56 protein-coding genes and 5 tRNA genes (2 of these 61 running past the window's edge) are annotated in these 55,662 nt (G+C 71.8%); 42 read left to right on the forward strand and 19 right to left on the reverse strand.

The genetic code is table 11. From position 1 onward, the window contains the following. The 6 genes from ACQZOG_RS21390 to ACQZOG_RS21415 form a co-directional block, all read left to right on the forward strand. Positions 1-746 carry the 3' portion of an urease subunit alpha gene (locus ACQZOG_RS21390; protein ID WP_359671587.1) on the forward strand. The gene continues 967 nt to the left of window position 1, outside the view, so 746 of the gene's 1,713 nt are visible here — the last part of the coding sequence; its start codon lies beyond the left edge, outside the window; it ends in the stop codon at positions 744-746. A gap of 8 nt (positions 747-754) precedes the next feature. Beyond that, positions 755-1,804 (forward strand): agmatine deiminase family protein, encoded by a 1,050-nt coding sequence (locus tag ACQZOG_RS21395; RefSeq protein ID WP_033275981.1) that lies wholly within the window; start codon positions 755-757, stop codon positions 1,802-1,804. Positions 1,805-1,813: 9 nt separating this feature from the next. Then, on the forward strand, positions 1,814-2,305 hold the full coding sequence (locus tag ACQZOG_RS21400; RefSeq protein WP_430741727.1) for a hypothetical protein: 492 nt from the start codon (positions 1,814-1,816) through the stop codon (positions 2,303-2,305). A gap of 56 nt (positions 2,306-2,361) precedes the next feature. Beyond that, the gene (locus tag ACQZOG_RS21405) at positions 2,362-2,907 is read left to right on the forward strand and encodes a TetR/AcrR family transcriptional regulator (RefSeq protein ID WP_230229919.1); all 546 of its coding nucleotides are present in this window, start codon (positions 2,362-2,364) and stop codon (positions 2,905-2,907) included. A gap of 341 nt (positions 2,908-3,248) precedes the next feature. Continuing rightward, positions 3,249-4,850 carry a citramalate synthase gene (cimA, locus tag ACQZOG_RS21410; RefSeq protein ID WP_037641762.1) on the forward strand — a complete coding sequence of 534 codons (1,602 nt, stop codon included), beginning with the start codon at positions 3,249-3,251 and terminating at the stop codon, positions 4,848-4,850. A gap of 88 nt (positions 4,851-4,938) precedes the next feature. Next, positions 4,939-6,291 carry a hypothetical protein gene (locus ACQZOG_RS21415; protein WP_033275977.1) on the forward strand — a complete coding sequence of 451 codons (1,353 nt, stop codon included), beginning with the start codon at positions 4,939-4,941 and terminating at the stop codon, positions 6,289-6,291. Between the two features lie 100 nt (positions 6,292-6,391). On the opposite strand, the gene ACQZOG_RS21420 is transcribed toward ACQZOG_RS21415, so the two are convergent. Further along, on the reverse strand, positions 6,392-6,994 hold the full coding sequence (locus ACQZOG_RS21420) for a YceI family protein (RefSeq protein ID WP_033275976.1): 603 nt from the start codon (positions 6,992-6,994) through the stop codon (positions 6,392-6,394). 193 nt (positions 6,995-7,187) lie between these two features. Beyond that, a complete protein-coding gene (hpnR, locus tag ACQZOG_RS21425; protein WP_033275975.1) occupies positions 7,188-8,687 on the reverse strand; it encodes a hopanoid C-3 methylase HpnR in 1,500 nt (499 codons plus the stop codon). Between the two features lie 290 nt (positions 8,688-8,977). On the opposite strand from hpnR, the gene ACQZOG_RS21430 reads away from it, so the two are divergent. From ACQZOG_RS21430 to ACQZOG_RS21440, 3 genes are all read left to right on the forward strand, one after another. Beyond that, a complete protein-coding gene (locus ACQZOG_RS21430; protein WP_058917007.1) occupies positions 8,978-9,817 on the forward strand; it encodes an SDR family NAD(P)-dependent oxidoreductase in 840 nt (279 codons plus the stop codon). Between the two features lie 350 nt (positions 9,818-10,167). Next, positions 10,168-11,751: an acyl-CoA carboxylase subunit beta gene (locus tag ACQZOG_RS21435; RefSeq protein ID WP_193456512.1), complete on the forward strand. Its 1,584-nt coding sequence runs from the start codon at positions 10,168-10,170 to the stop codon at positions 11,749-11,751. A gap of 15 nt (positions 11,752-11,766) precedes the next feature. Then, on the forward strand, positions 11,767-11,958 hold the full coding sequence (locus ACQZOG_RS21440) for an acyl-CoA carboxylase subunit epsilon (protein WP_033275972.1): 192 nt from the start codon (positions 11,767-11,769) through the stop codon (positions 11,956-11,958). Positions 11,959-12,295: 337 nt separating this feature from the next. Here ACQZOG_RS21440 and ACQZOG_RS21445 read toward each other — a convergent pair whose 3' ends face one another. The 8 genes from ACQZOG_RS21445 to ACQZOG_RS21480 form a co-directional block, all read right to left on the reverse strand. After that, positions 12,296-12,877, reverse strand: a complete 582-nt coding sequence (locus tag ACQZOG_RS21445; RefSeq protein WP_026084856.1) for a GTP-binding protein — start codon at positions 12,875-12,877, stop codon at positions 12,296-12,298. Further along, a complete protein-coding gene (locus ACQZOG_RS21450) occupies positions 12,858-13,430 on the reverse strand; it encodes a DUF742 domain-containing protein (RefSeq protein ID WP_033278186.1) in 573 nt (190 codons plus the stop codon). Before ACQZOG_RS21450 ends, ACQZOG_RS21445 begins: the two co-directional genes overlap by 20 nt. Positions 13,431-13,524: 94 nt before the next feature. Then, the gene (locus tag ACQZOG_RS21455; RefSeq protein WP_004983065.1) at positions 13,525-13,938 is read right to left on the reverse strand and encodes a roadblock/LC7 domain-containing protein; all 414 of its coding nucleotides are present in this window, start codon (positions 13,936-13,938) and stop codon (positions 13,525-13,527) included. A gap of 10 nt (positions 13,939-13,948) precedes the next feature. Next, complete coding sequence (locus tag ACQZOG_RS21460) at positions 13,949-17,248, reverse strand: sensor histidine kinase (RefSeq protein ID WP_430741728.1); 3,300 nt, start codon at positions 17,246-17,248, stop codon at positions 13,949-13,951. 376 nt (positions 17,249-17,624) lie between these two features. After that, positions 17,625-18,215: a GTP-binding protein gene (locus ACQZOG_RS21465; RefSeq protein WP_037641771.1), complete on the reverse strand. Its 591-nt coding sequence runs from the start codon at positions 18,213-18,215 to the stop codon at positions 17,625-17,627. Beyond that, the gene (locus ACQZOG_RS21470; RefSeq protein ID WP_006130593.1) at positions 18,196-18,591 is read right to left on the reverse strand and encodes a DUF742 domain-containing protein; all 396 of its coding nucleotides are present in this window, start codon (positions 18,589-18,591) and stop codon (positions 18,196-18,198) included. The genes ACQZOG_RS21465 and ACQZOG_RS21470 overlap by 20 nt, the downstream gene beginning before the upstream one ends. Positions 18,592-18,702: 111 nt before the next feature. Continuing rightward, entirely contained in the window at positions 18,703-19,116 is a 414-nt protein-coding gene (locus ACQZOG_RS21475) for a roadblock/LC7 domain-containing protein (RefSeq protein WP_004983056.1), read from the reverse strand. A gap of 9 nt (positions 19,117-19,125) precedes the next feature. Continuing rightward, on the reverse strand, positions 19,126-22,788 hold the full coding sequence (locus ACQZOG_RS21480) for a nitrate- and nitrite sensing domain-containing protein (RefSeq protein WP_193456583.1): 3,663 nt from the start codon (positions 22,786-22,788) through the stop codon (positions 19,126-19,128). Between the two features lie 605 nt (positions 22,789-23,393). Between ACQZOG_RS21480 and ACQZOG_RS21485 the strand changes: the two genes are divergently transcribed. From ACQZOG_RS21485 to ACQZOG_RS21525, 9 genes are all read left to right on the forward strand, one after another. Next, entirely contained in the window at positions 23,394-23,582 is a 189-nt protein-coding gene (locus ACQZOG_RS21485) for a hypothetical protein (RefSeq protein ID WP_033275872.1), read from the forward strand. Between the two features lie 173 nt (positions 23,583-23,755). Beyond that, the gene (locus tag ACQZOG_RS21490; protein ID WP_033275873.1) at positions 23,756-24,532 is read left to right on the forward strand and encodes a fumarylacetoacetate hydrolase family protein; all 777 of its coding nucleotides are present in this window, start codon (positions 23,756-23,758) and stop codon (positions 24,530-24,532) included. After that, complete coding sequence (gltX, locus tag ACQZOG_RS21495) at positions 24,525-26,009, forward strand: glutamate--tRNA ligase (protein ID WP_193456582.1); 1,485 nt, start codon at positions 24,525-24,527, stop codon at positions 26,007-26,009. The genes ACQZOG_RS21490 and gltX overlap by 8 nt, the downstream gene beginning before the upstream one ends. A 100-nt stretch (positions 26,010-26,109) precedes the next feature. After that, a complete protein-coding gene (locus ACQZOG_RS21500) occupies positions 26,110-26,841 on the forward strand; it encodes an HAD family hydrolase (protein WP_037641781.1) in 732 nt (243 codons plus the stop codon). Between the two features lie 91 nt (positions 26,842-26,932). After that, positions 26,933-27,004: transfer RNA gene (locus tag ACQZOG_RS21505), tRNA-Gln, on the forward strand. Between the two features lie 39 nt (positions 27,005-27,043). Then, a tRNA-Glu gene (locus ACQZOG_RS21510) sits at positions 27,044-27,116 on the forward strand. A gap of 87 nt (positions 27,117-27,203) precedes the next feature. Further along, positions 27,204-27,276: transfer RNA gene (locus tag ACQZOG_RS21515), tRNA-Glu, on the forward strand. Between the two features lie 21 nt (positions 27,277-27,297). Next, positions 27,298-27,369 (forward strand) — tRNA-Gln (locus tag ACQZOG_RS21520). Positions 27,370-27,396: 27 nt separating this feature from the next. Beyond that, positions 27,397-27,469, forward strand: a tRNA-Glu gene (locus tag ACQZOG_RS21525). Positions 27,470-27,516: 47 nt separating this feature from the next. On the opposite strand, the gene ACQZOG_RS21530 is transcribed toward ACQZOG_RS21525, so the two are convergent. After that, a complete protein-coding gene (locus tag ACQZOG_RS21530) occupies positions 27,517-28,161 on the reverse strand; it encodes a MerR family transcriptional regulator (RefSeq protein WP_033275876.1) in 645 nt (214 codons plus the stop codon). Between the two features lie 87 nt (positions 28,162-28,248). Between ACQZOG_RS21530 and ACQZOG_RS21535 the strand changes: the two genes are divergently transcribed. Continuing rightward, entirely contained in the window at positions 28,249-28,809 is a 561-nt protein-coding gene (locus ACQZOG_RS21535) for a DUF4188 domain-containing protein (RefSeq protein WP_033275877.1), read from the forward strand. A gap of 83 nt (positions 28,810-28,892) precedes the next feature. On the opposite strand, the gene ndgR is transcribed toward ACQZOG_RS21535, so the two are convergent. Continuing rightward, complete coding sequence (gene ndgR, locus ACQZOG_RS21540; protein ID WP_004924944.1) at positions 28,893-29,606, reverse strand: IclR family transcriptional regulator NdgR; 714 nt, start codon at positions 29,604-29,606, stop codon at positions 28,893-28,895. A 193-nt stretch (positions 29,607-29,799) separates the two neighbouring features. Here ndgR and leuC point away from each other — a divergent pair, with 193 nt between their 5' ends. From leuC to ACQZOG_RS21560, 4 genes are all read left to right on the forward strand, one after another. Further along, a complete protein-coding gene (leuC, locus tag ACQZOG_RS21545) occupies positions 29,800-31,230 on the forward strand; it encodes a 3-isopropylmalate dehydratase large subunit (protein ID WP_354793060.1) in 1,431 nt (476 codons plus the stop codon). A 6-nt stretch (positions 31,231-31,236) separates the two neighbouring features. After that, on the forward strand, positions 31,237-31,830 hold the full coding sequence (gene leuD, locus ACQZOG_RS21550) for a 3-isopropylmalate dehydratase small subunit (protein WP_354793058.1): 594 nt from the start codon (positions 31,237-31,239) through the stop codon (positions 31,828-31,830). A gap of 277 nt (positions 31,831-32,107) precedes the next feature. Then, entirely contained in the window at positions 32,108-32,338 is a 231-nt protein-coding gene (locus ACQZOG_RS21555) for a hypothetical protein (RefSeq protein ID WP_033275880.1), read from the forward strand. Positions 32,339-32,474: 136 nt separating this feature from the next. Then, the gene (locus ACQZOG_RS21560; RefSeq protein ID WP_033275881.1) at positions 32,475-33,113 is read left to right on the forward strand and encodes an HU family DNA-binding protein; all 639 of its coding nucleotides are present in this window, start codon (positions 32,475-32,477) and stop codon (positions 33,111-33,113) included. A 99-nt stretch (positions 33,114-33,212) separates the two neighbouring features. Here ACQZOG_RS21560 and ACQZOG_RS21565 read toward each other — a convergent pair whose 3' ends face one another. Then, on the reverse strand, positions 33,213-33,416 hold the full coding sequence (locus ACQZOG_RS21565; RefSeq protein WP_033275882.1) for a hypothetical protein: 204 nt from the start codon (positions 33,414-33,416) through the stop codon (positions 33,213-33,215). Positions 33,417-33,426: 10 nt separating this feature from the next. Next, on the reverse strand, positions 33,427-34,065 hold the full coding sequence (gene cofC, locus ACQZOG_RS21570) for a 2-phospho-L-lactate guanylyltransferase (protein ID WP_354793055.1): 639 nt from the start codon (positions 34,063-34,065) through the stop codon (positions 33,427-33,429). Between the two features lie 175 nt (positions 34,066-34,240). On the opposite strand from cofC, the gene ACQZOG_RS21575 reads away from it, so the two are divergent. The 3 genes from ACQZOG_RS21575 (at position 34,241) to ACQZOG_RS21585 (ending at position 37,311) form a co-directional block, all read left to right on the forward strand. Next, the gene (locus tag ACQZOG_RS21575; protein WP_033275884.1) at positions 34,241-35,053 is read left to right on the forward strand and encodes a lysophospholipid acyltransferase family protein; all 813 of its coding nucleotides are present in this window, start codon (positions 34,241-34,243) and stop codon (positions 35,051-35,053) included. Further along, positions 35,050-36,060 (forward strand): NAD(P)H-dependent glycerol-3-phosphate dehydrogenase, encoded by a 1,011-nt coding sequence (locus ACQZOG_RS21580; protein ID WP_037641789.1) that lies wholly within the window; start codon positions 35,050-35,052, stop codon positions 36,058-36,060. Before ACQZOG_RS21575 ends, ACQZOG_RS21580 begins: the two co-directional genes overlap by 4 nt. A gap of 93 nt (positions 36,061-36,153) precedes the next feature. Continuing rightward, a complete protein-coding gene (locus ACQZOG_RS21585) occupies positions 36,154-37,311 on the forward strand; it encodes a D-alanine--D-alanine ligase family protein (protein ID WP_033275886.1) in 1,158 nt (385 codons plus the stop codon). Positions 37,312-37,330: 19 nt separating this feature from the next. Here ACQZOG_RS21585 and ACQZOG_RS21590 read toward each other — a convergent pair whose 3' ends face one another. Together ACQZOG_RS21590 and ACQZOG_RS21595 are read right to left on the reverse strand one after the other, a co-directional pair. Further along, positions 37,331-37,831, reverse strand: a complete 501-nt coding sequence (locus ACQZOG_RS21590) for a DUF3515 domain-containing protein (protein ID WP_033275887.1) — start codon at positions 37,829-37,831, stop codon at positions 37,331-37,333. Positions 37,832-37,851: 20 nt separating this feature from the next. Further along, a complete protein-coding gene (locus ACQZOG_RS21595; RefSeq protein WP_004983019.1) occupies positions 37,852-38,085 on the reverse strand; it encodes an Lrp/AsnC family transcriptional regulator in 234 nt (77 codons plus the stop codon). 206 nt (positions 38,086-38,291) lie between these two features. On the opposite strand from ACQZOG_RS21595, the gene ACQZOG_RS21600 reads away from it, so the two are divergent. Together ACQZOG_RS21600 and thiD are read left to right on the forward strand one after the other, a co-directional pair. Continuing rightward, the gene (locus ACQZOG_RS21600) at positions 38,292-39,257 is read left to right on the forward strand and encodes a thiamine-phosphate kinase (protein ID WP_033275888.1); all 966 of its coding nucleotides are present in this window, start codon (positions 38,292-38,294) and stop codon (positions 39,255-39,257) included. Then, complete coding sequence (gene thiD / locus ACQZOG_RS21605) at positions 39,254-40,066, forward strand: bifunctional hydroxymethylpyrimidine kinase/phosphomethylpyrimidine kinase (RefSeq protein WP_163090982.1); 813 nt, start codon at positions 39,254-39,256, stop codon at positions 40,064-40,066. Before ACQZOG_RS21600 ends, thiD begins: the two co-directional genes overlap by 4 nt. A 1,314-nt stretch (positions 40,067-41,380) precedes the next feature. Here the strand turns inward: thiD and rpmB are convergent. Continuing rightward, complete coding sequence (gene rpmB / locus ACQZOG_RS21610; protein ID WP_004924906.1) at positions 41,381-41,566, reverse strand: 50S ribosomal protein L28; 186 nt, start codon at positions 41,564-41,566, stop codon at positions 41,381-41,383. A 266-nt stretch (positions 41,567-41,832) separates the two neighbouring features. On the opposite strand from rpmB, the gene ACQZOG_RS21615 reads away from it, so the two are divergent. The 9 genes from ACQZOG_RS21615 (at position 41,833) to mutM (ending at position 50,961) form a co-directional block, all read left to right on the forward strand. Further along, positions 41,833-43,524, forward strand: coding sequence for a DAK2 domain-containing protein (locus tag ACQZOG_RS21615; RefSeq protein WP_430741729.1), 1,692 nt, complete (start codon positions 41,833-41,835; stop codon positions 43,522-43,524). 73 nt (positions 43,525-43,597) lie between these two features. Then, complete coding sequence (gene recG, locus ACQZOG_RS21620) at positions 43,598-45,799, forward strand: ATP-dependent DNA helicase RecG (RefSeq protein ID WP_058917018.1); 2,202 nt, start codon at positions 43,598-43,600, stop codon at positions 45,797-45,799. A 104-nt stretch (positions 45,800-45,903) separates the two neighbouring features. Further along, positions 45,904-46,491: a 16S rRNA (guanine(966)-N(2))-methyltransferase RsmD gene (gene rsmD / locus ACQZOG_RS21625; protein WP_354793047.1), complete on the forward strand. Its 588-nt coding sequence runs from the start codon at positions 45,904-45,906 to the stop codon at positions 46,489-46,491. A 26-nt stretch (positions 46,492-46,517) separates the two neighbouring features. Continuing rightward, positions 46,518-46,997 (forward strand): pantetheine-phosphate adenylyltransferase, encoded by a 480-nt coding sequence (gene coaD / locus ACQZOG_RS21630; RefSeq protein WP_033275893.1) that lies wholly within the window; start codon positions 46,518-46,520, stop codon positions 46,995-46,997. 113 nt (positions 46,998-47,110) lie between these two features. After that, positions 47,111-48,205 (forward strand): ATP synthase F0 subunit B, encoded by a 1,095-nt coding sequence (locus ACQZOG_RS21635; protein WP_193456575.1) that lies wholly within the window; start codon positions 47,111-47,113, stop codon positions 48,203-48,205. Between the two features lie 131 nt (positions 48,206-48,336). Continuing rightward, positions 48,337-48,981: a YceD family protein gene (locus ACQZOG_RS21640; protein ID WP_033275895.1), complete on the forward strand. Its 645-nt coding sequence runs from the start codon at positions 48,337-48,339 to the stop codon at positions 48,979-48,981. Between the two features lie 2 nt (positions 48,982-48,983). Next, the gene (gene rpmF, locus ACQZOG_RS21645; RefSeq protein ID WP_003951102.1) at positions 48,984-49,157 is read left to right on the forward strand and encodes a 50S ribosomal protein L32; all 174 of its coding nucleotides are present in this window, start codon (positions 48,984-48,986) and stop codon (positions 49,155-49,157) included. A gap of 19 nt (positions 49,158-49,176) precedes the next feature. Beyond that, complete coding sequence (rnc, locus tag ACQZOG_RS21650; protein WP_006130466.1) at positions 49,177-49,995, forward strand: ribonuclease III; 819 nt, start codon at positions 49,177-49,179, stop codon at positions 49,993-49,995. Positions 49,996-50,076: 81 nt separating this feature from the next. Beyond that, a complete protein-coding gene (mutM, locus tag ACQZOG_RS21655; protein WP_033275896.1) occupies positions 50,077-50,961 on the forward strand; it encodes a bifunctional DNA-formamidopyrimidine glycosylase/DNA-(apurinic or apyrimidinic site) lyase in 885 nt (294 codons plus the stop codon). Here mutM and ACQZOG_RS21660 read toward each other — a convergent pair. Continuing rightward, entirely contained in the window at positions 50,934-51,335 is a 402-nt protein-coding gene (locus ACQZOG_RS21660; protein WP_033275897.1) for a winged helix-turn-helix transcriptional regulator, read from the reverse strand. The genes mutM and ACQZOG_RS21660 overlap by 28 nt on opposite strands. A 70-nt stretch (positions 51,336-51,405) precedes the next feature. Here ACQZOG_RS21660 and ACQZOG_RS21665 point away from each other — a divergent pair, with 70 nt between their 5' ends. Both ACQZOG_RS21665 and ACQZOG_RS21670 read left to right on the forward strand, forming a co-directional pair. Beyond that, positions 51,406-51,855 carry a GNAT family N-acetyltransferase gene (locus ACQZOG_RS21665; protein ID WP_286159772.1) on the forward strand — a complete coding sequence of 150 codons (450 nt, stop codon included), beginning with the start codon at positions 51,406-51,408 and terminating at the stop codon, positions 51,853-51,855. A gap of 47 nt (positions 51,856-51,902) precedes the next feature. Continuing rightward, positions 51,903-52,121: a hypothetical protein gene (locus tag ACQZOG_RS21670; protein ID WP_430741730.1), complete on the forward strand. Its 219-nt coding sequence runs from the start codon at positions 51,903-51,905 to the stop codon at positions 52,119-52,121. Between the two features lie 84 nt (positions 52,122-52,205). Here ACQZOG_RS21670 and ACQZOG_RS21675 read toward each other — a convergent pair whose 3' ends face one another. Continuing rightward, positions 52,206-53,576, reverse strand: coding sequence for a CAP domain-containing protein (locus ACQZOG_RS21675; protein ID WP_033275900.1), 1,371 nt, complete (start codon positions 53,574-53,576; stop codon positions 52,206-52,208). Positions 53,577-53,751: 175 nt separating this feature from the next. Here ACQZOG_RS21675 and ACQZOG_RS21680 point away from each other — a divergent pair, with 175 nt between their 5' ends. The 3 genes from ACQZOG_RS21680 to smc all read left to right on the forward strand — a co-directional run. Further along, positions 53,752-54,033 carry an acylphosphatase gene (locus ACQZOG_RS21680; protein ID WP_191883379.1) on the forward strand — a complete coding sequence of 94 codons (282 nt, stop codon included), beginning with the start codon at positions 53,752-53,754 and terminating at the stop codon, positions 54,031-54,033. A 378-nt stretch (positions 54,034-54,411) separates the two neighbouring features. Further along, positions 54,412-54,615: a hypothetical protein gene (locus ACQZOG_RS21685; protein ID WP_006130460.1), complete on the forward strand. Its 204-nt coding sequence runs from the start codon at positions 54,412-54,414 to the stop codon at positions 54,613-54,615. Positions 54,616-54,897: 282 nt separating this feature from the next. Beyond that, a protein-coding gene (gene smc, locus ACQZOG_RS21690; protein ID WP_430741731.1) for a chromosome segregation protein SMC crosses the window boundary here: on the forward strand, positions 54,898-55,662 show its 5' end (the start). Its footprint extends 2,847 nt past the window's final position; the window shows 765 of its 3,612 coding nt (coding positions 1-765); the start codon lies at positions 54,898-54,900; the stop codon falls past the right edge of the window.

Genomic DNA, 55,662 nt, shown 5'->3' on the forward strand with positions numbered 1-55,662 from the left:
GCATGATCGTCTCCGTCCACGGCCTCAAGCCGGACCTGCCGGGTGACGCCGCGATGGCCCGTGACCGCATCCGGGCCGGAACCATGGGCGCCGAGGACGTCCTGCACGACCTGGGCGCCATCGGCATCACCTCCTCCGACGCGCAGGGCATGGGCCGCGCCGGGGAGACCGTCCGCCGTACCTTCGCCATGGCCGGGAAGATGAAGGCCGAGCTGGGCGCGGACGGAGACGACGACAACGAGCGGGTGCTGCGCTACATCGCCAAACTCACCGTCAACCCGGCGATCGCGCACGGCCTCGCCCACGAGGTCGGCTCCCTCGAACCGGGCAAGCTCGCCGACATCGTGCTGTGGCGTCCGGAATACTTCGGCGCCAAGCCGCAGCTCGTTCTCAAGGCGGGCTTCCCCGCGTACGGCGTCACCGGCGACCCCAACGCGGCCACCGACACCTGCGAACCCCTGGTGCTCGGACCGCAGTTCGGCGCGTACGGCGCCACGCCCGCCGAGCTGTCGGTGGCGTTCACCGCCCGCGCCGCCGTCGAGCAGGGCCACGACACGATGCCCACCCGGCGCCGCCGCGTCGCCGTGCGCGGCACCCGCGGCATCGGCCCCGCCGACCTGCTGCGCAACTCCCGCACCGGCGCCGTCGACGTCGACCCCCGCACCGGTCTGGTCACCCTCGACGGGGAGCCGCTGCGCTCCGAGCCCGCCGGCTCGGTCTCTCTCAACCGCCTCTACTTCCTCTGAGGAACCGGATGAACACGCCCGCCGCCGACGGCTTCCGCATGCCCGCCGAGTGGACCCCGCACGAGCGCACCTGGATGGCCTGGCCAGGACCCAACCCCACCTTCGCCGACCCCGGCGCCCTCACCGCCGCCCGCACCGCCTGGGCCCAGGTCGCCCGTGCCGTGCGCCGCTTCGAACCGGTCACGGTGGTGTGCGGACCCGGACAGTCGGCGCAGGCGCGCGAGCTGCTCGGGCCCGGCGTCGACACCGTCGAGCGGGACCTCGACGACGCCTGGATGCGGGACGCCGGGCCCACCTTCCTCACCGACGGCGCCGGCCGGCTGGCGGCCGTGGACTGGACGTTCAACGGCTGGGGCGCCCAGGAGTGGGCGCGCTGGGACCACGACGCGAAGATCGCCGCGTACGTCGCCGACCTCGCCGGGGCGCGGACGTACGCCACGGACCTCGTCAACGAGGGCGGCGGGATCCACGTCGACGGGGAGGGCACCGTCCTGCTCACCGAGACCGTCCAGCTCGGCCCCGAACGCAACCCCGGCCGGACGCGGGAGGAGGTCGAGGCGGAGATCCACGCCCACCTCGGCACCCGCAAGGCGATCTGGCTGCCGCGCGGCCTCACCGCCGACTATCCGCCGTACGGCTTCGGCACCCTGGGGCACGTCGACATCGTCGCGGCCTTCGCCCGGCCCGGCGTGGTCGTCGCCCACCACCAGCCGGACCCGGCCCACCCCGACCACGAGGTGACCGAGGAGGTGATCGGCATCCTCCGCTCCGCGACCGACGCCCTCGGCCGCCCCCTGGAGGTCGTGCCGGTACCCGCCCCCACCGTGCTGGAGGCCGACGGCCACTGGGCCGACTACTCCTACATCAACCACTACCTGTGCAACGACGGCGTGGTCCTGTGCGCCTTCGACGACCCCCGCGACGACGAGGCGGCCGCCCTCTTCCGCCGCCTCTTCCCCGCCCGCACGGTCACCCAGGTCGACGCCCGCCCGGTCTTCGCGGCCGGCGGCGGCATCCACTGCATCACCCAGCAACAGCCGCGCACGCCGGTCCGGTAGAACGTACGGGTGAACGTACTGCTCTGCGCCACCTGCGGGACCCGGCTGACCGAACCGGTCGGCCGACTCGACGAGATGCCCGCGTACCCGGGCCGGGACGGGCTCCCGGGCCCGGACGGCCGCCGGCACGGCCCGCCGAGCGTCCCGCGCGGGACGTACGTCGTCGATCCGCTGCCCTTCGGGGCTCCGTTCGTCCCGGCCGACCCCGACGCGGAGTACGACGGTGTCGTGCCCGGCGGCATGTGGATGTCCGACGAGCGGGGCTCCCTGGTCTCCGCGGGGCCGCGCGGCACCTATGTGCTGCACCCGGACGACGTCGTGAACATCCGCCCGCATCCCGACTCGGACCGCCTCAGCGGGTGCTGCGGTCCCGACGGCCACAAGGGGGTCGATCACGTCTGTGCGTGCGGGGCGGAGGCGGCGATCGTGTGCGCGGACTGCTGCAGCGGCTACGAGACCGGACTGCTCCCGGACGCCGTCCGGGTGGAGGCCGCCCCGTGACCGCCCCCCGGCGCCGGACCCCCGCGCCGCCCCGGGAGGACGTGCTCGCCGCCGCCATGGCGATGATCGCCGAGCGAGGGCTGGAGAAGCTCACCATGGCCGCGCTCGGGCGGGAGGTCGGGATGAGCAGCGGGCACCTGCTCTACTACTTCCGGTCCAAGGACGAGCTGCTGCTGCGCACCCTGGAGTGGAGCGAGGGGCGGCTCGGGGCGGAGCGGGCGCGGCTGCTCGCGCGGCCGGGCACCGCCCGCGAGCGCCTCGACGGCTACGTCGAGCTGTACGTGCCCGACGGGCACCGCGACCCGCACTGGACGCTGTGGCTGGAGGTGTGGAACCGCTCGCAGAACGCGCAGGCCGAGGCGCGCGACCGGCAGGCCGCCATCGAGGGAGCCTGGCACCGGGACCTGGTGGCGCTGCTCGCCGAGGGCGTCTCGCGGGGCGAGTTCCGCCCGGTGGACGCCGACCGTTACGCCGTCCGGCTGCGCGCCCTGCTCGACGGTCTCGCCATCCACGTGGCGATCGGACTGCGTGGCACGGGCCGGCCCCAGGTCCTCGGCCACGTACGGGAGTTCCTCGACGAGACGCTGGCCGCGGGCGCCTGAGCCCCGGCCGGAAAGCGCCGCCCGCGTCTCACCGCGGCGGGCCGGGCGCCCGCATCCTGAGACGGGCGGTGAGCGGGCGGGCGGGTTGTGCCAAAATCCCCCCGTGCTCTCGTTCGCCACGATTATTGGCAGCAGGCGCGCCGGTCCGCAGTGACCGCACGTACGACACCGTACGGGCGGACACCGTCGTCCTCGACCCGCGCGCAGACCTCTCGCACCCGCGAGAGGTTTTTCTGTTTCTCGGCCCACCTGCAGCCGGGAACCGGGCGCGAGGGACCATGGGGGAACGGTGGAACCGGTCATTCCGGTAGACCGAGATCCAATACAGGAGCCTTCAGACCATGACCGCAACCAGCGAGCCCGACGACTCGTTCCACGTCTTCGACACCACCCTGCGCGACGGCGCCCAGCGCGAGGGCATCAACCTCACGGTCGCCGACAAGCTGGCCATCGCACGGCACCTGGACGAGTTCGGCGTGGGCTTCATCGAGGGCGGCTGGCCCGGCGCGAACCCCCGCGACACCGAGTTCTTCGCCCGCGCCCGGCAGGAGATCGAGTTCCGCCACGCCCAGCTGGTCGCCTTCGGCGCCACCCGCCGCGCCGGCACCACCGCCGACCGGGACCCGCAGGTCAAGGCGCTCCTCGACTCCGGCGCGCCGGTGATCACGCTGGTCGCCAAGTCCCACGACCGGCACGTCGAGCTCGCCCTGCGCACCACCCTCGACGAAAACCTGGAGATGGTCCGCGACACCGTCTCCCACCTCCGCTCCCAGGGCCGCCGCGTCTTCGTCGACTGCGAGCACTTCTTCGACGGCTACCGCGCCAACCCTGCGTACGCCAAGGCCGTCGTGCGCACCGCCCACGAGGCCGGCGCCGACGTGGTGATCCTCTGCGACACCAACGGCGGCATGCTCCCCGCGCAGATCCAGGCCGTGGTCGCCACCGTCCTCGCCGACACCGGCGCCCGGCTCGGCATCCACGCCCAGGACGACACCGGCTGCGCGGTCGCCAACACCCTCGCCGCCGTCGACGCGGGCGCCACGCACGTCCAGTGCACCGCCAACGGCTACGGCGAGCGGGTCGGCAACGCCAACCTGTTCCCGGTCGTCGCGGCCCTGGAGCTGAAGTACGGCAAGAAGGTCCTCCCCGAGGGCCGGCTGCGCGAGATGACCCGCATCTCCCACGCCATCGCCGAGGTCGTCAACCTCACCCCCTCCACCCACCAGCCCTACGTCGGCGTCTCCGCCTTCGCCCACAAGGCCGGGCTCCACGCCTCCGCGATCAAGGTCGACCCCGACCTGTACCAGCACATCGACCCCGAGCAGGTCGGCAACACCATGCGGATGCTGGTCTCCGACATGGCCGGCCGCGCCTCCATCGAGCTCAAGGGCAAGGAGCTCGGCATCGACCTCGGCGGCGACCGCGAACTGGTCGGCCGGGTCGTGGAGCGGGTCAAGGAGCGCGAGCTCGAGGGCTATACCTACGAGGCCGCCGACGCCTCCTTCGAACTGCTGCTGCGCTCCGAGGTCGAGGGCGGGCCGCTGAAGTACTTCGAGGTCGAGTCCTGGCGCGCGATCGTCGAGGACCGCCCCGACGGCACCCACGCCAACGAGGCCACGGTGAAGCTGTGGGCCAAGAGCGAGCGCATCGTCGCCACCGCGGAGGGCAACGGCCCGGTCAACGCCCTCGACCGGGCCCTGCGCGTCGCCCTGGAGCGGATCTACCCGCAGCTCGCCAAGCTGGAGCTCGTCGACTACAAGGTCCGCATCCTGGAGGGCAAGCACGGCACCCAGTCCACGACCCGGGTGCTGATCTCCACCTCCGACGGTGCGGGGGAGTGGTCGACCGTCGGCGTCGCGGAGAACGTCATCGCCGCCTCCTGGCAGGCGCTCGAGGACGCCTACGCCTACGGGCTGCTGCGCGCCGGGGTGGAGCCCGCCTGAGGTCCTGAGGCATCCGGGCCGGAGGGGGAGAAGGACTTCCTCCGGTCCGGATGTCCGTTTCGCGGCGTATTCCGGTAGCGTCGAAGACATGAAGGCCGCACCGATGCGCACCCTCGTACGTCTGCTGCTCGTGCCGGTGGCCGCCCTGCTGGCGGTCCTGATGGTCGGCACGCCGGGGGCGCAGGCGGCCACGGACGTCTCCGTCGTCGCCGAGAAGCTGCGCGAAAGCCCCGTGTACGTCGATCCCGAGGCCCGGGACATCCTGTCGGAGTCCGACGCCGAGGCCCTGGCCGACAAGATCGAGGACGCCGACAAACCCATCTTCGTCGCCGTCCTCCCGGCCGACTTCCCCACCCAGAACCTCTTCCGCGACCTGCGCACCGACACGGGCGTCACGGGCCTGTACGGCGTCCGCCTCGGCGACCGGTTCGACGCCCGCGCCGACAGCAGCGTGCTCAGCCGGCAGGGCGTGTCCAACCTGGTCGGGTCCGTGCAGGGCGCCGGGGACGCCAAGGCCCAGCTCAACGACTTCGTCGACAACGCGATCCGCAGCATCGGAGGCGGGGCGCCCAACTCCTGGAGCGACGGCTCCGGCGACGTGCCCGTCGGCGGGCTGATCACGGTCGGCGCGCTGGTGGCGGCCGGCGGGGCGGGCGCGTACGCGGTGACCCGCCGCCGCAGGCGCCGTCACGAGGAGGAGCAGGCGGCCGCCCTGGAGAAGCTGCGCGTCGTGGTGGACGAGGACATCACCGCGTTCGGCGAGGAACTGGACCGCCTCGACTTCCACCCGGGCGAGCCCGGCGCGGACGACGCCATGCGCGCGGACTACACGCGCGCGCTGGACGCCTACGAACAGGCCAAGTCGTACATGGCGGCGGCGACCAAACCGGAGGACGTCCGGGCGGTGACCCAGGCCGTGGAGGACGGCCGGTTCGCGCTCGTGTCCCTGGCCGCCCGTCGTGAGGGCAGGCCGGTGCCGGAGCGCCGTCCGCCGTGCTTCTTCGACCCGCGCCACGGCCCTTCCGTCGCCGACGTCCGGTGGACCCCGCCCGGCGGGGCGGAGCGCGAGGTGCCGGTCTGCGCGGCCGACCAGGCCCGGCTGGCCGAGGGCCGCGACCCCGCGGTCCGCGAGGTCGACACCGAGTACGGACGTCGCCCTTACTGGGAGGCGGGACCCGCGTACGGCCCCTGGGCCGGCGGCTACTTCGGCGGCGGGCTGCTGCCCGGACTGCTGGTGGGCACCCTGCTCGGCGGCATGATGTCCGGCCCCGGCTACGCGTCGGACTACGGCGCCGGGTACGGCGACTTCAGCGGCTACGGGGGCGGTGACGTCTCCGGCGCGGACTTCGACCCGGGTGACTTCGGCGGCGGGTTCGGCGGCGGCGACTTCGGCGGGGGCGGCGGCTTCGGAGGCGGCGGCGACTTCGGCGGAGGCTTCTGACCCGGGGGCGCGCCCCGGACCTGCCGTCCCCACCCCGGACACGCCGAGCGCCCGCCCTCCCGTACGGGGAGGAGCGGGCGCTCTCGGGTGCGGCGGGACGTCAGCCCTTGCGGATCGCCGAGATGTCGAAGACCAGCTTGATCTTGTCGGAGACCAGCATGCCGCCCGTCTCCAGGGCCGCGTTCCAGGTCAGACCCCACTCGGCGCGCGAGATCTCGGCCTTGCCCTCGAAGCCGACGCGCTCGTTGCCGAACGGGTCCTTCGCGGCGCCGTTGAACTCCAGGTCGATGCTGATCGGCCTGGTGGTGCCGAGGATGGTCAGGTCGCCGGTGATGCGGTAGTCGTCGCCGCCCAGGGCCTCCGCCTTGGTGGAGCGGAAGGTCATGGTCGGGAACTCGTCGGTCTTGAAGAAGTCCGCGCTCTTCAGGTGACCGTCGCGGTCGGCGTTGCCCGTGTCGATGCTGTCCATCACCACGTCGATGGTGGCCGTGGAGTTGCTCGGGTCGGCGCCGTCGAGGTGCAGCGTCCCGGTGAAGTCCGCGAAGTGGCCCTTCACGTTGGTGACCATCGCGTGGCGCGCGACGAAGCCGATGGTGGTGTGCGCCGGGTCGAGCTCGTAGTCGCCGGTCAGCGCTGCCAGGTCCGGGCTCACCGCGGAGTCGGTGGCGCCCTTGTCGTCGTCCTTGCGGCCGAAGAGACCCATGGTGTTCCTCCTGGGGACGGAGATGGGGACGGGATGATCCCGTTGAATGTTCAACTACTCAACGCGGCCCACCGTAGACCCATTCCCTTCAAAGTTCAACATCTTTCGGGGAAGGTGTGGCGATCCGTTCGCTCGTCGAGTGAGAACGAGCGGTCGGGGTGTGGGCGCCCGGGGTCGAGCGGCCCGCCCGGCCCTAGTCCGGCACCCGGCGGGTCGGGGCGCCCTGGGTCGCGCCGCGGGTGTGGATGTACAGCTGGCGCCGGTCGCCCACGTCGAGCCGCTGGGGGAGCGGCAGCTCGTGACGCACCGGGCGCGCGTGGTCGGCGAGCTGCCGGCGCGGGTTGTAGACCTGGTTGAACTTCCACAGCATCCGGGCGAAGTTCGTCTGCCCGTGCGCCAGGTTCCTGGCCAGCACCCGGGCCGCCCCGAACGCCGTGCGCAGCCCCAGATGCTTGCGGTTGATGACCGCCTGGGTGCGCACCAGCTCCTCGTAGAAGCGGTCCAGCGGCAGCGTCGTGGGCACCACCGCGTGCTGGATGTCGAACAGCCGGTAGTCGCGGGTGGTGAGCCGCCGCGACTCGGTGTGCCAGATCTCCGTGCCCGGATACGGCGTCATCACCGTGAAGTGCACGATCTCCGGCACGGCCATCGCGAACTCCCGCACCACCCGGAAGCGCTCCTCGTCCCAGGCCGGGTCCACGATCAGGTTGATGGCGACCCTGATGCCCATCCGCCGCGCCGTCTCCAGCGCCTTCAGGTTCTCGTCCGGGCTGACCCGCTTGCGGTACAGGTCGAGCCCCTCGGCGTCGATCGCCTCCATGCCGAGGAACATGTACCGCAGCCCCAGCCGCGCCCAGCGCTCGAACACCTCCGGGTGGCGCAGCAGCACGTCGGAGCGGGTCTCCAGGTAGTACTGCTTGCGGATGCCGCGCCGCTCCACCTCGGCCGCGATCGCGTTGCCGTGCTCGGGCCGGATGAAGGCCACGTCGTCGACGATGAACACGTTCGGCTCGCGGATCCGCGCCAGGTCCTCCGCCGCCGCCTCGGGCGACGCCTTGCGGTAGCTGCGGCCGTAGAACGTCCACGCGGAGCAGAACGAGCAGTCCCAGGGACAGCCGCGGGTGAACTCGATCGACGCGCACGGGTCCAGCTCGCCGATGAAGTACCGGCGCCGGCCGCGCATCAGGTCCCGGGCCGGCAGCGGCTCGTCGATGCCGTGCAGCATCAGCGGGGCGGGGCCGCGCCCCGACGCCGTGACGACACCCGGCACCCCGTCCACACCGCCGTCCCGCACCGCCTCGAGCAGCGGCCCGACGGCGGGCTCGCCCTCGCCCCGGACCACGGCGTCCACGGCGCCCTTCGCCTGCTCGATGACCTCCTCGGCGACGAACGAGACGCTGTGGCCGCCGAGGAACACGAAGCAGTCCGGCAGCTCCTCCTTGACGCGCTCGGCCAGCCGGATCGCCTCGGGGATGTTCGCCAGGTAGTTCAGCGAGATGCCCAGCGCCTCCGGGCGGAACGACCGCACCTCGTCGCGCAGCCGCCGCACGCTCAGCACCTGGAGGTCGACCACCCTCACCTCGTGACCCGCCTCGCGGGCGGCGCCGGCCACGCGCTCCAGCCCCAGGGGCTCGAGCCTGAGGAAGATCTCGGAGTACATCAGGGCGCTGGGGTGGACGAGCAGCAGACGCATGAGGGGACCTCGTCACGGGGCCGGGAACAGGGCGGGACGTCCCTTTCGTAACCCGGCCCGCCGGGTCGCGTACTGCCCATACGCCCGCATGGCCCACCCGGCGGCACGCAGGAGTGGTTGCGCGGCGCGCCACACCGGCCCCCGCGCCCCCCGCGATTACCGGTGCCCACGCCCGCCGGAGGCCCGCCGTCCGGGCTGCCGCGAACGGGCCGCTGCGCTGGCGGGCTCCCCCGGACCGGGGGTGTCCTGGATGGCGAGGCCCGCAGCGAAGCGCATGGGAGACCGTACTCGTGACCACCACCGGCTCCGATTCCACCTACGACCCCCCGGCGGACCCCGCCGCCTCCGCCGCGGCCGCGGCGGTCGAACAGACCCCGCCCCGCACGGACCGCCGCGTCGCCCTCGTCACCGGCGCGTCCTCGGGCATCGGCGCGGCCACCGCCCGGCGCTTCGCCGCCGGCGGGTGGCACCTGCTGCTCAGCGGACGCGACCGGCGGCGGCTGGAGGAGACCGCGTCCGGCACGTCCTCGGTCCTGCTGCCCGCCGACCTCGCCGCCCCGGACGGGGCGAAGATGCTGGCCGAGGCCGCGCTGCGGGAGGCCGGACGGATCGACCTGCTGGTCGCCGGGGCGGGCATCGGCTGGGCGGGCCCCTTCATGACCATGCCGCACACCGACATCGACCGCGTGCTCTTCCTCGACCTCAACGCCACCCTCCACCTCGTGCGCGAGGTGCTGCCCGCGATGGTGGCGGCCGGGAGCGGCCGGGTGGTGCTCGTCGGGTCGGTGGCCGGTGCGGTGGGCGTCCGCGAGGAGGCGGTGTACTCCGCCGCCAAGGCGGGCCTCGCCGCGTTCGCCGAGGCCCTGCGGCAGGAGCTGCGCGGCACCGGCGTCGGCGTCACGCTGGTCGTGCCCGGCCCCGTCGAGACGGGATTCTTCGCCCGTCGCGGCCGCCCCTACCACCGCTCCCACCCCCGCCCCACCTCGGCAGGACGCGTCGCGGCGGCCGTCTGGGACGCGGTGAGCGAGTCCCGCGACGACACGTACATCCCGTCATGGCTGACGCTCCCCTCCCGCGTGCGCGCGTTGACGCCGGGCCTGTACCGGAAGCTCTTGGACCGCTTCGGCTGAGTGTGCGTATGCTCCGCCGTGAGGCTCCGTGAGTGACCCGACCCGAACGGGCGAACCAGCTGGAACGTGAACGGGAGAACCCGTTCGAGGGGGCCGGACGCCGTGGGAAATCCGGCCACGGGGCCCCCTCCGCGGGCGCGCGTCACTCCGGGGGAGGTATGCGCGACCCGCGTGTGTGAGGCGGCTCTCAGCCGCTGAGCTTTGTTCGACCTCCACAAGCAGCAGGCCCTCTGAGCAGTCGGAACGCCTGCACGGCCCCCTGGTTCTGTTCAGTGCTACCAGGAAAACGTCCCGGAGACTGTGAGGAGTCGACGGCTCGCAATCGGCGGCGGGCTTCGTAAGGTCACTACATGACCGTTTTGGATGAGGCGCCGGGTGAGCCGACCGACGCGCGCGGACGCGTGGCCGAACTGCACGAGATCCGTGCGCAGGCTTTGGCCGGCCCGAGCGAGAAGGCGACCCAGGCGCAGCACGCCAAGGGCAAGCTGACCGCGCGGGAGCGCATCGAACTGCTGCTGGACGCCGGCTCCTTCCGTGAGGTCGAGCAGCTGCGCCGGCACCGGGCCACCGGTTTCGGTCTGGAGGAGAAGAAGCCCTACACCGACGGTGTGATCACCGGCTGGGGCACGGTGGAGGGGCGGACGGTCTTCGTCTACGCCCACGACTTCCGCATCTTCGGTGGCGCGCTGGGCGAGGCGCACGCCACGAAGATCCACAAGATCATGGACATGGCCATCGCGGCCGGTGCGCCGCTGGTGTCCCTGAACGACGGCGCCGGCGCCCGTATCCAGGAGGGCGTCTCGGCGCTGGCCGGGTACGGCGGCATCTTCCAGCGCAACACCAAGGCGAGCGGTGTCATCCCGCAGATCTCGGTGATGCTGGGCCCGTGTGCGGGCGGCGCCGCCTACAGCCCCGCCCTCACCGACTTCGTGTTCATGGTGCGGGACACCTCGCAGATGTTCATCACCGGCCCGGACGTGGTCAAGGCCGTGACAGGTGAGGAGATCACCCAGAACGGCCTGGGCGGCGCCGACGTCCACGCCGAGACGTCCGGGGTGTGTCACTTCGCCTACGACGACGAGGAGACGTGCATCGCCGAGGTGCGCTACCTCCTGTCCCTGCTGCCGCAGAACAACCGGGAGAACCCCCCGCGGGTCGACAGCTCCGACGCCGCGGAGCGCCGCAGCGAGGTGCTGCTGGACCTGGTCCCGGCCGACGGCAACCGCCCCTACGACATGGCGAAGGTCATCGAGGAGATCGTCGACGACGGCGAGTACCTCGAGGTCCACGAGCGCTGGGCGCGGAACATCATCTGCGCGCTGGCGCGGATGGACGGCCAGGTCGTGGGCATCGTCGCCAACCAGCCGCAGGCGCTGGCGGGCGTGCTGGACATCGAGGCCAGCGAGAAGGCCGCGCGTTTCGTGCAGATGTGCGACGCGTTCAACATCCCGATCCTGACCTTCCTGGACGTGCCCGGGTTCCTGCCGGGCGTGGACCAGGAGCACGGCGGCATCATCCGCCACGGCGCGAAGCTGCTGTACGCGTACTGCAACGCCACGGTGCCGCGGATCTCGCTGATCCTGCGCAAGGCGTACGGCGGCGCGTACATCGTCATGGACAGCCAGTCCATCGGCGCCGACCTGACCTACGCCTGGCCGACGAACGAGATCGCGGTGATGGGCGCGGAGGGCGCGGCCAACGTGATCTTCCGCCGGCAGATCGCCGAGGCCGAGGACCCCGAGGCCATGCGGGCGCGGATGGTCAAGGAGTACAAGTCCGAGCTGATGCACCCCTACTACGCCGCCGAGCGCGGTCTGGTCGACGACGTGATCGACCCGGCCGAGACCCGCGAGGTGCTGATCCGATCGCTGGCGATGCTGCAGACCAAGCACGCCGACCTGCCGTCGCGCAAGCACGGCAACCCGCCCCAGTAACTGGGAGAACTGACGATGACGACACCTGACATCCGTGTGGAGAAGGGGCATGCCGAGCCGGAGGAGGTCGCGGCGATCGCGGCGATCCTGATGGCCCGCGCCGCCAACGCGCCCGCCGCCGCTCCGGCGCACCGGGGCCGCCCCCGGGCGGGTTGGCGCCGCCTGGAACGCGAACCAGGCTTCCGAGCCCCTCACAGCTGGCGCTGACCCAAAGGGCCCCACCTTCCCCCGGAAGGCGGGGCCCTTCTGCAACCCCCTGAAGGGGCGCGGGGAACTGCGCGAGCAACCACGTACCACCCGCACCCGGCGGCGTCTCGGTGGCCCTTGGGGGGTGTCGCGCACCTCGGCGCCTACGAGGTACCGCCTGCGCCCACCCGTGCCGCCCTGGGGGTCCCCCCAGGCCCTTAAGGCTCTGGGGGAGGCACGACTGCCCGCAGGGCAGCAGGGGCGCGGGGAACTGCGCGACCAGCCACACACAACCCGCACCCACGGAAACAGCCCCCGTGCCACAAGGCACCGGGGGCTGTTCTCGCGCGGGAAGCGGCTAGCGCAACCGCGCCATCAGCGCATGCTCCACCAACGTGATGAGCGTCGACTTCGCGTCCGCCCGATGCCGCGCATCCGTCGTGATGATCGGCGTGTCCGGCCCGATCTGAAGAGCTTCCCGGACCTCGTCCGGCTGGTACGGCTGCTGTCCGTCGAAGCCGTTGAGGGCGATGACGAAGGGCAGTCCGCTGTTCTCGAAGTAGTCGACCGCGGGGAAGCAGTCGGCGAGGCGGCGGGTGTCGACGAGTACGACCGCGCCGATGGCGCCGCGCACGAGGTCGTCCCACATGAACCAGAAGCGGTCCTGGCCGGGGGTGCCGAACAGGTAGAGGATCAGGTCCTGGTCCAGGGTGATACGGCCGAAGTCCATGGCCACCGTGGTGGTGGTCTTGTCCCCGGTGTGGGTGAGGTCGTCGATGCCTGCCGAAGCAGACGTCATGACGGCCTCCGTGCGCAGCGGGTTGATCTCCGAAACGGCCCCGACGAACGTGGTCTTGCCCACGCCGAAGCCACCCGCCACCACGATCTTCGCCGAGGTGGTGGAGCGGGAAGGACCGCCGCTAGAGCTTGCGAAGTCCACTGAGCACCCTTTCGAGCAGTGTCACGTCTGGCTGGCCGCCGGCGTTCTCGTCGCCGCCGGGCTGATGGATGGCGACCAGTCCCGCCTCCGCCAAGTCGGCGACGAGGATCCTGGCCACGCCGAGAGGGATGGTCAGCAGGGCCGAGACCTCGGCCACCGACTTGATTTCCCGGCAGAGGTTGCAGATCCGCTGATGCTCGGGCAACTGGCCCTGCATCTGGTGCGGCTGCGCGGTGGTGTGCACCAGCGCCTCGATGGCGAGCTGGTACCGCGGCCTGGTGCGGCCGCCCGTCATCGCGTACGGGCGCACCAGGGGGTTGTTCGACGCCCCGGCGGGCGCCGCTTCGGGCGTCCGGCGCTGCGGCTGCACGGGCTGGATGCGCGGGCTGTGCGGCTGGTCGTACGGCGAGGGACCGGGGCCCTGTGGCGCGTACGGCTGACCGTGCTGCGGCGTGGAGGGGTAACCGTACCGGTTCTGGGAACCGTCGTTCTGGCCCTGGGCAGGGCCGTACGACCAGTTGCCCGCCGATGAACCGTCTGGGGGTGTTGCCACTTTCTCCTCCTCCGACTGTGCCTGGCACCCATCTGTGTGGAGCCGCGTCCCGAAACCTTACGGCCCCGGGACGCCATGTCGCACCGTCCGCTTGTCAGTTGAGAAGACTCCCCTGGAGCTCCGCTCGAAGGTCCGGCGTGAGGACCGTACCCGCTCGGTCGACCAGAAGGGCCATCTCGTAACCAATGAGACCGATGTCCGCCTCGGGATGTGCGAGAACCGCGAGGGACGAACCATCGGAAATGGACATGATGAAGAGGAATCCCCGCTCCATCTCCACAACCGTCTGGTTCACGCTGCCGCCCTCGAAGATGCGGGAGGCGCCTGCCGTCAGAGACGTCAGACCGGAGGCGACGGCCGCGAGCTGGTCGGCGCGGTCGCGGGGGAAGCCTTCGGACATCGCCAGAAGGAGTCCGTCGGCGGAGACCACCACCGTGTGGGACACCCCCGGGGTGTTGTCCACGAAGTTGGTGATCAACCAGTTCAGGTTCTGTGCCGCCTGGCTCATCGGGCTCACACTAACGCTCCTGGTTGTAGGTGCTGTCAGGACCGAAGCCCTGGCCGTTCGTTTCACTGCCTGCGGTGCGGCCTCGTTGGACACCGCGCCGCAGGTTGCTCAGCCTGCCCCGGACGTCCTCCGGGGCTCGGGAGACCTGTGGGCCCCCCTGGGGGGTCGTTTCGGCGGCTCCCTGGACCAGGTTGGCCTTCGGGACCCTCCGAGGCAGACCGGAGGAGGTCACTCCGCCTGCCTTGGGCTTCCGGAGCGCCGACGCCTGCTCCCAGCGCTCGTCGTTCGCCGAGCGCCAGGTGTCGTCGCCGTTGCTCTCCGTGGTGGTGGCCGGCGGCTCCTGGTCACGGCGCCCCGCGCCGCCCGTGCCGCCCGCGCCGTTCGCGGAGGATCCGCGACGCGGAAGCCCGGCATCGGTCAGCGCGTGGGAGTCGGAAGGAGCCGGTCCCGGACGGTCGAAGCCTACGCTGTCCGACTCGCGCGCGTCAGCGGCCTGCGAGGATTCCCCCTCCGGGGCCTGAGCAGGGTACTGGTCCTGGTAGCCGTTGCGGTAGCCGTCGTGCTGCGGCCAGTCGTCCTCCTGGCGCCGCTCGCCGAAGCCCGGGAACGAGCCCGTGGCGCCCGCGGGGGCCTGACCGCCCTGGCCCGGCTCGGCGTAGGAGCCGTTCCGGTAGTCGCCGTTCTGCGGGAACCCGCCGTTCTGCTGGAAGGCGTTCTGCGGCGGGTTGCCGTTCGGCGCGTAGTAGCCCTCGCCGTACGACTGCTGCTGCCGGTCGTCGTAGCCGCCCTGACCGCCGTCGTCGTACGCCTGCTGGTCGTACCCGCCGCCCTGCTGCTGGTCCTGGTAGTCGTTGTCGTAGCCCTGGGCGTCGTAGCCCTGGCCGTCGTCGAAGCCCTGCTGCTGCGCGGCGAACTCCTCGCGGTAGCCGCCCTGCTCGCCGCCGTCCTGGGCGTTCCCGGCGGTCAACTCGCCCTGCGGCGGCTGCGACTGGGACTCCAGGGCCGCGCGCCGCTCCTCGCGCAACAGGGACCGGCCGACCGGGTCCAGCTCGCGGATGTCGTCGGGGACGTCCGAGTAGCGGCTGTCGTCGAAGCCCAGCTCCTCGGCGGTGCGCATCGGCTGGCCGAAGTTCTCACCCTGGAAGTTCTGCTCCGGGATGATCTGCGAGACCGTGAACTCGTCCTGCACCGGGGCCGCCTCGCCGCCACCGCCGTGGGTGATGGCGTCCGGCAGCATGACCAGCGAGGTGGTGCCGGCCTGCTCGCCCGAGGGGCGGAGCTGGACGCGGATGCCGTGCCGGTCGGACAGCCGGCCGACCACGAACAGACCCATGCGCTGCGAGATCGCGGCGTCCACGGTCGGCGGGTTGGCCAGCTTGTGGTTGATGTCCGCGAAGTCCTCGGCGGTGAGGCCGATGCCCTTGTCGTGGATCTCGATCATGATGCGGCCGTCGGGCAGACGGGTCGCGGTGACGCGCACCTTCGTCTGCGGCGAGGAGAACGTGGTGGCGTTCTCCAGCAGCTCGGCGAGCAGGTGCACGAGGTCGGTGACCGCGCGGCCGTGGATCTCGGCGTCCGGCACGCCGGACAGCTCGATGCGCTCGTACTGCTCCACCTCGGAGGAGGCGGCGCGCAGCACGTCGACCAGCGGGACCGGCTGGTCCCAGCGGCGGCCCGGCTCCTCGCCGGCGAGGACCAGGAGGTTCTCGCCGTTGCGGCGCATACGGGTCGCGAGGTGGTCCAGCTTGAAGAGGTTCTCCAGCTGGTCCGGGTCGGCCTCGTTGTTCTCCAGGTCGGTGATCAGGGTCAGCTGGCCCTCGATCAGCGACTGGTTGCGGCGCGACAGGTTGGTGAAGATCGCGTTGATGTTGCCCCGCAGCAGGGCCTGCTCGGCGGCGAGCCGGACGGCCTCGCGGTGGACCTGGTCGAAGGCGCGGGCGACCTCGCCGATCTCGTCCGTGGAGTTGATCGGGATGGGCGCGACCTTGGTGTCCACCCGGCCCGGGTCGGTCCGGGAGAGCTGGTCGACCAGCATCGGCAGGCGCTGCTCGGCGATGCCGAAGGCGGCGTTGCGCAGCTGGCGCATCGACTGGCTCATCTGGCGGGCGACCATGCCGGCCAGGATGAACGCGGCGAGGAGCGCGAGGACGACCGCGGCGCCGGTGATGAAGGCGTCCCGCTGGGCGTCGGAGGCGATCTGCGAGGCCTCGTTCACGGCGGTGTCGGCGAGGTCGGACTCGATCTCGCGGTAGCCGTCGAACTTGAGGGTGTTCATCGCCCACCAGTTCTCGGGCGTGATGCCCTGGGCGGCGAGGTCCTCACGGGCGGCCTTGTCCGTGGTGGACAGACGGCCCAGCTCGGAGATCATCGTCTCCGGCTTGGCCGGCGGCGGGACGTAGTCCGGGTCGTTCTGCGCGGCGGCCTTCGACATGGCGGCGCCCTCGGCCTGGATGCGCGCGGCGACCTCTTCCAGCTTGGCGTTGTCCGCCTCGGTGCCGCCGCCCTTGTACTCGTCGAGAGCGATGTTCTCGAGGTAGGCGTACGACAGGAAGGCCACGCGCTGGCTGGCGAGCTGGCTGTCGGTCGGGCCCGGCTTCACCAGCAGGTGCATGCCGATGGAGCGCTCCAGCGACAGGGCGGCCTTGGTCAGCGAGATCGCGTAGACCGTACGTCCGTAGCTGGTGATGTTGCCGGTGCCGAGGCCGAGCTCGTTGGCGATCTCCATCAGGGGGTGGGCGACGGCGACGTAGCCCTCCTCCGTCTCGACGCCCTTGAGCTTGGAGGTGTAGGCGGCGGCGCGCAGCGCGGACAGCTTGGGCTCGGCCTCCTGGACGAGCTTGAGGCGGCGCTGCAGGCCGGGCTTGTCGGGCGCGCTCCGCGCGGCCTCGTCGAAGGCGTCGGCGGCCGCGTCGGTCGCCTCGCGCGCCTTGGAGACGTCCGGGTCGTCCTCGCCCTTGCCGCTCAGCAGCGGAACGGCGCTGACGTCGCGCTCGTTGTAGAGGGCGTTGGCGTACGTGAGGGAGGCCCGCACCAGGCGGGCGGTGTTCTCGGCGTCCTGCGCCTCGGTCCACGTGTCGATCGAGCTCTTCACCTGGAAGCTGCCCATGACGAGGCCGACCAGCACGGGTATGAGCAGGATCGCGTTGAGCCTCGTGGCCACACGCCAGTTCCGCGGGGACATACGTCCTCCGCTCTGTGCGGGCGCGGCCTTCGGCTCGGGACCGGGCACGGGGGCGGGCGCCGCTGTGCGCGGCGGCGGCGTGAAGTTGCCCCGGGCCGACGGCTCGGGACTGTTCTTGCTTCGCCTCACTCGACCAACAACCTCTCGGCGGTCGGCACCTTCGTCGTGCCGCAGTGTCTCAGAGCCCGGCATGCCATCGACTACTGAGTACGTCTTTGACCCATGGGCAGTTCAGGCATTCCAGCATGCCGACCAGCGCTCTTCCAAACATGGAAAGGCAGGGGTCCCGAGTGATGTAAGCCCTAGATAAAACGGTCATAAAGAGCGAGGGCCGCCAAATGGCGAGGTCTCCGTGCGCACAGTGGTACCGCGCGACCGCGTCGCGTGTCGGCCTCACCCGATTCCTCTGCCGAAACGTTATGAACACCGGGGCCGGCCGTGTCAAAGGACACAGCCGGCGCCGGTACATCTACGACAACCGCAGTATGCCGCTTTTGTTCTGCCGCTACCGGAGTCGTGCCATGAGCGCGTGCTCGACCAGGGTGATCAGCGCACTCTTGGCGTCCGCGCGATGACGGGCGTCCGTGGTGATGATCGGGGCGTCGGGTCCGATCTGCAGCGCCTCGCGCACTTCCTCCGGGGAGTACGGCTGCTGTCCGTCGAAGCCGTTGAGGGCGATGACGAAGGGCAGTCCGCTGTTCTCGAAGTAGTCGACCGCGGGGAAGCAGTCGGCGAGGCGGCGGGTGTCGACGAGTACGACCGCGCCGATGGCGCCGCGCACGAGGTCGTCCCACATGAACCAGAAGCGGTCCTGGCCGGGCGTGCCGAACAGGTAGAGGATCAGGTCCTGGTCCAGGGTGATACGGCCGAAGTCCATGGCCACCGTGGTGGTGGTCTTGTCCCCGGTGTGGGTGAGGTCGTCGATGCCTGCCGAAGCAGACGTCATGACGGCCTCCGTGCGCAGCGGGTTGATCTCCGAAACGGCCCCGACGAACGTGGTCTTGCCCACGCCGAAGCCACCCGCCACCACGATCTTCGCCGAGGTGGTCGCGCGGCTCTCGGAGACCGTCCCGCCGCTAGAGCTTGCGAAGTCCACTGAGCACCCTTTCGAGCAGTGTCACGTCCGGGGCGCCTGTCGCCTCGTCGCCGCCCGGCTGGTGCACGGCGACGAGTCCCGCCTCCGCCAGGTCCGCCACCAGGATCCGGGCGACGCCCAGCGGCATGTTGAGCAGTGCCGAGACCTCGGCGACCGACTTCACCTCTCGGCACAGGTGGCAGATGCGCTGGTGCTCGGGAAGGAGCCCCATGAGCGCTGCCGGGTCGGCCGTCGTACTGATGAGTGCCTCGATGGCCAGCTGGTAACGCGGCCTGGTCCGGCCGCCGGTCATCGCATACGGACGAACCAGCGGCTGGTCGCCCTCGTCCTCGTACGGCTCCGCGTACGGATCATGAGAGGCGGTGGGCGGGGTCATGAATCCTCCGGGCGGGACAGCGAGCGGTCAGTCAAGCTGTTTGATGGGGCCGGTGGGGGGAATTGTGGCGGCCGGACGGTGATTTGGTGAGACGGGTGGTGCCGGGGCCGTTCAGTGGAGCAGACTTCCCTGTAGCTCGGCGCGCAGGTCCGGGGTGAGGACCGCCCCCGCGCGGTCGACCAGGAGCGCCATCTCGTAGCCGACGAGGCCGATGTCGCACTCGGGGTGCGCGAGCACGGCGAGGGACGAGCCGTCGGAGACGGACATGAGGAAGAGGAATCCCCGCTCCATCTCCACGACCGTCTGAGCGACGTTGCCGCCCTCGAAGATCCGGGAGGCGCCGGCCGTCAGGGAGGTCAGCCCCGAGGCGACGGCCGCGAGCTGGTCCGCGCGGTCGCGCGGGAAGCCCTCGGAGAGCGCCAGGAGGAGACCGTCGGCGGACACGACGACGGTGTGGGACACACCTGGGGTGTTGTCCACGAAGTTGGTGATCAACCAGTTGAGGTTCTGTGCCGCCTGGCTCATCGGGCTCAACTAACGCTCCTGCTGGTGAGTGGGGTGCGGGAAGCTGCCGGTCTGTGAGGACCCGGCCTGACGACCCTGTGCGATACCCCGACGGAGATTGGTCAGCCGGCCGCGCACGTCATCGGGGGCGCGCGAGACCTGAGGACCGCTCTGGTGGTTCTGCTGCTGAGCCGTGCCCGGGACGAGGTTCGCCTTGGGCACCCGGCGCGGCAGGCCGGAGGTGGTGACGCCGCCCGCGGCCGGCTTGCGGACGCGTTCGGCCTGCTTGACGAGCTCGTCGTTGGGCGAGCTGCGCCAGGCGGCGTTGGACCGCTGCGAGCCGGTCGGGCTCTGCGGCTGCGGGGACTGCTGCGGCTGCTGGGGCTGCTGCGGGGCGGCCGGCGCGGAGCCGTTGCCCTGCTCCTGCGCACCGCCCTGGCCGCCGTGGAACCAGTTGGTCTCCAGCGTGTCGTACAGCGGCGTGCGGCCGTCGCCCGGGCCGGAGGCCGGGGGCAGCGCCCACTGGTCGGACGGCTGGCGCTGCTCCTGCTGCTGCGGGGGCTGCGGGCGCGGGGGGACGGGGCCGGCGGCGTGCGTGCCGTTCATCCGGGGACGCTCGAACTGGCCCGTGCCGGACGGGTCGGTGCCCGGGCGGCCGGGCAGCGCGAACTGGCCGGTCGAGCCGTTGTCCTGGCGCGGGGCCGGGTACTGGCCGGTGCCGTTGTCGTAGCCCTGCGGGGCGGGGAACTGGCCCGTGGCGGCCGGGTCCTGCGCGCCGGGACGGCCGCCCTGCGGGGTGCCGAAGATGTCACCGCGGACGAACTGGCCCGTGTTCGCGGCACCGTTGGCGCCGGGACGGCCGTACTGGCCGTTGTCCTGGCCGGGCGCCTGCTGACGCTCGTCGAAGCGGGGGATCTCCGCCGTGGCGCCGGGACCCTGACGGTCGTCGAAGCGCGGCATCGCGGCGGTGCGGGAGACGTCCGGCTCGTCGTGGCCGCGCGGGGCGTCCGTCGAGGGGCGCGGCGCCGGCGGCCGGGCGTTGTCGTCGCTCCAGCTCGGCGTGCGCTGCTGCTGGTCGCCGCCCGGCAGTTCCGGACGGGCGCCGCCGCGCGGCGGGAGCTGGGGACGGCGGCCGCGCTCGGGGGCGTTGCCCCGCTGCGGCGGCACCTGGCCCTGGTTCCCGGACGGAGGCGCGGCCTGAGGGGCGTTCGGGCCCTGCTGCTGCCCGAAGCCGGCGCCCGCCGGAGCGGGACGGCCCTGCGGGGGAGCGGAGGGAGCGCCCTGGTCGAAGAGGGAAGGAGTCTGGTTGCCCGCCGAGGGACCCTGCGGTCCCCGGCCGCCGGGACGGCCCGGGCCGTCCCGTCCGGGCAGCGCGGCCCGCGGGCCCTGACCGGCACCGAGGCGCCCGCCGGGCGCACCCGCGCCGAGCGAGCCGCCGCCGGACTGGCCGGCCCCGGCGGAGCGCCGCGCGGCGGCGGCGCCCGCGGCGGCCTGCGCGGCGGCCGGACCGCCCGCGCCACCCGGCTGGCCGGGCTTGCCCTGGGGCTTCTTGCCGCCCTGGGCGACGTCGACGGGCAGCATGACCAGCGCGGTCGTACCGCCGGAGTCGGACGGGCGGAGCTGGATGCGGATGCCGTGGCGCTGCGACAGACGGCCGACCACGAACAGACCCATGCGGCGGGAGACGGAGACGTCCACGGTGGGCGGCGAGGCGAGCCGCTCGTTGATCGCCGCGAGGTCCTCGGGGGACAGACCGATACCGGTGTCGTGGATCTCGATCAGCACCCGGCCGTCGGGCAGGGCGTGACCGGTGACCTTGACCTTGGTCTGCGGGGAGGAGAACGAGGTCGCGTTCTCCAGCAGCTCGGCGAGGAGGTGCACGAGGTCGTTGACCACGCGGCCGGCCACTTCGGTGGACGGCACCGCGGCCAGCTCGATGCGCTCGTACTGCTCCACCTCGGACGCGGCGGCGCGGAGCACGTCGACCAGCGGGACCGGACGGGTCCACCGGCGGCCGGGCTCCTCACCCGCGAGGACGAGGAGGTTCTCACCGTTACGGCGCATGCGGGTCGCGAGGTGGTCCAGCTTGAACAGCGAGGACAGCTGGTCCGGGTCGGCCTCGCGGGACTCGAGCTCGGAGATCAGCGACAGCTGGCGCTGGATCAGACCCTGGGAGCGGCGCGAGAGGTTGGTGAACATCGCGTTGACGTTGCCCCGCAGAAGGGCCTGCTCGGCGGCGAGGCGGACCGCCTCGCGGTGCACGTCGTCGAAGGCCGCGGCCACACGGCCGATCTCGTCACGGGAGTGCACACCGACCGACTCGACGGTGGTGTCCACGTCCTGCGGGTCCGACTCGGAGAGCTGCTTGACCAGATCGGGCAGGCGCTCCTGGGCGACCTTGGTCGCGGTCTCCTCCAGTCGGCGCAGCGACCGGATCATGGACCGGGCCACGACGAAGGCGCCGACGAGGGACACACCGAGCACGAGAAGGATCAGCGCACCGGAGATGATCGCGTCGCGCTCGGTGGCGTTGCGCAGCTCGCGGGCCTTCTGCTCCATCTCCTCGAGCAGCCTGAGCTCGATGTTCTTCATCTGCTGGATCTTGGTGGAGCTGTCGTCCAGCCAGTCGCGGTAGGAGCGCGCGCCCACCGACTGCAGACCGAACTCCGAGGCCACCGCGCGGCCGGCGTACTCGTCGGTCGCCTTGATCGTGGGGTTGCCCTCTTCGATGGGCAGCAGCAGCTCGGCGGCGGAGTCCTCGCCGTAGATGCTCTTGAAGGCGCGCAGCTCGGACTTCTGGCTCGCCAGCGCGGACTGCGCGTAGAGCCGGTCGTTCTCGGCGATCTTGCCCTTGGTGGTGTTGCTCGCGGGCAGCGCGGCGGCGAGAACCGCGCGCTGGACCGACGCGTACTCCTTGGCGGAGGAGAAGGACGACAGGGCACGCGTGCGCTGGATCATGTCGGGGTTGCTGGTCGCCTCCGCCATGTCCTGCGAGAGGTCGATCAGGTTCTCGATCAGGCGGTGGTAACCCTCGACGGTCTGCGTGGAGTTGCTCTCCTGCTGGAACGCCGTGTTGCGGATCTTGGCGAGCTCGCTCAGGTCGCCGGCCAGCTGGACGAGGTTGTCGCGGACGCCCTTGAGGTTGCCGTCCTTGCTCGCCGCGTCGATCTCCTCGGAGCTGTCGAGGAAGTTCGACATCGCGCGGTCGGTCTTCTCGCGGTAGCCCTTGACCGAGAAGTCCGTGCCCTTGCCGCCGTGCGCGAGCGGACCGGCCGACTGGTCGCGCTCCTCCTGGAGCGCGTGCGCCAGCTCGGTGGCCTGCTTGGTCATGTCCGTCAGCAGCTTCATGTTGTCGAGCTGCTGGATGTCGTCCATCGACTGCTGGATACGCAGCGCGCCGAGCGAGGTGGCCGCGACCACCGGCAGCGCGAGCAGCGACACCAGACGGGTCGAGATCCGCCAGTTGCGCAGGGCTATTCGCGAACCCGGGCCGGTCGGACCGGCGGGGGAGGCCGGCGGGGTGGCCGGGGGTGCGGACGGAGCGCCGGGGCGCTCGCCGCCGTTGCCACCGGGCGGGGTCGGCCCCTGGCTCTGGGCGTGCTGGGGCGAGGAGCTGACGGCCTTGGGGCCAGTCCCGCCCTGCGGCTCCGGCTCCGCCGAAGCGCTGCCATCCCTCTTGAAACGTCCCTGCACTAGCGTCGCAACCTCTGAACCAGGCGCCCCTCCGCGTGAACGGCGAGGCACGGTGTCGGCGTCATAGGGGCGCCCTGAATACGCCCCCGTGGTGGTCGTGATTGTCCGGCGCCGGTTCCCCCATCTCGCCGCCACTCGGCGCGTGGTCGCGCCCCCTGTGCGCCGGCTCGATCCCTGCGGCGGTCCGTGAGATTCCAGCACAGTGCCGGATCTCCAACAAGGCCCGTGGGCTTACCCGTGACATACGTGACAGCCCGTGCCCGCCGGATCACCGGTCGTAGAACGGGATCTTGTTCATTTCGGGCATACCTGCCCGGACCGGCGGTGGCGGGTCGGTGTCCCAGTCGGCATGATCAGGAGCGGAATGGTCGCTTCAGGGGGTCAATGTCCGATTCCGGTCACCGTGGAGCGCGTCCGGGATGCCCGGAATGTCAATCGGATCGTGAGCAAACTCACACCGAGATCACCGCTCCCCGCCCCGGGCCGCCGGGAATTGAATGTTTAGCCTGACGCTTTACAGGGATGGCAGAACTGACAACCCGCGCCCGTCCGAGGTTCTTCCCGGACCTCCGGGCGCCCGTGCACAGGACAGGGTCAAGTAAACAGTGAAGACGACGACGATGTTCCACAAGATCGCCAACCCGCGGCGCACCACGCTCGCGCACCTCGACGGTGCCGACGATCTGCAGAAGCCGGTCCAGCAGGAGCACTCCGTCGAACTCCCGGCCCAGACAGCCAACCCCAAGCGCACCGTCCTCATGGAGATCCCGGCCACGGCAGACGCCGCGCACTGACACCGGTTCATACGGGCGACGCCCGCGAAACGCTCAACGCGCGCCGCGCACCGACGAGGGGCGCCCCACCGGCCGAGGTGGGGCGGCCCTCGTCGGTGCGCCGGGCCGGGACCCCTGCGCGTTAGCCTGGAGCGTCAGACTCCAGCCGCTTCAGTCAAGGGGACCAGCATCCCGTGCGCATCGCCAGATTCTCCATCGACGGGAACGTCGCCTTCGGCGCGGTCGAGGGCGAGAAGCAGGACGAGCTCGTCCTGGACATCATCAAGGGCATCCCGTTCGCGGACTTCGAGCTGTCCGGCACCAAGGTCCCGGTGAGCAAGGTCAGGCTGCTGCCCCCGGTGCTCCCCAACAAGGTGGTGGCCTTCGGGCGCAACTACGCGGACCACGCGAAGGAGATGGGCAACGAGGTGCCCGACGCCCCCTTCGCCTTCTTCAAGCCCGCCACCTCGGTCGTCGGCCCCGGCGACGAGATCCAGTACCCCTCCTTCTCGCAGGACGTGCACCACGAGGCCGAGCTCGCCGTCGTCATCGGCCGGCTCTGCCGCGAGGTCCCGCGCGAGCGCGTGAAGGACGTGATCTTCGGCTACACCTGCGCCAACGACATCACCGCGCGTGACGTCCAGAAGCGGGAGAAGCAGTGGGCGCGGGCCAAGGGCTTCGACACCTCCTGCCCGCTCGGGCCCTGGGTGGAGACCGAACTGGACCCGCACGACCTGACGATCCAGCTCACGGTCAACGGCGGCCAGCGCCAGCTCGGCCGCACCAGCGAGATGATCCACTCCATCGAGGACCTGATCGTCAACATCTCCGAGGCCATGACCCTGCTCCCGGGCGACGTCATCCTCACGGGCACCCCGGCTGGGGTCGGCCCCCTCCACGTCGGCGACGAGGTCGCCGTCACCATCGAAGGCATCGGCACTCTCACCAACAAGGTTGTCAAGCGTGGCTAGCGCATCCGGCTCCTCCGTACGCGTCCGTTTCTGTCCCTCGCCCACCGGTAACCCCCACGTGGGCCTGGTCCGCACCGCCCTGTTCAACTGGGCGTTCGCCAAGCACCACGGCGGCACCCTGGTCTTCCGCATCGAGGACACCGACGCGGCCCGCGACTCCGAGGAGTCCTACAACCAGCTGCTGGACTCCATGCGCTGGCTGGGCTTCGACTGGGACGAGGGCCCCGAGGTCGGCGGCCCGCACGCGCCGTACCGCCAGTCGCAGCGCATGGACATCTACCAGGACGTCGCGCGCAAGCTCCTGGACGGCGGTCACGCCTACCACTGCTACTGCTCCCAGGAGGAGCTGGACACCCGCCGCGAGGCCGCCCGCGCCGCCGGCAAGCCGTCCGGCTACGACGGCCACTGCCGCGAGCTCACCGCCGCGCAGGTCGAGGAGTACACGGCGCAGGGCCGCGAGCCGATCGTCCGCTTCCGGATGCCCGACGAGCCGCTGACCTTCACCGACCTCGTCCGCGGCGAGATCACCTACCTGCCGGAGAACGTGCCGGACTACGGCATCGTGCGCGCCAACGGCGCCCCGCTGTACACGCTGGTCAACCCGGTCGACGACGCCCTGATGGAGATCACCCACGTCCTGCGCGGCGAGGACCTGCTCTCCTCCACCCCGCGCCAGATCGCCCTGTACAAGGCGCTGATCGAGCTGGGCGTCGCCAAGGAGATCCCCGCCTTCGGCCACCTGCCGTACGTGATGGGCGAGGGCAACAAGAAGCTCTCCAAGCGCGACCCGCAGTCCTCGCTCAACCTCTACCGCGAGCGCGGCTTCCTGCCCGAGGGCCTGCTCAACTACCTCTCCCTGCTCGGCTGGTCGCTCTCCGCCGACCAGGACGTCTTCTCGGTCGAGGAGATGGTCGCCGCCTTCGACGTCACCGACGTCAACCCCAACCCGGCGCGCTTCGACCTCAAGAAGTGCGAGGCGATCAACGCCGACCACATCCGGATGCTCGACGTGAAGGACTTCGCCGAGCGCTGCCGCCCCTGGCTCCGGGCCCCCCACGCCCCCTGGGCGCCGGAAGCCTTCGACGAGACCAAGTGGCAGGCGATCGCCCCGCACGCCCAGACCCGCCTCAAGGTGCTCTCCGAGATCACCGACAACGTCGACTTCCTGTTCCTGCCGGAGCCGGTCTTCGACGAGGCGTCCTGGAACAAGGCGATGAAGGAGGGCTCCGACGCCCTGCTGGGCACCGCCCGGGACAACCTGGAGGCCGCCGACTGGACCTCCGCCGAGTCGCTGAAGGAGGCCGTCCTGGCCGCCGGCGAGGCCCACGGCCTCAAGCTCGGCAAGGCGCAGGCCCCCGTCCGCGTCGCCGTCACCGGCCGCACCGTCGGCCTGCCGCTCTTCGAGTCCCTCGAGGTGCTGGGCAAGGAGAAGTCCCTGGCCCGCATCGACGCGGCCCTGGCGAGGCTCGCCGGCTGACCGCGCACCCGCCGCGCAGGGGCGGCCCCCGGACGTGATCCGGGGGCCGCCCCTCGGCGTTCCCCGGTGCCCTCCGGTCCGTCCCGGTACCGTCGGTGGCATGGACATCCGCGCCGTGGTCTGGGACGTCGACGACACGCTGTTCGACTACACCACCGCCGACCGGGAGGGCATGCGCGCCCATCTGGCCGCCGAGGGGCTGCTCGCCGGGTACGGCTCCGTGGAGGAGGCGCTGGCGCGCTGGCGGGAGATCACCGACCGGCAGTGGGCGCGGTTCGCCGCCGGCGAGGTGGACTTCGAGACCCAGCGCCGCGACCGCACCCGGGTGTTCCTCGGGCGCGAGCTCACCGACGCCGAGGCGGACGACTGGTTCGACCGCTACCTGGTCCACTACGAGTCCGCCTGGAGCCTGTTCCCGGACGTGCTCCCCGTGCTGGACGCCCTCGCCGCCAGCCACCGGCACGCGGTGCTCTCCAACTCCAGCCTGCACGTACAGGACCGCAAGCTGCGGGTGCTGGGCGTGCACGACCGCTTCGAGGCGATCCTGTGCGCCGCCGAGCTGGGCGTCTCCAAGTCGGAGCCCGAGGCCTTCCTGGCCGCCTGCGACGCCCTCGCCCTGCCCCCGGGACAGGTCGCCTACGTCGGGGACCACCCGGAGATCGACGGCCGGGGCGCCGCCGAGGCCGGGCTGCTCTCGGTGTGGATCGACCGCGCCGACGCCCACGCGACCCTGGAACCGCCGACCGGTCCGCGCCGCATCGCGTCCCTCGCCGAACTGCCCTCCTTGCTGCGCGGCGATACTCGTTTTGGAGCGTCGTCGTCCTTCAGGTAATGTTCTTCCTGCGCCGCGGGGAGCGGGCCGGAAGGCCGGAGCCCCGAAGCGCAGAACTAGAACAAGGTCCCCTCCGGGGCTTGCGTTCCAGTGGCCTATGGTGTAATTGGCAGCACGACTGATTCTGGTTCAGTTAGTCTTGGTTCGAGTCCAGGTAGGCCAGCTCGCAGAGCTCATCTGCACCCGCGGATCTCATCCGCAAGCCCCCGTTGTGTAGCGGCCTAGCACGCTGCCCTCTCAAGGCAGTAGCGCCGGTTCGAATCCGGTCGGGGGTACAGATCCATCCCGCGAGGACGGTCAGGGTAGCTCCCGCTGATCTCGCGGTGACAACATCCGGTTACCGCCGGGTGGGGATCGCTAGGGCCCCCGTTGTGTAGCGGCCTAGCACGCCGCCCTCTCAAGGCGGTAGCGCCGGTTCGAATCCGGTCGGGGGTACTGACTGGTCTAAACCATCATTGGTCTATGGTGTAATTGGCAGCACGACTGATTCTGGTTCAGTTAGTCTTGGTTCGAGTCCAGGTAGACCAGCAGGATCTGCGGAAACGCGTGATCCACGCCCCCGTTGTGTAGCGGCCTAGCACGCCGCCCTCTCAAGGCGGTAGCGCCGGTTCGAATCCGGTCGGGGGTACACCGGCGAAAGCCCTCCACCTCGGTGGGGGGCTTTCGTGCTGTCCGTCACTCGATGCCGTACCGACGGGCCGACTCCTCCTCCTGCGCCAGCCGGTGCAGCGCGCGCAGCACCGGCTCGAACAGCACCGCGGACGCCACGGCCACCTCCACCTGCTCCTTCAGTGAGTCGTACGTCTCCATGAAGTCGAGCTGCCGGGACGCCACCTGGTGCATCAGCCCCGCGTACGGCGCCATCAGCTCCGCGTCCCAGGGATAGCCGAGCCGCCGCAGTGTGGCGACCGCCACCACCAGCGAGCGGTGCACGGGGGAGAGGGAGGACAGCTCCCGGGAGGTCTCCCAGCCCAGCGTCTCCAGCAGGCGGTCCACCTCCGCGGCGGCCGCCACCACGTCCGGGTCGTCCTCGTCCGGCTCCGGTTCCTGCGGCAGCGCCCACAGCGCCGCGCCCAGGCGGATCGTGCGGCCCAGCGAGTCGTCGTCGATGTGGCTCAGCACCTCACGGGCCCTGGCCACCGGGATGCCGCCGACCTGGATCAGCGCGCGCACCAGCCGCAGCCGGCGCAGGTGCTCCTCGTCGTAGTCGGCCGTGGTCGCGTTGACGCGGCGGCCGGGCGGCAGCAGTCCCTCGCGCAGGTAGTACTTGATCGTCGCGGTGGACACACCGCTGCGTTCGCTCAGTTCAGCCAGCCGCACCTCTTGCGCCTTCCTTGGGATAGCGAGACTATCCAAGAGTTCTCCAGGGAACCCGTCCAGGCCACCCTATGGATTCGGGAGTACGACATGCGGCGCAGGTTCGCGGTCGCCGAGCGCACCACCGCGGCGGCGGAGGGCGACGTCGTCGTCCTGCTGATCGGCATGCGGATCAACCACTTCTGGGCCGTGCACCACTGGCTGCCCGTGCTCGCCTCCATGCCGCGCATGCTGCGCGAACTCGGCAAGCGCCCGGAGAGCGGCCTGCTGAACCACATCCTGCTCACGGCCTCCCCGCGGACCTACTACGTCGTCCAGTACTGGGAGTCCAAGGAGAAGCTCTACGCCTACGCGCACGCCCCGGGCACGGTCCACCACCGCGCGTGGACGTTCGTCAACGGCAAGGAGCGGCAGGGCAAGGTGCGGGGCCACGTCGGGCTGTGGCACGAGGCGTACGTGGTGCCGCAGGGCAACTACGAGGCGATCTACGCCGACATGCCGGCGTTCGGACTCGCCGCCGCGCACGGGCAGATCGCGCTGGAGAAGCGCGGGCGGCGCGCCAAGGACCGGTTCGCGTACCGGCCGGAGCGGCCCGCACGGCCGGAAGCGGCGGAAAAGACCGCGCCGTCGGCGGTGGCCGACGGCGCGTGAGACGGGAGAGGGGGTCCGCCGCGGCGTTGAGGCGGACCCGTTCCCGCGGGGCGGGTGGGTGGACGTGAACCTGGAGGAAGCGCTCAGGAGCGCCGGAGCGCCTCGGAAAGGCGGCCGGCGGCGTCGATGACGGCCTGGGCGTGCATCCGGCCCGGGTGGCGCGTCAGCCGCTCGATGGGGCCGGACACCGACACGGCGGCCACCACACGGTTCGACGGACCGCGCACCGGCGCCGAGACGGACGCCACGCCCGGCTCGCGCTCGCCGATCGACTGCGCCCAGCCGCGGCGCCGTACGCCGGAGAGGGCCGTGGCCGTGAACCGGGCGCCCTGGAGGCCGCGGTGCAGCCGCTCGGGCTCCTCCCAGGCCATGAGGATCTGCGCCGACGAACCGGCCTTCATGGTGAGCGTGGAGCCCACCGGGACCGTGTCCCGCAGACCGGACAGGCGCTCCGCCGCGGCCACGCAGATGCGCATGTCGCCCTGGCGGCGGTAGAGCTGGGCGCTCTCTCCCGTCACGTCGCGCAGGTGCGTGAGCACCGGGCCCGCCGTGGCGAGCAGCCGGTCCTCGCCCGCGGCCGCGGCCAGTTCGGCAAGGCGCGGGCCGAGGATGAACCGCCCCTGCATGTCACGCGCCACCATGCGGTGGTGCTCCAGCGCCACCGCGAGACGGTGGGCCGTGGGTCGTGCCAGTCCGGTGGCACCGACCAACCCCGCGAGGGTGGCCGGGCCGGACTCCAGGGCGCTCAGGACGAGTGCTGCCTTGTCCAGAACGCCGACGCCGCTACTGTTGTCCATGCAACGATACTTGCGTCTCACTCTGTGAAACGCAAGTTCAATTTCTCGTGGAACCCGCCACTCTTGAAGCACGAAGCAACGCGGCCCGTGGACCACCGGGCCTGACGGCGGACGCCCGGTGTCAGGGGCGCGGGCGCCGTCTCACAGATCTCTAGTTGGGCCGGAGCGCTGCATGCCGGCCGGAGGGAAAGCGATGGGTAGGACACTCGCGGAGAAGGTCTGGGACGACCACGTCGTCCGGCGCGCCGAGGGCGAGCCCGACCTCCTCTTCATCGATCTGCACCTGCTGCACGAGGTGACCAGCCCCCAGGCCTTCGACGGCCTCCGTAAGAACGGCCGCCAGGTGCGCCGTCTCGACCTCACCATCGCGACCGAGGACCACAACACCCCGACCCTCGACATCGACAAGCCCATCGCCGACCCGGTCTCCCGGGTCCAGCTGGAGACGCTGCGCAAGAACTGCGCGGACTTCGGCGTCCGGCTGCACCCGCTGGGCGACGTCGAGCAGGGCGTCGTGCACGTCGTGGGCCCGCAGCTCGGCCTGACCCAGCCCGGCATGACGGTGGTGTGCGGCGACTCCCACACCTCCACGCACGGCGCCTTCGGCGGCCTGGCCTTCGGCATCGGCACCTCCCAGGTCGAGCACGTCCTGGCGACCCAGACGCTGCCGATGGCCCGCCCCAAGACCATGGCGATCACGGTCAACGGCGAGCTGCCCGAGGGCGTCACCGCCAAGGACCTGATCCTCGCGATCATCGCGAAGATCGGCACGGGCGGCGGCCAGGGCTACGTCCTGGAGTACCGCGGCGAGGCCGTCGAGAAGCTCTCGATGGAGGCCCGGATGACCATCTGCAACATGTCGATCGAGGCCGGCGCCCGCGCGGGCATGATCGCCCCCGACGAGACGACCTTCGCCTACCTCGAGGGCCGTCCGCACGCCCCGAAGGGCGAGGACTGGGACGCGGCCGTCGCGTACTGGAAGACGCTGAAGTCCGACGACGACGCCGAGTTCGACGCCGAGGTCGTCATCGAGGCCTCCGAACTGTCGCCGTTCGTCACCTGGGGCACCAATCCGGGCCAGGGCGCGCCGCTCTCCGCGTCGGTCCCCGACCCCGCCTCGTACGAGGACGCCTCGGAGCGGCTCGCCGCCGAAAAGGCCCTGGAGTACATGGGGTTGGAGGCCGGGCAGCCGCTGCGCTCCATCAGGGTGGACACCGTCTTCGTAGGGTCGTGCACCAACGGCCGCATCGAGGACCTGCGCGCCGCCGCGGACATCGTCAAGGGCCGCAAAGTCGCCGACGGCGTACGGATGCTGGTCGTCCCCGGCTCCGCGCGGGTGGGCCTGCAGGCCGTCTCCGAGGGTCTGGACGTGGTCTTCAAGGAGGCCGGCGCCGAGTGGCGGCACGCGGGCTGCTCGATGTGCCTGGGCATGAACCCGGACCAGCTCGCCCCCGGTGAGCGCTCCGCCTCCACCTCCAACCGCAACTTCGAGGGCCGGCAGGGCAAGGGCGGCCGGACGCACCTGGTGTCCCCGCAGGTCGCCGCGGCCACCGCGGTCCTCGGCCACCTGGCCTCCCCGGCCGACCTCGCCGCCGCCGACGACCGCACGCCCGCTGGAGTCTGATCAGTCATGGAAGCATTCACCACCCACACCGGCCGGGCCGTCCCGCTGCGCCGCAGCAACGTCGACACCGACCAGATCATCCCGGCCCACTGGCTCAAGAAGGTCACGCGGGACGGTTTCGAGGACGGGCTGTTCGAGGCCTGGCGCAAGGACCCCGAGTTCGTGCTCAACCGGCCCGAGCGCGAGGGCGCCACGGTCCTGGTGGCCGGCCCCGACTTCGGTACCGGCTCCTCCCGTGAGCACGCCGTCTGGGCGCTGCAGAACTACGGCTTCAAGGCCGTGATCTCCTCCCGCTTCGCCGACATCTTCCGCGGCAACTCGCTGAAGAACGGCCTGCTGACGGTCGTCCTCGACCAGAAGATCGTCGACGGCCTGTGGGAGCTCACCGAGGCCGACCCCACCGCCGAGATCACCGTCGACCTCGAGGCCCGCGAGGTGCGCGCCGGGGGCGTCAACGCCCCCTTCGAGCTGGACGAGAACTCCCGCTGGCGGCTGCTGAACGGCCTCGACGACATCTCCATCACGCTGCAGAACGAGGCGGACATCGCCGCGTACGAGGCGAAGCGTCCCTCCTTCAAGCCGCGGACCCTCACGGCCTGACCCCTCGCGCCGCCGAAGTCCTCGGCAGAGGTCGACTTTCGGCCACAGTGTCACCCCGCCCGTACCCCCGATCGGACCGATCGGGGGTACGGGCGTCTTCGTACCCGTTCGGCTCCGCGTGCCGTCTTGAGGGCCGCCAACTTGCCACGTTAAGAAGGTGGTTGCCGGGGTACACGTGTCACGTGCCCGTGGATCCCGGGTGTGTGCGGACGGCCGTCCGGCGCGGCAGTTGCCCCCTGCGCAGGCGACAACTCGCCCCAGATGGCACAATCTGTGCATGGAACACGACGGCCAACTCCAGCTCTATACGGCGGTCGCGGTCCGGCTCAAGGAAGCGCACTCGAGGGTGCGCGCACTGCAAGTCCCGGAGGGCGTACGGATGGCGCTGACCCGGAAGCTGTTGGTCATTACGGCCGCGGCCAAGCACGATCTCGCCGGTGCGGCAAGGCGTCTGGAGCGGTTCATGGCGGACCTCGACGAGGGACGGATCCCCGGCGAGGAACGCTGAACCAGTCGAGACAACCGACTTCGTTGCGGCACAAGGGTGATTAGCCCGTTTCGTGTTTGATTTGCGGTATATATCTGCCTAACGTGCGAAAAAGCTTGAACACATTCGTTCTGGCGATGTCTCCGAAGGGGAAGACGTGAACAAGGCGCAGCTCGTAGAAGCGATTGCCGACAAGGTGGGCGGCCGCCAGCAGGCCGCCGACGCCGTCGACCACGTACTGGACGCCATCGTCCGCGCGGTCGTCTCGGGGGAGCGGGTCTCGGTCACCGGCTTCGGTTCGTTCGAGAAGGTCGACCGCCCCGCCCGTTACGCCCGCAACCCCCAGACGGGCGAGCGGGTTCGGGTCAAGAAGACCTCCGTCCCGCGTTTCCGCGCCGGTCAGGGCTTCAAGGACCTGGTCAGCGGCTCGAAGAAGCTGCCGCGCGGCGGCGAGGTCGCCGTGAAGAAGGCTCCCAAGGGCAGCCTCACCGGCGGCGCTTCGGCGACGGTGAAGAAGGCCGCGGCCAAGAAGACCACGGCGAAGAAGGCCGCCACGGCCAAGAAGGCGGCCGCGAAGAAGACGACGGCCAAGAAGGCCACCGCCAAGACCACGGCGAGCAAGACCACGGCGAAGAAGGCCCCCGCCAAGTCGACTGCCGCGGCCAAGAGCACCGCCGCGAAGAAGACCACGGCCAAGAAGGCCCCGGCGAAGAAGGCGACGGCCAAGAAGGCCCCCGCCAAGAAGTCGACCGCGCGCAAGACCACCGCCAAGAAGACCACCGCCCGCAAGAAGTAGCGGACGCCTCGTCCCCCCTTCGGGCAAGCGGTACTCACGTGTCGGGCCGGACTCCCCCGGGAGCCCGGCCCGCGGTGTGTCCGGGTCCGCCCGCGCGCGTCAGAACGTCTGCAGCGTCACCAGCGTGATCCGCAGGGACGTGCCCTCGCCCTCCGTCTCCAGTCGCACCCGCTGCCCGGGACGCAGCAGCCTCAGACCGCCCGCGTCGAACGCCGCGGCGTCGAAGGGCACCGGGGTGCCGTCGTCCAGCAGCACCTGACCGCTGCGGCTGTCGGGGTCGTAGGTGTACGCGGTGGCCTGCATGTGCGGCAGCCTACTGCTGCCCGGCGGGCAGCCGCGCGGCGGCCGCGGCCGTGCGGGGGCCGACGCCCAGCGCCAGCGCGGCCCGCAGATCCCCGCCGGTGTCCACGTCCTGCCGCACGGAGTCGACCGCGTCGAGCGTCAGCTCGACCGCGCCGGACGCGCGGTGCAGGGCGCGCGAACCGACGCCGAACTGGGGGTGCAGTTCACGGCCGCGGCTCGCGGCGAGAAGAGTCGTGCCGAGGCCCGCGGAATCCGCGAGAAAGGACCGCGGGAATTGCGCCGCCGCGTCCAGCACCCGGGCCAGTTCCGCGGGACGCAGCGCCGGCAGGTCCGCGTTCAGCGCGGCCACCGAGGCCGCGCGGCGGGCGGCACCCACCACCGTCGCGCCGTGGACGAGCGCGGCGTTGAGCCCGGCCCGCGGGAGGTCGGGCACGGTCCCGGCACCCAGCGCCGCCAGCTCCCTGGCCGCCAGGGCGTCATTGGTGACGACCACCACATCCCGCACCGCCGGACAGCCGAGCGCGGCCGCCACCGTGTCCTGTGCGAACGCGAGCGCCAGCCCCGGCCGCAGACCGTCGTCCGCGGTGTCCGCCAGCCTGCTCTTGGCCTGCGGCAGGGGCTTCAGGGGTACCACCAAGGTCCACTGCACGAGTGTTGCGTCCCTCTCTTGTCACGGTCATTGTCACCCGGGGCCGCCGACGGCCGGGGGACCGGGCGTACGGTGTTCTCGACAGACCGGCGGCCCGGGGCGACACTTGTGCGGCCCGCCCGGCCTTGAGGGGGCCGGGACCTGGGCCTGTCGTCCGTAAGAGGAAGGTGTACTCGTGCCGCGCCGCAGAATCGGCTTCTGGTACCGCTTCGCCGCGGTGATCTGCAAACCGCCGCTGGTGGTACTGCTCAAGCGGGACTGGCGCGGAATGGAGAACATTCCGGCCGAGGGTGGCTTTATCACCGCGGTGAACCACAATTCGCACATCGATCCTTTGGCCTACGCGCACTTCCAGTACAACACCGGCCGTGTTCCGCGATTCCTCGCGAAGAGCGGGCTTTTCAGCAAGGGATTCGTCGGCGCCGCGATGCGCGGCACCGGGCAGATTCCCGTCTACCGCGAGAGCACGGACGCGCTGAGCGCCTTCCGCGCCGCCATCGACGCCGTGGAGCGCGGGGAGTGCGTCGCCTTCTATCCCGAGGGCACCCTCACCCGGGACCCGGACGGCTGGCCCATGACCGGCAAGACCGGTGCCGCGCGCGTCGCGCTGCAGACCAAGTGCCCGGTGATCCCGGTCGCCCAGTGGGGCGCCAACGAACTGCTCCCGCCGTACGCGAAGAAGCCTCGGCTGTTCCCGCGCAAGACCAGCAAGGTGCTCGCCGGCCCGCCGGTCGACCTGTCGCGCTTCTACGACCGGGAGATGACGCCGGAGCTCCTCAAGGAGACCACCGAAACGATCATGGCCGCCGTGACCCGCCTGCTGGAGGAGATCCGCGGCGAGAAGGCCCCCGAGAAGCCCTACGACCCGCGCGTGGAGCGCATGGAGCAGCGCCGCCGGACGCACGCGCAGCGCAACGGGCGGCAGGACCGCAACCGGGGCGAGCGCGCCGCCGTCCGGGAAGTACGTGAAGAGGGGCTGGGCACGTGAGCAAGCCGGTCAAGGCGGCCGTCTTCGGCACCGGATCGTGGGGGACGGCCTTCGGCATGGTCCTCGCCGACGCGGGCTGCGACGTCGTGCTGTGGGGACGGCGCCCCGAACTCGCCGAGGCGGTCAACTCCACCCGCACCAACCCCGACTACCTGCCCGGGGTCGAACTCCCCGAGAACCTGCGGGCCACCGCGGACGCGGCCGAGGCCGCGCGCGGCGCCGACTTCACCGTCCTCGCCGTGCCCTCGCAGACGCTGCGCGGCAACCTCGCGCAGTGGCGCGACCTGCTCGCGCCGCGCACGGTGCTGGTGTCCCTGATGAAGGGCGTCGAACTCGGCTCCGCGATGCGCATGAGCGAGGTGATCGAGGACGTCGCCAAGGTCGGGCGGGAGCGGATCGCCGTGGTGACCGGCCCCAACCTGGCCCGCGAGATCGCCGCCCGGATGCCCGCCGCCGCCGTCGTCGCCTGCACCGACGAAGAGGTCGCCCGGCGGCTCCAGACCGCCTGCCACACCCCGTACTTCCGGCCGTACACCAACACCGACGTCATCGGCTGCGAGCTGGGCGGCGCGGTGAAGAACGTCATCGGTCTCGCCGTCGGCATCGCGGACGGCATGGGGCTCGGCGACAACACCAAGGGCTCGCTCATCACCCGCGGCCTCGCCGAGACCACCCGGCTCGGCGTCGCGCTCGGCGCCGACCCGCTGACCTTCTCCGGACTGGCGGGCCTGGGCGACCTGGTGGCCACCTGCTCCTCGCCGCTGTCCCGCAACCACACCTTCGGCACCAACCTCGGCAAGGGACTGACCCTGCAGGAGACCATCGCGGTCACCAAGCAGACCGCCGAGGGCGTCAAGTCCTGCGAGTCGGTGCTGGACCTGGCCCGTCGGCACGGCGTCGACATGCCGCTCACCGAGACGGTCGTCGGGATCGTGCACGAGGGCAAGCCGCCTCAGGTGGCCCTGAAGGAGCTGATGTCGCGCAGCGCGAAGCCCGAGCGACGCTGAGCGACGGCCGGGCGGCGGACCCCTCCGTTCGGCCCACGCACGGCGTTGCGGGCGCTGTGTCCCGGCTCCGGCAGCGGGTACGCTCGTCGCGATATGAGCACCGAGAACCTCCCCCAGAGCCCCGACTCGCCGTCGCGCAAGCCGCGTGTGGCCGTCGTGTTCGGCGGGCGCAGCTCCGAGCACGGGATCTCCGTGGTCACCGCCGGCGCCGTCCTCAAGGCCATCGACCGGACCAGGTACGACGTCCTGCCGATCGGCATCACCCAGGACGGCCGGTGGGCGCTCACCGCCGACGAACCGGAACGCATGGCGATCGCCGAGCGCCGCACGCCCAGCGTCGACCAGCTGGCCGAGTCCACGGAGGGCGCGGTGGTGCTCCCCGTCGACCCCGCGGACCGCGAAGTCGTCTACAGCGAGCCGGGATCGGTGCCCAAGGCACTCGGTGAGGTCGACGTGGTCTTCCCGGTGCTCCACGGCCCCTACGGCGAGGACGGCACCCTCCAGGGCCTGCTCGAACTCTCCGGCATCCCCTACGTGGGCTCCGGTGTGCTCTCCTCGGCCGTCGGCCAGGACAAGGAGTACATGAAGCGGGTGTTCACCTCCTTCGGGCTCAAGGTCGGCCCGTACCTGGTGATCCGGCCGCGCGAGTGGGCGCGGGACGAGGCCGCCGCCCGCAAGCGGATCGTGGACTTCGCCGGTGAGCACGGCTGGCCGCTGTTCGTGAAGCCCGCCCGGGCCGGCTCGTCCATCGGCATCACCAAGGTCGACGACCTCTCCGGCCTGGACGACGCCGTCGCCGAGGCCCGGCGCCACGACCCGAAGATCCTGGTCGAGGCGGCGCTGCGCGGGCGCGAGATCGAGTGCGGCGTGCTGGAGTTCGAGGACGGTCCGCGTGCCTCGCTGCCCGCCGAGATCCCGCCGCCGGACACGCACGCGTACTACGACTTCGAGGCGAAGTACATCGACTCCACACCCGGCATGGTTCCCGCGCCGCTGACCGACGAGGAGACGGCCGAGGTGCGCCGGCTCGCGGTCGAGGCGTTCGACGCGGCCTCCTGCGAGGGCCTGGTCCGCGCGGACTTCTTCCTCACGGAGGACGGCGAGTTCGTGATCAACGAGATCAACACCATGCCCGGCTTCACGCCCATCTCGATGTACCCGCAGATGTGGCAGGCGACCGGCGTGAGCTACCAGGAGCTCGTCGACCTGCTGATCCAGGCGGCGCTGCGCCGGTCCACCGGACTGCGCTGAGCCGCACCCCGCGCGCGTGTCAGGAGGCGATCCCCTCGGGGATCGCCTTCTTCACGGCCGGGGCCAGGTCGATCAGCACGCCCGTGCTGTCCCGCCCGTCGGCCACCTCGACCTCGACGTACGCCTCGCGGTTGGCGGTGGTGAAGCGCTGGACGCCGTCGCCCTCGCGCTCCATCAGCCAGTCGACGCCGTTGACGCCGCCGGGCACCGCGTCCGCGTCCTGGCCGTTGGCCACCTTGGGATCCGTCATCTTCGGCGGCCGTCCGACACCGCACCGCAGTATGATCGCCACGCCGCCCCAGCCCGCGGTCAGTTCGGACGCGGGTTCGGGGTCGTCGCGGCTCTCACCGTCCACCGTCGCCGGCAGGACCTCGTCCAGGTTCTGACACAGCTCGGTGACCTTCGCGTCCGGGCTGGGAACCGCCGCGGACACGTCGTCGTCTGCCGAGGAGCAGCCCGCGACGGTGATCAGCACCGCGAGGGCGGAGCAAACGGCGTGCCGGTGACGGAAGGAGTTCACCGGGACAGGGTAGACGGGGGCTACAGATGCACCACCGGGCAGGTCAGGGTGCGGGTGATGCCGTCCACCTGCTGGACCTTGGCGACGACCATGCGTCCCAGGTCGTCGACGGTGTCGGCCTGGGCGCGCACGATGACGTCGTAGGGACCCGTCACGTCCTCGGCCTGGACGACTCCAGGGATCTTGCCGATCAGATCGGCGACGGTCGACGCTTTGCCGACCTCCGTCTGGATCAGGATGTACGCCTGTACCACGGAACCTCCAGGGCGGCCACGAGGATCATGTGGGGAAAAGGAACGCCACGGTATCGCGTCGCCGCTCGTCGCGGGGAGACCTGCGGGAACCGGGGCTTGCGCGCCGGGGTACAGGCACGGGAGAAGTTGACGGTCAGTTCGACCGTAGCGAGGACTCGGACGACCCGCGACCGGGCACGGACAGGGATAGAAGGGGCGTAAGGGAAATGAAGGGCACTGTTGGTGAGCTAGGGGAGTTCGGGCTCATCAGGGAGCTCACCTCCCGTCTCACCACCACCCCGGCGGTCCGGGTCGGCCCCGGCGACGACGCCGCGGTGGTCTCCGCGCCCGACCGGCGGGTCGTGGCCAGCACCGACGTCCTGGTGGAGGGGCGCCACTTCCGCCGCGACTGGTCCACGGCCTACGACGTCGGCCGCAAGGCCGCCGCCCAGAACCTCGCCGACATCGCCGCCATGGGCGCGGTGCCGACCGCGCTGCTGCTCGGCCTGGTCGTGCCCGCCGAACTGCCGGTGACCTGGCCCAGCGAACTCATGGACGGCCTGCGCGACGAGTGCCAGGTGGCCGGCGCGGCGGTCGTCGGCGGGGACGTCGTGCGCGGCGACACCATCACGGTGTCCATCACCGCGCTCGGCGACCTGCGCAACCAGGAGCCCGTCATGCGGGGCGGGGCGCAGCCCGGCGACATCGTCGCGGTGACCGGCTGGCTCGGCTGGTCCGCGGCCGGGCACGCGGTGCTCTCCCGCGGCTTCCGCTCCCCGCGCGCCTTCGTCGAGGCGCACCGGCGCCCCGAGCCGCCGTACCACGCGGGCCCCGCCGCCGCCGGTCTGGGCGCGACCGCCATGTGCGACGTCAGCGACGGGCTGATCGCCGACCTCGGGCACATCGCCGAGGCCAGCAAGGTCCGCATCGACGTCCGCTCCGGGGCGATCGACATCCCCTCGCAGATGAACGACATCGGGCAGGCCGTCGGGGTCGACCCCATGCAGTGGGTGCTGACCGGCGGCGAGGACCACGCGATCGTCGCCACCTTCCCGCCGGACGTGAAGCTGCCCGCCCGCTGGAAGGTCATCGGCGAGGTGCTCAACCCCTCGGCGCTGCCCCAGGTGACGGTGGACGGGGCGCCCTGGACCAGCCAGGGCGGCTGGGACCACTTCGGGGACATCGAGTCATGAACGCGCCGCCCCGGGTGCTCACGGTCGCAGGCTCCGACTCCGGCGGGGGAGCGGGCATCCAGGCCGACCTGAAGACCATGCTGGCGCTCGGTGTGCACGGGATGAGCGTGCTCACCGCCGTGACCGCGCAGAACTCCCTCGGCGTGCAGGGCGCCTGGGAACTGCCGGTGGAGGCGGTGCGCGCCCAGTACCGCAGCGTCGTCGACGACATCGGGGTGCAGGCGGTCAAGACCGGCATGCTGTCCTCGGCCGAACTCGTCGGGACCGTCGCCGACTTGCTCGCCGGCACGGACGCGCCGGCGGTCGTCGACCCGGTGGGCGTCTCCAAGCACGGTGACGCGCTGCTGGCGGCGTCGGCGCTGGACTCCGTCCGCACCAAGCTGCTGCCGGTGGCGACCGTGGTCACCCCGAACCTGGACGAGGTCGCGCAGCTCACCGGCGTGCGCGTGGCCTCCGAGCAGGACATGCGGCGGGCCGCCGCGGCCGTGCTGGAGTTCGGCCCGCGCTGGGTGGTGATCAAGGGCGGCCACCTCGCCGGCGGCGCGTCGGAGGAGGCCGTCGATCTCCTCACGGACGGTACGGAGGAGCACTGGCTCCGCGCGCCTCGCCACGACAACCGCCACACCCACGGCACCGGCTGCACCCTGGCCTCCGCCATCGCCTCCCACCTCGCCCGGGGACACACGGTCCCGGAGGCGGTGAGCGCGGCGAAGACGTACGTCACCGGGGCACTGGCGTCGGGCTTCGCCCTCGGCGGGGGAATCGGCCCGGTGGATCACGGGTGGGCGCTGCGGCGTGGAGAGGCGTAGGACGCCTGGACGATCGACGGGCGTCGGTGCCGGGAGTGGCGGGACGGGCGGACGAACACACCTGTCGCTCCGCGACCCGGCCATGTCGTACCCGCGTCGCCCCGCAGGCCGCCGGCCTGCCCTCGGCTGCTCAGGGGTGCGGCGGGTGCCGCGTCGCCGTCGCAGGGCCGTGCCGTTCTGCCGGGCAGAGCCCGGACCGCAGGGGCGGCAGGTTGCGCGATGGCCGCGGGCCCGCCCCCGGCGCCAGGCACTTACGGCTCAGGGGCCCGCGTCGCCCGCGGGGTGGTAGGTCCGTGACGGCTGCCGGCCCGTCCCCGGCGCTGGGCATCGGCTGTTCAGGGGTGCGGCGGGTGCCGGCGTCGACCCGCGGGGGTCGTGCCGTTCTGTCGGGAGGCACCAGCATCCGGACCGCAGAGCCGGCAGGTCCCGTGACGGCCGCCGGCCCGCCCCCGCGCCGGGGCATCGGCTGCTCAGGGGGTGCGGCGGGTGCCCGCGTCGACCCGTGGGGGGCCGTGCCGTTTTGCCGGGAGGCACCAGCATCCGGACCGCAGAGCCGGCAGGTCCCGTGACGGCCGCCGACTCGCCCCCGCGCCGGACATCGGCCGCTTAGGGGTTGCGGCGGATACCCGCGTCGCCCCGCAGGGCCGTGCCCTACTGCCGGGCGGGACCGGGAGCGCGGGGTCGGCAGGTCCCGTGGCGGCTGCCGGCCCGTTCCCGGCGCTGGGTATCGGCTGTTCAGGGGTTGCGGCGGATGCCCGCGTCGACCCGTGGGGGCCGTGCCGTTTTGCCGGGAGGCACCAGCATCCGGACCGCAGAGCCGGCAGGTCTCGTGGCGGCCGCCGACTCGCTCCCGCGCCGGGCATCGGTCGCTCAGGGGGTGCGGCGGATACCCGCGTCGCCCCGCAGGCCGTGCCCTACTGCCGGGCGGGACCGGGAGCGCGGGGTCGGCAGGTCCCGTGGCGGCCGCAGGCTCGCCCCGTGGCGGGCATCGGCTGCTCAGGGGGTGCGGCGGGTGCCCGCGTCGATCCGCAGGGGGCCGTGCCGTTCTGACGGGCGTGACCGGGACCGCGAGGTCGGCAGGTCCCGTGGCGGCCGGCGGCCCGCCCCCGCGCCGGGCACCGGCCGCTCAGGGGCGCGGTCAGCCTGGCCGCGAGGCGACCCGCCGCGTGCCGAGCGGGAGCGCTCGAGTCTCCCGTCGGTCACCCGGCCGTCAGGCCGATACCCCGCCGCCGGGTACAGCAAAAAGCCGGTCCACCTGAGGTGGACCGGCTCGTTGCGGCGATACCGGCTGTGGCCGCGCGCTCAGCGATTGCGTCAGCGCGAGACCTTGCCGGCCTTGATGCACGAGGTGCAGGCGTTCACGCGCTTCGGCGTCCCGCCGACCACGGTACGCACACGCTGGATGTTCGGGTTCCAGCGACGGGGCGTACGGCGGTGCGAGTGCGAGATGTTGTTGCCGAAGCCCGGCCCCTTGCCGCAGACGTCGCAGTTGGCAGCCACGGGTCACTCCAAAGACTTCAGATGCACTTACGGTTGATCCCGGCAGGCCGGGATCCAGATCCAGAGCTCGGAGAGCCGGGCGGATCTGAGTGGCGTTGCCAGGGGAGACGCCCGATCGGATCGGGCAACCGGAGCAGCATACAACGGCTGCACCCGTAGGACGAAACTAGCATGCCAGCTCAGGAGGCCGCCTGCGGCCCTCTTCCGGCAGGCGGGGGCCCACCGTCTACGCTGCGTGCCACGTCCAGCAGCTCGAGGAGGCGCAGGTGCCGCAGGTGCCGCAGACGTTCGATGCTCTCGCGGTGCGTGCCTGGTGCGGTCTCGCGCTCGACGCGCTCGGACGGGCCCGCGAGGAGATCGACGCGATCAACGTCTATCCCGTGGCGGACGGCGACACCGGCACCAACCTCTATCTGACGCTGGAGTCGGCGGCCACGGCCGTGGAGGCGGTGTTCGCCGGACACGAGGCGGGCGGCGGCGGGAACGCCGGCCGCCCCACCCTCGCCGACGCGGTACGCGCGATGGCGCACGGCGCGCTGATCGGCGCGCGCGGCAACTCCGGCACGATCCTGGCCCAGCTGCTGCGCGGCATGGCCCAGGTGCTGGCCGGCGACGACGCCCCGGCGCACGCCGACGGCACCGGCCTCGGGCTCGCCCTGCGCCACGCGGCCGACTCCGCCCGGCAGGCGGTGGCGCACCCCGTCGAGGGCACGGTCCTCACGGTCGCCACCGCCGCCGCCGACGCGGCCGGGGGCGCCGGCGGCGACTGCGGCGCGGTGGCCCGCGCCGCCTACGAGGGAGCCCGCACCGCACTCGCCGAGACCCCGGACCGGCTGGACGTCCTGCGGCAGGCGGGGGTGGTCGACGCGGGCGGACGCGGCCTGGTGACCGTCCTCGCGGCGCTGGTGGAGTCGCTCACCGGGGAGACGCCCCGGGGCGCGGCGGCACGCGGGCCCGGCCCGCACACGCGCTCCGAGGCATCCCCCACGGCCGCCGTTCCCTGCGCGGACGACGACGCCGCGTCCCGGCCCGGAGGTCCCGCCTTCGAGGTGATCTACCTGCTGGAGGCCGAGGACGCGGCCGTCGCCCGGCTGCGGGAGCGGCTCGACACTCTCGGCGACTCCCTCGTCGTGGTCGGCGGCGACGGCCTGTGGAACGTCCACGTGCACGTCGACGACGCCGGCGCCGCCGTGGAGGCGGGCGTCGAGGCGGGACGGCCGTACCGCATCAGGATCACCCACTTCGGCGCCGGGGACGCGCACGCGCCGGGCGCCGAGCGGACGATCGCCGAGCGCGTCCAGCGGGCCGTGGTGGCCGTGGTGCCCGGCGAGGGCCTGGCGGGGCTCTACGCGGAGGCCGGCGCCACGGCCGTGCTCGCCCGGCCCGGCGAGCCGCCCGCGAGCGGCGAGCTGGTCCAGGCCGTACGGCGCGCCCACGCGCGCGAGGTGGTGCTGCTGCCCAACGACGCCGAACTGCGCCACACCGCCGCCGCGGCCGCCGAACAGGTGCGGGCGGAGGGCGTCCGGGTGGCGCTCATCCCCACCCGCTCCGCGGTGCAGGGCATCGCGGCGCTCGCGGTGCACGAGCCGGAGCGCCGCTTCGACGAGGACGTGGTGGCCATGACCTCCGCCGCCGGCGCGACCCGCTACGCCGAGGTCACCGTCGCCGAGCGGCAGTCCTGGACCATGGCCGGCATCTGCCAGGCCGGCGACGTCCTCGGCCTGGTCGACGGCGACGTGGCGGTCATCGGCCAGGACCTCACCGAGACCGCGCTGGCCGTGCTGGACCGCATGCTCGCGGCCGGCGGGGAGCTGGTGACCCTGGTCGTCGGCGACGACGCCCCGGAGTCCGTCGCCGACCGCCTGGAGGCCCGGGTCCGCGAGGGCTACCTGGCCGTCGACACGGTCGTCCACCACGGCGGCCGGCAGGGCTCCGTCCTCCTCATCGGCGTCGAGTGACCCGTCCGCCGCGGCCCGGCGCGGTGCGGGAAGGCGGCCCGCCGTCCCCGCTCTGTCGGTGGGGTGGTGTCCAATGGATCCCGTGCCCGCACTGGACGAACCACTGAAGAAGGTGCTCGGCCCCGCCACCGCGAAGGTGATGGCCGAGCACCTCGGCCTGCACACCGTCGGCGACCTGCTGCACCACTACCCCCGCCGGTACGAGGAGCGCGGCCAGCTCACCCACCTCGCCGACCTGCCGATGGACGAGCACGTCACCGTGGTCGCGCAGGTCGCCGACGCCCGGCTGCACACCTTCGCCTCCAGCCGCGCCCCGCGCGGCAAGGGGCAGCGACTGGAGGTGACGATCACCGACGGCAGCGGCCGGCTGACGCTGGTCTTCTTCGGCGCCGGCGTCCACAAGCCGCACAAGGAACTCCTGCCGGGCACCCGCGCGATGTTCGCCGGCAAGGTCTCCGTCTTCAACCGCCGCCTCCAACTCGCCCACCCGGCATACGAGTTGCTGCGCGGGGACGCCGAGGAGACGGTGGAGACCTGGGCGGGCGCGCTCATCCCGATCTACCCGGCCACCGCCAAGCTGGAGTCCTGGAAGATCGGCAAGGCACTGCAGACGGTGCTGCCCAGCGCCCAGGAGGCCGCCGACCCGCTGCCCGAGGCGCTGCGCGAGGGCCGCGGACTGGTCACGCTGCCCGAGGCGCTGCTGAAGATCCACCGCCCGCACACCAAGGCGGACATCGAGGAGGCCCGCGCCCGCCTCAAGTGGGACGAGGCGTTCGTCCTCCAGGTCGCCCTCGCCCGCCGCCGGTACGCGGACGCCCAGTCTCCGGCCGTGCCCCGCCGCCCCAAGCCCGACGGCATCCTCGCCGCCTTCGACGACCGCCTCCCCTTCACGCTCACCGAGGGCCAGCGCAAGGTCTCCGAGGAGATCTTCACCGACCTCGCCACCGACCACCCCATGCACCGCCTGCTCCAGGGCGAGGTGGGTTCCGGCAAGACCATGGTCGCCCTGCGGGCCATGCTCGCCGTCGTCGACGCGGGCGGTCAGGCGGCGATGCTCGCGCCCACCGAGGTGCTCGCCCAGCAGCACCACCGCTCGATCACGGAGATGATGGGCGAGCTGGCCGAAGGGGGCATGCTCGGCGGCGCGGAGAGCGCCACCAAGGTGGTCCTGCTCACCGGCTCCATGGGCGCCGCGGCCCGCCGCCACGCCCTCCTCGACCTGGCCACCGGCGAGGCCGGCATCGTCATCGGCACGCACGCGCTCATCGAGGACAAGGTGCAGTTCCACGACCTCGGCCTGGTCGTCGTGGACGAGCAGCACCGCTTCGGCGTCGAGCAGCGCGACGCCCTGCGCGGCAAGGGCAAGCAGCCGCCGCACCTCCTCGTCATGACGGCCACGCCCATCCCGCGCACGGTCGCCATGACCGTATTCGGCGACCTGGAGACCTCCGTCCTGGACCAGCTCCCGGCCGGCCGCTCGCCCATCGCCAGTCACGTCGTCCCGGCCGCCGACAAGCCGCACTTCCTCGCCCGTGCCTGGGAGCGGGTGCGCGAGGAGGTGGAGAAGGGCCACCAGGCGTACGTGGTCTGCCCGCGCATCGGTGACGAGGAGGACGGAGCCAAGGCGAAGAAGAAGTCCGCGGAGGACGAGGCGGAGAAGCGGCCCCCGCTCGCCGTGCTGGACACCGCCGAGCAGCTCGCGCGCGGCCCGCTGGCCGGACTGCGCGTCGAGGTCCTGCACGGCAGGATGCAGCCCGACGACAAGGACGCCGTGATGCGCCGGTTCGCCGCGGGCGAGGCGGACGTCCTGGTGGCCACCACCGTCATCGAGGTCGGCGTCAACGTCCCGAACGCCACCGTCATGGTGATCATGGACGCCGACCGCTTCGGCGTCTCCCAGCTGCACCAGTTGCGCGGCCGCGTCGGCCGCGGCTCGGCCCCCGGGCTGTGCCTGCTGGTCAGCGAGATGCCCGAGGCGAGCGCCGCCCGCCAGCGGCTGAACGCCGTCGCGTCCACCCTCGACGGCTTCGAGCTCTCCCGCATCGACCTCGAACAGCGCCGCGAGGGCGACGTGCTGGGCCAGGCACAGTCCGGCACCCGGTCCAGCCTGCGCATGCTCGCCGTCATCGACGACGAGGAGGTCATCGCCGAGGCCCGCGAGGAGGCCACCAGGGTCGTCGCCGCCGACCCGGACCTGGAGCGCCTGCCCGCCCTGCGCACCGCGCTGGACGCCCTGCTGGACGAGGAGCGGGAGCAGTACCTGGAGAAGGGCTGACAGACTGGGACACGGCCACCGGCCCGCCCACACCGGCCAGCACACCGACCCGCACACACCGACCCGTACTCACGGACCCGTACTCACGGACAAGGACCGAGGACATGACCCGCGTGATCGCCGGCACCGCCGGCGGACGCCGCCTGGCCGTCCCGCCCGGGCAGGGCACCCGCCCCACCTCCGACCGGGCGCGCGAAGGGCTCTTCTCCACCTGGCAGTCACTGCTCGGCGGCCCCCTCGACGGCGAACGGGTCCTCGACCTCTACGCCGGCTCCGGCGCCGTCGGCCTGGAGGCCCTGTCCCGCGGCGCCGGACACGTCCTGCTCGTCGAGGCCGACGCCCGCGCGGCGCGCACCGTCCGGGAGAACGTGAGGTCGCTCGGCCTCCCGGGCGCCGACGTGAGGTCCGGCAAAGCGGAACAGATCGTCCGTACCGCGCCGCCGGAGCAGCCGTACGACCTCGTCTTCCTCGACCCGCCCTACGCCGTCTCCGACGGCGATCTTCGGGAGATCCTCCTCACACTCCGCTCCCAGGGGTGGCTCGCCGACGACGCCCTCGTCACCGTGGAGCGCAGCACCAGAGGCGGAGAATTCGCCTTCCCGCCGGGTTTCGAGGCCATCCGGGCCCGTCGTTACGGCGAGGGAACGTTTTGGTACGGTCGCGCCGCCTCTACGTGCGAAGACGCACGATGACCGGACCGGAGAGCGAGGAATCACCAGTGCGCCGCGCCGTATGTCCCGGGTCCTTCGACCCGATCACCAACGGACACCTCGACATCATCGCCCGGGCCTCCCGGCTGTACGACGAGGTCTACGTCGCGGTGATGATCAACCAGTCCAAGAAGGGCCTGTTCGAGATCGAGGAGCGGATCGACCTGATCCGCACCGTCACCGCCGAGTACGGCAACGTCCGGGTCGAGGCCTTCCACGGCCTCCTCGTCGACTTCTGCAAGCAGCGCGACATCCCCGCCATCGTCAAGGGCCTGCGCGCGGTCAGCGACTTCGACTACGAGCTGCAGATGGCCCAGATGAACAACGGCCTCTCGGGCGTGGAGACCCTCTTCGTCCCCACCAACCCCACCTACAGCTTCCTGTCCTCCTCGCTCGTCAAGGAGGTCGCGGCCTGGGGCGGCGACGTCTCCCACCTGGTGCCCGCCGAGGTCCTGACGGCGCTCACCGAACGCCTGGGCAAGGACTGAACGCGCCCCGGCGCCACGGACGGTAGCGGGCATCCGGTGTCCACCGGACGCCCCAGGGCCGTACAGTCGTCCCGTCCGTCTCCAACACAGCTGTAGAGAGTGGCGAGCACACGGTGGACGTGCAGAAGAAGCTCGACGAGATCGTCACCGCGGTCTCCAGTGCCCGGTCGATGCCCATGTCGGCGTCGTGCGTGGTCAACCGCGCCGAACTGCTCGCCATGCTCGACGAGGTGCGCGCGGCGCTGCCCGACTCCCTCGCCCAGGCCGAGGAGTTGATCGGCGGCCGGGAGCAGATGGTCGAACAGGCCCGCCAGGAGGCCGAGCGGATCATCTCCGAGGCCCACGCCCAGCGCGGCTCGCTGGTCGCCGAGACCGAGATCGCCCGCCGCTCCCAGGCCGAGGCCGACCGGATCCTCGCCGAGGCCCGCCAGGAGGCCGAGGAGATCCGCGCCGAGGCCGACGACTACGTCGACTCCAAGCTCGCCAACTTCGAGGTCGTCCTCACCAAGACCCTCGGCTCCGTCGGCCGCGGCCGCGAGAAGCTGCTCGGCACCGGCCCCGGCCTCGACGAGCAGGGCTACGAGGACGAGGACGCCCCCGAGCGCAGCCACGACCCGGAGACGCTGCGCCGCAACGCGGACGCCTACGTCGACGTCAAGCTCGGCGCCTTCGAGGCGGTGCTCGCCAAGACGCTGGAGGCGGTCGGCCGCGGCCGGCAGAAGCTGCACGGCCGGATCGCCACCGACGACCTGGGCGCGCTGGCCGACGACCCCACCACCGTCCAGCACTCCAGCGACGCCGACTACCTCGCCGACCTGGCCTCCCTCGCCGAGCAGGACGCCCAGGGCCGCCGGTCCGAGCCGCAGCAGCCGCCCCGGCCCCCGCAGCCGCAGACACAGCCGTACGCCCAGCCCGAGCCCGCGTACGGCTACGACGCCCAGCAGGCCGACCCCTACGGCGGCTACCAGCAGCAGTACGGCGGCGCCCAGAACCCGTACGCCCAGGCGGGCGGATACGCCCAGGCCGATCCGTACGCCGCCTACCAGGGCTACGACGCCTCCCAGCAGGCGTACGACCCCGGCCAGGCCGCCCAGCACGTGCCGCAGCAGCACCAGCAGGGGTACGCGCTGGACGAGACGAGCCTGTTCGACACCAGCATGATCACGCCCGAGCAGCTCGAGGCGTACCAGCGCGAGCGGGGCCTCTAGGGGCGGATTGGGCCGAGAGCGAAAGGTCCAGTATCCTGGCTCTTCGGTCGCGCGTATGACCGCGATCCACGCTGCCCGGAACGCACCCGTACGGCAGCGACACCCTCTGAGCTCGAAGATCGAAAGCAGGAATGGCTCTGAACGCCCGCCTCGACCACCGCAACCCCCTCGTGTTCGACACGCACGAGCTGGGGCGGCGGCCCGGTGCGCTGCAGCGCCTGACCCGTACGGTCGACGCTCCCCGGGACCTCGGTATCCAGGGAGTCGTCGGAGTGCCGGAAGGCGCCCCGGTGGAGCTCGAACTCCGGCTCGAGTCGGTCATGGAAGGTGTGCTCGTCACAGGCACCGCCCGTGCGAAGGCCGAGGGGGAGTGCGTAAGGTGTCTGGAGCCGCTCGAGCTGGAGCTCGAAGCGGACTACCAGGAGATGTTCTCGTACCCTGACGCCGACGACCGGGGCCGCGTGATCGCGGAACCGGGCGACGACGCCGAGGACGACGAGGACCGGCTCCTCCTCGAGGACGGCCTGTTCGACCTCGAGCCGGTGCTGCGCGACGCGGTGGTGCTCGCACTGCCGATGCAGCCGGTGTGCCAGGAAGACTGCCCGGGACTGTGCTCCGAGTGTGGAGCACGGCTGGCGGACGACCCGGACCACCATCACGACGCCGTCGACATCCGTTGGGCGGCTTTGCAGGGACTCGCCGGCACCATGAAGGACGGCGAGAAGGACGAGATGAGCGGCGCCGAAGCCGGCGTCGACGAGAAGCAGGAGAAGTAGCCGTGGCTGTTCCGAAGCGGAAGATGTCGCGCAGCAACACGCGCCACCGCCGGTCGCAGTGGAAGGCTGCGGTCCCCACCCTGGTTGCGTGCGAGCGCTGCCACGAGCCCAAGCAGCAGCACATCGCGTGCCCGTCTTGCGGCACTTACAACAAGCGCCAGGTCCTCGAGGTCTGAGCGGCTGGTGAGAGGCACTGTGTCCACGCCGAAGAAAAACTCTGCGGACAACCAGGCCTCGTCCCCGACGCTTCTGGAAGGGCGGCTCGGCTACAAGGTCGAGTCCGCCCTTCTGGTGCGTGCGCTGACCCATCGTTCCTACGCGTACGAGAACGGCGGTCTGCCGACGAACGAGCGGCTGGAGTTCCTCGGGGACTCCGTGCTCGGCCTCGTCGTCACCGACACGCTGTACCGCACCCACCCCGACCTGCCCGAAGGCCAGCTGGCCAAGCTGCGGGCCGCGGTGGTCAACTCGCGTGCGCTGGCGGAGGTGGGCCGCGGGCTCGACCTCGGTTCCTTCATCCGGCTCGGCCGCGGTGAAGAGGGAACGGGCGGCCGGGACAAGGCGTCCATCCTCGCCGACACCCTCGAAGCGGTGATCGGCGCGGTCTATCTCGACCAGGGCCTGGAATCGGCGGCGGAGCTGGTGCACCGCCTGTTCGACCCGCTGATCGAGAAGTCCTCGAACCTGGGAGCCGGCCTGGACTGGAAGACCAGTCTCCAGGAGCTCACCGCGACCGAGGGGCTCGGTGTTCCCGAGTACCTGGTCACGGAGACCGGCCCCGACCACGAGAAGACCTTCACTGCTGCCGCCCGCGTCGGAGGCGTCTCGTACGGCACCGGCACCGGCCGCAGCAAGAAGGAGGCGGAGCAGCAGGCCGCCGAGTCCGCGTGGCGGTCCATCAAGGCCGCGGCGGACGAGCGGGCCAAGGCGGCTCAGGAGGCCGAGGAGGTCGTCCAGGCCGCCGAGGCCGAAGCCTCCGGCAAGAGCGCCGACGCCCCGTCGGCCTCCGCCTGACGTAGTACGCGCGACCCGAGCGCCCGTCCCCGCACAGGGGCGGGCGCTCGGTGCTCGTTCCACCGGTCCTGGGAGGACGCCATGCCCGAGCTGCCCGAGGTCGAGGTCGTCCGGCGCGGACTCGAGCGGTGGGTCGCCCACCGGACCGTCGCCGACGCCGAGGTCCTGCACCCGCGCGCCGTGCGCCGCCACGTCGCCGGCGCGGACGACTTCGCGCACCGGCTGAAGGGCCACCGCATCGGCGTCCCGCGCCGTCGCGGCAAGTACCTGTGGCTGCCGCTGGAGGACACCGACCAGTCGGTCCTGGCCCACCTCGGCATGAGCGGCCAGCTGCTGATGCAGCCGCACGCCGCGCCGGACGAGAAGCACCTGCGCATCCGTATCCGCTTCACCGAGCCGCAGTCACCGGACGAAGGGCCGGCGGGCGACACCGAGCTGCGCTTCGTCGACCAGCGCACCTTCGGCGGTCTGTCGCTGCACGACAACACCCCCGAGGGACTGCCCGACGTCATCGCGCACATCGCCCGCGACCCGCTCGACCCGCTCTTCGACGACGAGGCCTTCCACCAGGCGCTGCGCCGCAAGCGGACCACGATCAAGCGGGCGCTCCTCGACCAGTCGCTGATCAGCGGCGTCGGCAACATCTACGCGGACGAGGCGCTGTGGCGGGCCCGCATCCACTACGAGCGCCCGACGGCCGGCCTCACCCGCCCCCGCACGCTGCAGCTGCTGGGCCACGTCCGCGACGTGATGAACGCGGCCCTCGTCGCCGGCGGCACCAGCTTCGACAGCCTCTACGTCAACGTCAACGGGGAGTCCGGCTACTTCGACCGCTCCCTGGACGCCTACGGCCGCGAGGGTCTGCCCTGCCGCCGCTGCGGAACGCCGATCCGCCGGCGGGCGTGGATGAACCGCTCCAGCTACTTCTGCCCGCGCTGTCAGCGGGCGCCGCGCGCCGTGTCGTAACGCTCCCGGGCCTCGAGGACGGTGTCCATGCGGTCCTCCAGGAGACGGATGAGCGCCAGCAGGTGCTCGGCGACCTCGCGGCCCAGGGGGGTCAGTTCGTAGTCCACCCGGGGCGGGTTCGTCAGCTGGGCCTCGCGGTGCACGAGCCCGTCGCGCTCCAGCGCGTGCAGGGTCTGCGACAGCATCTTCTCGCTGACGCCGTCGACCCGCCGTCGCAGTTCGTTGAAGCGCAGCGAGCCCTCGTACAGCGCCCCGAGCGTCAGCCCGCCCCAGCGCCCCGTCACGTGTTCCAGCGTGCCGCGGGACGGGCAGGACTTGGCGAACACGTTGAAGGGGAGGTCCCGGTCCTCCGGGGCCGACTGCGTGGTCGTCATAAGCTCAGCGTACTTCAGAGCAGCGCTTGCCGAAGTGCAGCGCTAACCGATGGTAAGTGGAGGGGGTTCCGTGCGGATCAGGAAGGCCCGGCCCGACGAGGCGGGCGAGCTGACCGAACTGGCGCTTCGGTCGAAGGCCCACTGGGGCTACGACGAGGCGTTCATGGCGTCGTGCCGGGAGGAACTGACCGTCCGCCCGTCGGAGGTGGGGGAGCGGCGGACCGCGCTGGCCGAACGGGACGGCCGCGTCCTCGGCTTCACGACCGTGGACGGGCAGCCGCCGGAAGGCGCGGTGGGGATGATGTTCGTGGACCCGGAGGCCCTCGGCCAGGGCATCGGCCGCGCCCTGTTCGCGCACGCGCTCGGCTCGGCCCGTGACGCCGGCTTCCGCCGCCTGACGATCGACGCCGACCCGAACGCGGAGTCGTTCTACCGCGCGATGGGCGCGGTGCGCATCGGCGAGACGCCGTCGGGCTCGATCCCGGGCCGCGTACTCCCGCTGCTGGCTGTCACTCTGTGAGGCCGGTGCCGCCTCGGGTAGACGCCCTCCTGTGGAGAGGGGGAACCGTGAAGGCACGCAGCGCGCTGTCCGGCCCGACGGTGGCGTTCGCCCTCGCAGGCATGTGGACGGCGGTGATCGCGCTGTGGTTCGTCGCACGTCCGGACGGGGGCGGGGCGATCATGCTGATCCTTGCCGTCGTGTCGGCGCCGGTGTGGCTGGTCATCGGGGTGCAGCGCCTCAAGGCGAGGCGGGCCGGCGACGAAGGGCGGGCGCCGCCCGCCTGAGACAGGCCGAGGGCGTCGGCCGGCAGCCCGCCAAAAGCTGGTGGTGCTGCCGACCGACGCCCGGGCCGAGTCGTCGACGGTGGCTCAGTAGCCGAAGTTCTGCGTCCACCAAGGGCCGCCCGGGCCCATGTGGACGCCCACGCCGAGGGTCTTGAAGTCGCAGTTCAGGATGTTCGCCTTGTGGCCGGGGCTGTTCATCCAGGCCTCCATCACCGCTTCGGCGTCGGCTTGGCCGCGGGCTATGTTCTCGCCGCCGAGGTTGCCTATGCCGGCCGCCTGGGCGCGGTCCCACGGGGTGTCGCCGTCGGGGTCCGTGTGGTCGAAGAAGCCCCGGTCGGCCATGTCGTCGCTGAACGCCGTCGCCAGCGCCGTCAGGGCACCGTCCGCGGTGACCGGGCTGCAGCCCACCTTCGCGCGCTCGGCGTTGACCAGCCGCAGCACCGCCGCGGCGGCCGTGGACTCGGCCGACGTCTGGCCCTTGCCCTGGCTCTGGTCGCCCGCCTTCCGCTCGGTGTCGGGCGCCGTCCTGCGGTCCTGCGCCGGCTCCTCGGTCTTCTCCGGGGCGGCTGCGGACTCCGTCTTCTCCGGGGTCTTCTCCGCCTCGGGCGCCTTCGTCGGCGCGGCCGGGGTGGACGGCGTCGCCGAGGGCGCCGGGGAGGTGGCGCGTCCGCCGTCGCGGCTCGCGGGAGTCGACGCGTCGCGGCTAGGGGCCTCGGCGGAGCCGGACGTGCCGCCCTGCTCGGTCGGCAGGTTGGTCGCCACACCGGCGCCGGCCTGCACGTTGTCGCTGGAGCCGCGGTCGCCGCCGAGCTTGTAGTTCTCCAGGCCCGGTACCGCGCCGGTGGCCACCGCGACCGTGCCGAGGGCCACGGCGGCGGACACGCCGAGCAGCCCGGTGCGGACCGGCGTCGCGGCCTTCTTCTTGCGGCGCCGCCCGTTCGCGGGGCGGTCGTCCGCGCCGACCGACGAGGTCACGGTGGTGCGGGCGGTCCGTACGGGGCGGGGCCGGGGCGTGACGTCCCACTCGGGGAGCGGGTCGTCACCGGTGAAGGAGTGCCCCGTGAAGTCGTACTCGGCGGTGCGGGGGCCCGGGACGGCCGGGGCGGCGGGGGCGGTGACGGCCGGGGCCGCGGCGGGCGCGGCGTAGGCGGGGGGCGCCGTGCGGGCGTAGGCGGCCTGGGCGGGACCGGGACCCGCGTCCGGGTGGCCGCCCGGGGGGAAGCCGGGGGCGTGGACCGCGGTCTCGTCCGTCGCGTACAAGTACGCCTCGCTGCGGGCGTACGTCTCCGCGTAGGCCTCCGGGTTCAGGTACGGCGCGGTGCCCATCGTGGGCGGGCCGTCGGTCCCGGCGCCTCGCGGGTCCAGGCCTTCACCGTAGGAGCCGTCGTGGTGGGTGACCCCGTCGGCGCGGCTCGTGGCGGCGCGGCCGGCGTCGGAGCGTCGGTGGCGTCCCATGTATGGCCTTCCTCGTCCTGGCGGTCGGCCGCGTCCCGCGACCAGCCCGAAACTCGACGATCACGAAACTCACACGAACGAGTGAGTTTCATATGAGATTCATGGGTGGGGACGCTACCGCATGGCGCAAGGGGGAGGAGTGCCCGGTGTGACTTTGTCCGGTTAGGTTGCAGGCATGAGCGAGGATGTGCGACTGGTGGCCTGGGTCCGTGGACATGTGCAGGGCGTGGGCTTCCGCTGGTTCACCCGGGCCAAGGCTCTGGAGATCGGCGGACTGCAGGGCTTCGCCCTGAATCTCGGGGACGGCAGGGTGCAGGTGGTCGCCGAGGGGTCCCGTGACCGCTGCGAGCGGCTGCTGGAGTGGCTCCAGGCCGGCGACACGCCCGGGCACGTGGACGGAGTGACCGAGATCTGGGACACACCTCGCGGCGGCTACGACGGCTTCGCGATCCGCTGAGGGGGCCCGCCGCGCGGGCGTACAGAGGTCCGCACAGGACCTGCCGCGAACCGTCCGGACGTAAAAAAGTCCTGGTGATCGAAGCGAACGGCTTGCCAGCGGCACCTGCGCCCGCCAAGATGATCGCCACGCCCCGAGGACCCGTGAGGAACGCGCCGCCGCCGTCGTCCGGCCGTATGCGCCCGGTTGTCCCCCAATACGGGGCGTGATCGTGTTGACCCTCAAACTTTTTGGTGAGACGCTGAAAGCCCCGCGCACCTTAGCTGTTTGGCATGGCTGAACGGCAGCACAACTCCAGGCCTGCCAAGCACCGCGGGTGCGAATCCCTCACGACCCACACCGCATCGGTCGGTCACTCATTGTGGAGGACCATCCATCATGGCAAAGGCGCTTCTCGGTTACGTCGGCGGCTCCGACCCGCGACTCCTCGCCGAGATGCGACGGCTCCAGCAGCGCGTCCAGGACCTGGAATCCGAGCTCGTACGGATCCAGGCCGAGAAGGACGCCCTGAAGGCTGCCGCTTCTCACGACAGGATCATGGAGAGCGTTGACGCACACCAGGCGGAGCCTGCGCTCACCTGATCACTGCACGCTCCACGAACAGCACCGCAGTGGTCGGGCTCGCCCGTCACCACCGCCGAGCAGTCAGAACTGCAAGGGACGCTTCGGCGTCCCTTCTTTCTTCACCCCTCCGCGTCCCGAACCGCTGAGCCTGCCGCCTGTCCGCGGCCGCGACCCCCGCGCGGCGCACTCTCTGTCCCGCGCACCTTTTCACCTTCTCAACGTCTGGCATGCCCTGCGCGTTCACCCGCGAAACCGCGCGCTCATGGAGTGAGACATGCCCGCCGGGTAGAGTCCGACGGCGTGCACCTCAAGGCCCTGACCCTCCGCGGCTTCAAGTCGTTCGCCTCGGCGACCACGCTCCGGTTCGAACCGGGCATCACGTGCGTCGTCGGTCCGAACGGCTCGGGCAAGTCCAACGTGGTGGACGCGCTCAGCTGGGTCATGGGCGAGCAGGGCGCCAAGTCGCTGCGCGGCGGCAAGATGGAGGACGTCATCTTCGCCGGCACCACCGGCCGCCCGCCGCTCGGCCGCGCCGAGGTGTCCCTGACCATCGACAACTCCGACGGGGCCCTCCCCATCGAGTACGCCGAGGTCACCATCACGCGGATCATGTTCCGCAACGGCGGCAGCGAGTACCAGATCAACGGCGACACCTGCCGCCTCCTGGACATCCAGGAACTGCTCTCCGACTCCGGCATCGGCCGCGAGATGCACGTCATCGTCGGCCAGGGCCAGCTCGACTCCGTCCTCCACGCCGACCCCATGGGCCGCCGCGCCTTCATCGAGGAGGCGGCCGGCGTCCTCAAACACCGCAAGCGCAAGGAGAAGGCGCTGCGCAAGCTGGACGCGATGCAGGCCAACCTCGCGCGCGTCCAGGACCTCACCGACGAACTCCGCCGCCAGCTCAAGCCGCTCGGCCGTCAGGCCGCCGTCGCCCGCCGCGCCGCCGTCATCCAGGCCGACCTGCGCGACGCCCGCCTGCGCCTCCTCGCCGACGACCTCGTCAAGCTGCGCGAGGCGCTCCAGGCCGAGATCGCCGACGAGGCCGCCCTCAAGCAGCGCAAG

Origin of the sequence: Streptomyces sp. P13-3-3 (assembly GCF_050571355.1) — a bacterium.
GTDB classification, from domain to species: domain Bacteria; phylum Actinomycetota; class Actinomycetes; order Streptomycetales; family Streptomycetaceae; genus Streptomyces; species Streptomyces althioticus.

Coding starts and splice junctions, on each gene's coding strand:
- ACQZOG_RS21660 (WP_033275897.1), bottom strand. CDS start 51,335: ATGACGACCACGCAGTCGGCCCCGGAGGACCGGGACCTCCCCTTCAAC.
- ACQZOG_RS21680 (WP_191883379.1), top strand. CDS start 53,752: ATGAGCGAGGATGTGCGACTGGTGGCCTGGGTCCGTGGACATGTGCAG.
- ACQZOG_RS21435 (WP_193456512.1), top strand. CDS start 10,168: ATGACCGTTTTGGATGAGGCGCCGGGTGAGCCGACCGACGCGCGCGGA.
- rsmD (WP_354793047.1), top strand. CDS start 45,904: ATGACCCGCGTGATCGCCGGCACCGCCGGCGGACGCCGCCTGGCCGTC.
- ACQZOG_RS21395 (WP_033275981.1), top strand. CDS start 755: ATGAACACGCCCGCCGCCGACGGCTTCCGCATGCCCGCCGAGTGGACC.
- leuD (WP_354793058.1), top strand. CDS start 31,237: ATGGAAGCATTCACCACCCACACCGGCCGGGCCGTCCCGCTGCGCCGC.
- ACQZOG_RS21500 (WP_037641781.1), top strand. CDS start 26,110: ATGGACATCCGCGCCGTGGTCTGGGACGTCGACGACACGCTGTTCGAC.
- ACQZOG_RS21455 (WP_004983065.1), bottom strand. CDS start 13,938: ATGAGCCAGGCGGCACAGAACCTGAACTGGTTGATCACCAACTTCGTG.
- ACQZOG_RS21475 (WP_004983056.1), bottom strand. CDS start 19,116: ATGAGCCAGGCGGCACAGAACCTCAACTGGTTGATCACCAACTTCGTG.
- leuC (WP_354793060.1), top strand. CDS start 29,800: ATGGGTAGGACACTCGCGGAGAAGGTCTGGGACGACCACGTCGTCCGG.
- ACQZOG_RS21415 (WP_033275977.1), top strand. CDS start 4,939: ATGAAGGCCGCACCGATGCGCACCCTCGTACGTCTGCTGCTCGTGCCG.
- ACQZOG_RS21585 (WP_033275886.1), top strand. CDS start 36,154: ATGAGCACCGAGAACCTCCCCCAGAGCCCCGACTCGCCGTCGCGCAAG.
- thiD (WP_163090982.1), top strand. CDS start 39,254: ATGAACGCGCCGCCCCGGGTGCTCACGGTCGCAGGCTCCGACTCCGGC.
- ACQZOG_RS21535 (WP_033275877.1), top strand. CDS start 28,249: ATGCGGCGCAGGTTCGCGGTCGCCGAGCGCACCACCGCGGCGGCGGAG.
- hpnR (WP_033275975.1), bottom strand. CDS start 8,687: ATGCGTCTGCTGCTCGTCCACCCCAGCGCCCTGATGTACTCCGAGATC.
- ACQZOG_RS21555 (WP_033275880.1), top strand. CDS start 32,108: ATGGAACACGACGGCCAACTCCAGCTCTATACGGCGGTCGCGGTCCGG.
- recG (WP_058917018.1), top strand. CDS start 43,598: ATGGATCCCGTGCCCGCACTGGACGAACCACTGAAGAAGGTGCTCGGC.
- ACQZOG_RS21405 (WP_230229919.1), top strand. CDS start 2,362: ATGGCGATGATCGCCGAGCGAGGGCTGGAGAAGCTCACCATGGCCGCG.
- mutM (WP_033275896.1), top strand. CDS start 50,077: ATGCCCGAGCTGCCCGAGGTCGAGGTCGTCCGGCGCGGACTCGAGCGG.
- ACQZOG_RS21640 (WP_033275895.1), top strand. CDS start 48,337: ATGGCTCTGAACGCCCGCCTCGACCACCGCAACCCCCTCGTGTTCGAC.
- ndgR (WP_004924944.1), bottom strand. CDS start 29,606: ATGGACAACAGTAGCGGCGTCGGCGTTCTGGACAAGGCAGCACTCGTC.
- ACQZOG_RS21440 (WP_033275972.1), top strand. CDS start 11,767: ATGACGACACCTGACATCCGTGTGGAGAAGGGGCATGCCGAGCCGGAG.
- ACQZOG_RS21470 (WP_006130593.1), bottom strand. CDS start 18,591: ATGACCCCGCCCACCGCCTCTCATGATCCGTACGCGGAGCCGTACGAG.
- ACQZOG_RS21685 (WP_006130460.1), top strand. CDS start 54,412: ATGGCAAAGGCGCTTCTCGGTTACGTCGGCGGCTCCGACCCGCGACTC.
- ACQZOG_RS21565 (WP_033275882.1), bottom strand. CDS start 33,416: ATGCAGGCCACCGCGTACACCTACGACCCCGACAGCCGCAGCGGTCAG.
- ACQZOG_RS21600 (WP_033275888.1), top strand. CDS start 38,292: ATGAAGGGCACTGTTGGTGAGCTAGGGGAGTTCGGGCTCATCAGGGAG.
- ACQZOG_RS21675 (WP_033275900.1), bottom strand. CDS start 53,576: ATGGGACGCCACCGACGCTCCGACGCCGGCCGCGCCGCCACGAGCCGC.
- cimA (WP_037641762.1), top strand. CDS start 3,249: ATGACCGCAACCAGCGAGCCCGACGACTCGTTCCACGTCTTCGACACC.
- ACQZOG_RS21420 (WP_033275976.1), bottom strand. CDS start 6,994: ATGGGTCTCTTCGGCCGCAAGGACGACGACAAGGGCGCCACCGACTCC.